This window comes from Brevundimonas sp. UBA2416 (assembly GCF_002343105.1).
Lineage (GTDB): Bacteria > Pseudomonadota > Alphaproteobacteria > Caulobacterales > Caulobacteraceae > Brevundimonas.
Genome location: NZ_DDRM01000014.1, coordinates 730 through 54,459, shown reverse-complemented (window position 1 = coordinate 54,459; position 53,730 = coordinate 730). Strand labels below are relative to the sequence as shown.

The 53,730-nt window shown below is 66.2% G+C and carries 45 protein-coding genes and 1 pseudogene; 13 read left to right on the top strand and 33 right to left on the bottom strand.

From position 1 onward, the window contains the following. Positions 1 to 90 precede the first annotated feature (90 nt). The 11 genes from B3E43_RS03810 to B3E43_RS03760 form a co-directional block, all read right to left on the bottom strand. The gene (locus tag B3E43_RS03810; RefSeq protein WP_292026854.1) at positions 91 to 1,509 is read right to left on the bottom strand and encodes a mannitol dehydrogenase family protein; all 1,419 of its coding nucleotides are present in this window, start codon (positions 1,507 to 1,509) and stop codon (positions 91 to 93) included. 47 nt (positions 1,510 to 1,556) lie between these two features. Then, on the bottom strand, positions 1,557 to 2,867 hold the full coding sequence (locus tag B3E43_RS03805) for an MFS transporter (protein WP_292026767.1): 1,311 nt from the start codon (positions 2,865 to 2,867) through the stop codon (positions 1,557 to 1,559). Next, entirely contained in the window at positions 2,860 to 3,603 is a 744-nt protein-coding gene (locus B3E43_RS03800; RefSeq protein ID WP_292026765.1) for a FadR/GntR family transcriptional regulator, read from the bottom strand. Before B3E43_RS03800 ends, B3E43_RS03805 begins: the two co-directional genes overlap by 8 nt. Then, entirely contained in the window at positions 3,603 to 4,409 is an 807-nt protein-coding gene (locus tag B3E43_RS03795; protein ID WP_292026763.1) for a helix-turn-helix transcriptional regulator, read from the bottom strand. Before B3E43_RS03795 ends, B3E43_RS03800 begins: the two co-directional genes overlap by 1 nt. Before the next feature lie 96 nt (positions 4,410 to 4,505). Then, positions 4,506 to 5,909: an FAD-binding oxidoreductase gene (locus B3E43_RS03790; RefSeq protein ID WP_292026761.1), complete on the bottom strand. Its 1,404-nt coding sequence runs from the start codon at positions 5,907 to 5,909 to the stop codon at positions 4,506 to 4,508. A 22-nt stretch (positions 5,910 to 5,931) separates the two neighbouring features. Beyond that, positions 5,932 to 8,040: a TonB-dependent receptor gene (locus B3E43_RS03785; RefSeq protein ID WP_292026759.1), complete on the bottom strand. Its 2,109-nt coding sequence runs from the start codon at positions 8,038 to 8,040 to the stop codon at positions 5,932 to 5,934. Positions 8,041 to 8,151: 111 nt separating this feature from the next. Then, positions 8,152 to 9,072, bottom strand: a complete 921-nt coding sequence (locus B3E43_RS03780) for an ROK family protein (protein WP_292026758.1) — start codon at positions 9,070 to 9,072, stop codon at positions 8,152 to 8,154. Next, entirely contained in the window at positions 9,069 to 10,574 is a 1,506-nt protein-coding gene (locus B3E43_RS03775) for a carboxylesterase/lipase family protein (RefSeq protein ID WP_292026756.1), read from the bottom strand. The genes B3E43_RS03780 and B3E43_RS03775 overlap by 4 nt, the downstream gene beginning before the upstream one ends. Before the next feature lie 185 nt (positions 10,575 to 10,759). Beyond that, complete coding sequence (locus tag B3E43_RS03770; RefSeq protein WP_292026753.1) at positions 10,760 to 12,034, bottom strand: hypothetical protein; 1,275 nt, start codon at positions 12,032 to 12,034, stop codon at positions 10,760 to 10,762. Positions 12,035 to 12,100: 66 nt separating this feature from the next. After that, the gene (locus B3E43_RS03765) at positions 12,101 to 15,181 is read right to left on the bottom strand and encodes a TonB-dependent receptor plug domain-containing protein (RefSeq protein WP_292026750.1); all 3,081 of its coding nucleotides are present in this window, start codon (positions 15,179 to 15,181) and stop codon (positions 12,101 to 12,103) included. Between the two features lie 31 nt (positions 15,182 to 15,212). Next, positions 15,213 to 16,568: a dicarboxylate/amino acid:cation symporter gene (locus B3E43_RS03760; protein WP_414631335.1), complete on the bottom strand. Its 1,356-nt coding sequence runs from the start codon at positions 16,566 to 16,568 to the stop codon at positions 15,213 to 15,215. A gap of 232 nt (positions 16,569 to 16,800) precedes the next feature. On the opposite strand from B3E43_RS03760, the gene B3E43_RS03755 reads away from it, so the two are divergent. After that, entirely contained in the window at positions 16,801 to 18,606 is a 1,806-nt protein-coding gene (locus tag B3E43_RS03755; RefSeq protein ID WP_292026748.1) for a sensor histidine kinase, read from the top strand. After that, positions 18,603 to 19,937: a sigma-54-dependent transcriptional regulator gene (locus B3E43_RS03750; protein WP_292026746.1), complete on the top strand. Its 1,335-nt coding sequence runs from the start codon at positions 18,603 to 18,605 to the stop codon at positions 19,935 to 19,937. The genes B3E43_RS03755 and B3E43_RS03750 overlap by 4 nt, the downstream gene beginning before the upstream one ends. Before the next feature lie 403 nt (positions 19,938 to 20,340). Here the strand turns inward: B3E43_RS03750 and B3E43_RS03745 are convergent, their stop codons facing one another. From B3E43_RS03745 to B3E43_RS03725, 5 genes are all read right to left on the bottom strand, one after another. Then, positions 20,341 to 21,099, bottom strand: coding sequence for a dienelactone hydrolase family protein (locus B3E43_RS03745; RefSeq protein WP_292026743.1), 759 nt, complete (start codon positions 21,097 to 21,099; stop codon positions 20,341 to 20,343). A 202-nt stretch (positions 21,100 to 21,301) separates the two neighbouring features. Further along, positions 21,302 to 24,667 carry a TonB-dependent receptor domain-containing protein gene (locus tag B3E43_RS03740; RefSeq protein WP_292026741.1) on the bottom strand — a complete coding sequence of 1,122 codons (3,366 nt, stop codon included), beginning with the start codon at positions 24,665 to 24,667 and terminating at the stop codon, positions 21,302 to 21,304. Positions 24,668 to 25,059: 392 nt separating this feature from the next. Beyond that, positions 25,060 to 25,878 carry a response regulator transcription factor gene (locus B3E43_RS03735; protein ID WP_292026739.1) on the bottom strand — a complete coding sequence of 273 codons (819 nt, stop codon included), beginning with the start codon at positions 25,876 to 25,878 and terminating at the stop codon, positions 25,060 to 25,062. Between the two features lie 12 nt (positions 25,879 to 25,890). Continuing rightward, entirely contained in the window at positions 25,891 to 26,475 is a 585-nt protein-coding gene (locus B3E43_RS03730; protein WP_292026735.1) for a MarR family transcriptional regulator, read from the bottom strand. After that, a complete protein-coding gene (locus B3E43_RS03725) occupies positions 26,465 to 26,692 on the bottom strand; it encodes a hypothetical protein (RefSeq protein ID WP_292026733.1) in 228 nt (75 codons plus the stop codon). Before B3E43_RS03725 ends, B3E43_RS03730 begins: the two co-directional genes overlap by 11 nt. A 315-nt stretch (positions 26,693 to 27,007) precedes the next feature. Between B3E43_RS03725 and B3E43_RS03720 the strand changes: the two genes are divergently transcribed. Next, on the top strand, positions 27,008 to 27,610 hold the full coding sequence (locus B3E43_RS03720; protein ID WP_292026731.1) for a winged helix-turn-helix domain-containing protein: 603 nt from the start codon (positions 27,008 to 27,010) through the stop codon (positions 27,608 to 27,610). 137 nt (positions 27,611 to 27,747) lie between these two features. Here the strand turns inward: B3E43_RS03720 and B3E43_RS03715 are convergent, their stop codons facing one another. After that, positions 27,748 to 30,756, bottom strand: a complete 3,009-nt coding sequence (locus B3E43_RS03715) for a TonB-dependent receptor domain-containing protein (protein ID WP_292026729.1) — start codon at positions 30,754 to 30,756, stop codon at positions 27,748 to 27,750. A gap of 648 nt (positions 30,757 to 31,404) precedes the next feature. On the opposite strand from B3E43_RS03715, the pseudogene B3E43_RS16175 reads away from it, so the two are divergent. Continuing rightward, positions 31,405 to 31,572 (top strand): annotated as a pseudogene (locus tag B3E43_RS16175) (DDE-type integrase/transposase/recombinase); the annotation flags it as partial. A gap of 110 nt (positions 31,573 to 31,682) precedes the next feature. Here B3E43_RS16175 and B3E43_RS03710 read toward each other — a convergent pair. Then, positions 31,683 to 32,255 (bottom strand): NAD(P)H-dependent oxidoreductase, encoded by a 573-nt coding sequence (locus B3E43_RS03710; RefSeq protein WP_292026727.1) that lies wholly within the window; start codon positions 32,253 to 32,255, stop codon positions 31,683 to 31,685. A 76-nt stretch (positions 32,256 to 32,331) separates the two neighbouring features. Beyond that, the gene (locus B3E43_RS03705) at positions 32,332 to 33,162 is read right to left on the bottom strand and encodes a universal stress protein (RefSeq protein ID WP_292026725.1); all 831 of its coding nucleotides are present in this window, start codon (positions 33,160 to 33,162) and stop codon (positions 32,332 to 32,334) included. 110 nt (positions 33,163 to 33,272) lie between these two features. Here B3E43_RS03705 and B3E43_RS03700 point away from each other — a divergent pair, with 110 nt between their 5' ends. The 4 genes from B3E43_RS03700 (at position 33,273) to B3E43_RS03685 (ending at position 37,195) form a co-directional block, all read left to right on the top strand. After that, entirely contained in the window at positions 33,273 to 33,638 is a 366-nt protein-coding gene (locus B3E43_RS03700; protein ID WP_292026723.1) for a c-type cytochrome, read from the top strand. A 205-nt stretch (positions 33,639 to 33,843) separates the two neighbouring features. Next, on the top strand, positions 33,844 to 34,704 hold the full coding sequence (locus B3E43_RS03695) for a universal stress protein (protein ID WP_292026721.1): 861 nt from the start codon (positions 33,844 to 33,846) through the stop codon (positions 34,702 to 34,704). Between the two features lie 143 nt (positions 34,705 to 34,847). Then, on the top strand, positions 34,848 to 36,428 hold the full coding sequence (locus B3E43_RS03690; RefSeq protein WP_292026719.1) for an MBL fold metallo-hydrolase: 1,581 nt from the start codon (positions 34,848 to 34,850) through the stop codon (positions 36,426 to 36,428). Next, positions 36,425 to 37,195 carry a TIGR00730 family Rossman fold protein gene (locus B3E43_RS03685; RefSeq protein ID WP_292026717.1) on the top strand — a complete coding sequence of 257 codons (771 nt, stop codon included), beginning with the start codon at positions 36,425 to 36,427 and terminating at the stop codon, positions 37,193 to 37,195. The genes B3E43_RS03690 and B3E43_RS03685 overlap by 4 nt, the downstream gene beginning before the upstream one ends. 81 nt (positions 37,196 to 37,276) lie before the next feature. On the opposite strand, the gene B3E43_RS03680 is transcribed toward B3E43_RS03685, so the two are convergent. From B3E43_RS03680 to B3E43_RS03670, 3 genes are all read right to left on the bottom strand, one after another. Beyond that, complete coding sequence (locus B3E43_RS03680) at positions 37,277 to 38,044, bottom strand: SDR family NAD(P)-dependent oxidoreductase (RefSeq protein ID WP_292026714.1); 768 nt, start codon at positions 38,042 to 38,044, stop codon at positions 37,277 to 37,279. Then, complete coding sequence (locus B3E43_RS03675) at positions 38,041 to 38,610, bottom strand: CC0125/CC1285 family lipoprotein (RefSeq protein ID WP_292026711.1); 570 nt, start codon at positions 38,608 to 38,610, stop codon at positions 38,041 to 38,043. Before B3E43_RS03675 ends, B3E43_RS03680 begins: the two co-directional genes overlap by 4 nt. A 100-nt stretch (positions 38,611 to 38,710) precedes the next feature. Beyond that, positions 38,711 to 39,358 (bottom strand): helix-turn-helix domain-containing protein, encoded by a 648-nt coding sequence (locus tag B3E43_RS03670; RefSeq protein WP_292026709.1) that lies wholly within the window; start codon positions 39,356 to 39,358, stop codon positions 38,711 to 38,713. A 188-nt stretch (positions 39,359 to 39,546) separates the two neighbouring features. Here B3E43_RS03670 and B3E43_RS03665 point away from each other — a divergent pair, with 188 nt between their 5' ends. Continuing rightward, on the top strand, positions 39,547 to 40,164 hold the full coding sequence (locus B3E43_RS03665; RefSeq protein ID WP_292026706.1) for a hypothetical protein: 618 nt from the start codon (positions 39,547 to 39,549) through the stop codon (positions 40,162 to 40,164). Positions 40,165 to 40,300: 136 nt separating this feature from the next. Here B3E43_RS03665 and ccoS read toward each other — a convergent pair whose 3' ends face one another. Genes ccoS through ccoN form a run of 8 tightly spaced genes read right to left on the bottom strand, consistent with a single transcriptional unit; the run spans position 40,301 to position 48,089 of the window. Further along, positions 40,301 to 40,480, bottom strand: a complete 180-nt coding sequence (gene ccoS, locus B3E43_RS03660) for a cbb3-type cytochrome oxidase assembly protein CcoS (RefSeq protein WP_292026704.1) — start codon at positions 40,478 to 40,480, stop codon at positions 40,301 to 40,303. After that, a complete protein-coding gene (locus B3E43_RS03655) occupies positions 40,477 to 42,630 on the bottom strand; it encodes a heavy metal translocating P-type ATPase (protein WP_292026849.1) in 2,154 nt (717 codons plus the stop codon). Before B3E43_RS03655 ends, ccoS begins: the two co-directional genes overlap by 4 nt. An 11-nt stretch (positions 42,631 to 42,641) precedes the next feature. Beyond that, positions 42,642 to 43,133 (bottom strand): FixH family protein, encoded by a 492-nt coding sequence (locus B3E43_RS03650; protein WP_292026701.1) that lies wholly within the window; start codon positions 43,131 to 43,133, stop codon positions 42,642 to 42,644. Next, positions 43,133 to 44,620 (bottom strand): cytochrome c oxidase accessory protein CcoG, encoded by a 1,488-nt coding sequence (gene ccoG, locus B3E43_RS03645; protein WP_292026699.1) that lies wholly within the window; start codon positions 44,618 to 44,620, stop codon positions 43,133 to 43,135. The genes B3E43_RS03650 and ccoG overlap by 1 nt, the downstream gene beginning before the upstream one ends. Continuing rightward, positions 44,617 to 45,516 (bottom strand): cytochrome-c oxidase, cbb3-type subunit III, encoded by a 900-nt coding sequence (gene ccoP / locus B3E43_RS03640; protein ID WP_292026697.1) that lies wholly within the window; start codon positions 45,514 to 45,516, stop codon positions 44,617 to 44,619. The genes ccoG and ccoP overlap by 4 nt, the downstream gene beginning before the upstream one ends. Continuing rightward, positions 45,509 to 45,682, bottom strand: coding sequence for a cbb3-type cytochrome c oxidase subunit 3 (locus B3E43_RS03635; protein WP_292026695.1), 174 nt, complete (start codon positions 45,680 to 45,682; stop codon positions 45,509 to 45,511). Before B3E43_RS03635 ends, ccoP begins: the two co-directional genes overlap by 8 nt. Continuing rightward, the gene (gene ccoO, locus B3E43_RS03630) at positions 45,679 to 46,416 is read right to left on the bottom strand and encodes a cytochrome-c oxidase, cbb3-type subunit II (RefSeq protein ID WP_292026693.1); all 738 of its coding nucleotides are present in this window, start codon (positions 46,414 to 46,416) and stop codon (positions 45,679 to 45,681) included. Before ccoO ends, B3E43_RS03635 begins: the two co-directional genes overlap by 4 nt. A gap of 11 nt (positions 46,417 to 46,427) precedes the next feature. Further along, positions 46,428 to 48,089 (bottom strand): cytochrome-c oxidase, cbb3-type subunit I, encoded by a 1,662-nt coding sequence (ccoN, locus tag B3E43_RS03625; protein ID WP_292026691.1) that lies wholly within the window; start codon positions 48,087 to 48,089, stop codon positions 46,428 to 46,430. Between the two features lie 117 nt (positions 48,090 to 48,206). On the opposite strand from ccoN, the gene B3E43_RS03620 reads away from it, so the two are divergent. After that, positions 48,207 to 48,467 carry a hypothetical protein gene (locus B3E43_RS03620; protein WP_292026689.1) on the top strand — a complete coding sequence of 87 codons (261 nt, stop codon included), beginning with the start codon at positions 48,207 to 48,209 and terminating at the stop codon, positions 48,465 to 48,467. 9 nt (positions 48,468 to 48,476) lie between these two features. Here the strand turns inward: B3E43_RS03620 and B3E43_RS03615 are convergent, their stop codons facing one another. From B3E43_RS03615 to hemN, 3 genes are all read right to left on the bottom strand, one after another. Next, positions 48,477 to 48,869 carry a response regulator transcription factor gene (locus tag B3E43_RS03615; protein ID WP_292026687.1) on the bottom strand — a complete coding sequence of 131 codons (393 nt, stop codon included), beginning with the start codon at positions 48,867 to 48,869 and terminating at the stop codon, positions 48,477 to 48,479. Further along, positions 48,866 to 49,549: a helix-turn-helix domain-containing protein gene (locus B3E43_RS03610; RefSeq protein WP_292026685.1), complete on the bottom strand. Its 684-nt coding sequence runs from the start codon at positions 49,547 to 49,549 to the stop codon at positions 48,866 to 48,868. The genes B3E43_RS03615 and B3E43_RS03610 overlap by 4 nt, the downstream gene beginning before the upstream one ends. Before the next feature lie 106 nt (positions 49,550 to 49,655). After that, the gene (hemN, locus tag B3E43_RS03605; protein WP_292026683.1) at positions 49,656 to 51,056 is read right to left on the bottom strand and encodes an oxygen-independent coproporphyrinogen III oxidase; all 1,401 of its coding nucleotides are present in this window, start codon (positions 51,054 to 51,056) and stop codon (positions 49,656 to 49,658) included. Positions 51,057 to 51,128: 72 nt separating this feature from the next. On the opposite strand from hemN, the gene B3E43_RS03600 reads away from it, so the two are divergent. From B3E43_RS03600 to B3E43_RS03590, 3 genes are all read left to right on the top strand, one after another. Further along, entirely contained in the window at positions 51,129 to 52,649 is a 1,521-nt protein-coding gene (locus B3E43_RS03600) for a PAS domain-containing sensor histidine kinase (RefSeq protein WP_292026681.1), read from the top strand. Then, complete coding sequence (gene fixJ / locus B3E43_RS03595) at positions 52,639 to 53,250, top strand: response regulator FixJ (RefSeq protein ID WP_292026679.1); 612 nt, start codon at positions 52,639 to 52,641, stop codon at positions 53,248 to 53,250. The genes B3E43_RS03600 and fixJ overlap by 11 nt, the downstream gene beginning before the upstream one ends. An 82-nt stretch (positions 53,251 to 53,332) precedes the next feature. Continuing rightward, positions 53,333 to 53,730 (top strand): aminotransferase class I/II-fold pyridoxal phosphate-dependent enzyme (locus tag B3E43_RS03590; RefSeq protein ID WP_292026677.1); only part of this gene is annotated, 398 nt, incomplete at its 3' end.

Sequence of the window (53,730 nt, the reverse complement as noted above, 5' to 3'; positions counted from 1 at the left end):
CGAGGGTTCGAATCCCTCTCTGTCCGCCACGCACTTCGATGACAGACTTTCTGCACCGCACCGGCGGCACTCAAGAGGAAGCGGTTGTCATTAACCTGCCCTCACCAGCTCAAGCTGGACGCACTGTGACGAAGCTCTGGTGCCTTTCAACAGGTGTAACCACCGGGTCACTGGGACGAGAAACGCAGCATTCGTAGACAGATCGCCGAAGACGTCTGTCATCGCGAGCAGCTGGGTCTGGGCAACACCGCCCGCTTTCGCGAGCGATCTCAGCTCGTCCGCCAGCGGGTGACGAAGGGCGAGGGCATCGTCTTCGACCAGAGCCAGCCGATGGATCCAGGCCGCTACAGCGAGCGCGAGACGTTTGATCGGCCTGCCTGCGGCCAGCCTGTCCCGGATCGGGTCCAGCAGCAGGTTGATAGATGCATCGGTATTGATCCGTTCGACGGTGTCGCGAAGCGTGCGGTTGGAAAAGCGCTTCACCAGTCGATCCTGATAGGCTGCCAGATCGACGGGCAGGTCCGCAGGCAGGGTCGGTGACAGTTCCTGTTCCATCAAGGCGCGGATGTAGCGCGCCAGCCTCGGGTCGCGCATCGCGTCGGCGACCATTCGATAGCCCAGCAGCCAGCCCAGTGAAGCCAGCGCCAGATGGCTGGCGTTCAGCAGACGCAGCTTCATGCGCTCGAATGGCTCCACGTCTGCCGTGAACTGGACGCCGACATTCTCCCAGTTCGGCCGACCGTCCGCGAAATCGTCCTCTATCACCCATTGGGAATACGGCTCGCAGATGATCGGCCAGGCGTCCGCCAACCCCCAGGTTCCTGAAATCGCCGCAACGTCCTCCGGGCGTGTCAGAGGGGTGATCCGGTCCACCATGGTCGCCGGGAATCGCGCGTGCTCCGCGATCCAGTCGGCCAGATCGGTATCGACCAGGCCGGCGAATTCCAGCACCGCAGCCCTGAGCAGGCTGCCGTTACCGGGCAGGTTATCGCAGCTCAACGCAGTGAAGGCCGGTCGGCCGGCGCTCCTGCGTCGTCGGCAGGCCTCGACCAGCAGTCCGATGACAGACCCGGGGCGTCGCGGATGGGCAAGGTCCATCCCGATGAGGGGGTTGGCGCGGTCCAGCCGTCGCGTAATGGCATCCAGACAGTAGCCGTTCTCGCTGACGGTCAGACTGACGATGCGGACACCGGCCCCATCGATGAAGTCCAGGATGTCTTCCGTATCCTCCGGAGCGACGATGTCGACGATCGACCCCACGACCTGGGCCATCGCCCCATCGTCGTCGCGCTCGACCAGCGTATAGAGCCAGTCCTGTGCAGAGAGCGCGTCGCGGACGCCCGCGTCGAAGGGCGTCAGGCCCGCGCCGATGATGCCCCAGTCCATCGCCTGGCCATTGTTCATCAAGGCGTGGACATAGCGGGCCATGTGGGCGCGGTGAAAGGCGCCTGGCCCGAGGTGGACGATGCCGGCGGTGATCTCTGACGGGTTGTAGCCAAGACCCGCCACCCCGTCAGGCAGGCTATCCAGCGTCGCGCGACAAAGCCTCGGAGACGTCACGTCTGTTTCGGCGCCGCCCTGGCGGCCAGGGCGAAGGCGATCAGCGAAAGGAGGCTGGATGCGAGTCCGACGCCCGCCAACGCCGGCGCCAGCGTCCCCTCTCCGCCGACACGCTCGCTGATAATCGTCACCAGCGACGGCGCCACGCCAAAACCAATGAACGATCCCACGACGACAAACGAACCCAGGCAGAGCGCGCGGAATTGATTGGGAACCAGCACGGCGATCGCCGTGGCCGTGATCAGGCCCGTGGCCGTCCCCGCCAGGAGCAGGGCGGTGAGCATGAGGGCGAAACCGGGCACGTTCGGCATCATCGGAAACAGGGCGGCGGGCACACCGATCGCGGAGGCGATCACCGCGCTGATCAACAGGCCCCTGCCGCCGCCCCGCTTCAAGCCCGCGTCTGCCGCTATCCCCCCGGCGATCGTGCCGAGCAGGCCCGAGCCAAGCAGCACCAGCCCCATCCAGCCGCCGAACTCGGCCGGTTGCAGTCCATAGGTGCGCATAAGGACGGGCGTGGCCCAGATCCCGGCCGAGGCATCAGCCATGATGACGGCAATCTGGCCCACAAACAGCGGCGCCAGAAGGCCGCGCCGGTCCCACAGCGCCCGCATGGAAGCCTGAAAGCCCACGGCCGCCTTTTCCACCTCCTGCCGGACGGGTTCTCGCAGCATCAGCAGCGGCAGCACCAGCAGGACGCTGCCACCCGCGAAGATCAACTGGGTCACGCGCCATGCGGCCATGCCGAACAGGGGCTCGGTCCGCGCCGACAGGATCCCGAACAGGGTACCGCCCACGGCAAAAGCCAGGGCGATGCCGACCACCTTTCCCATGGAGAGGAGCAGCAGCGACCGCCCCCGCTTGTCCGGTGGGCAGAGGTCGGCGGCGATGGAGATGGCGACGGGTAGCACGACCGTAAGCCCCAGGGCCGACAGCATGCGCGCGGCGAACAGCATTTCGAACGACGTAGCGAAGGCGCTCGCGGCGGCCCCCACGCTCCAAAGCAGCGCCAGGACCAGCATTATGCGGACCCGGTTGCTGTGATCGGCCATCCATCCGATCGGAATGGACAGAAGGGCAGCGGGGATGGCGGTCGCCATACCCTGCACCAGTCCCATCTGCATATCTGACAGGTTCAGGTCGGTGCGGGCGAACTCCTGCACGGGACCGAACGCCGCCTGGACCGCGCAACCGGCGCCGATGCTCAACGCCAGAATGGTCAGGGTCAGGCCGAGCCCACGCGAGCGGGGGACAGAAGGCCCCGGCTGTGGCTCGAGCGGGGCCTCGATCGCGGTTGAATCAGACATGACCCTGCTCCGGGTTTGCGAGGCCGCGCAGGATGTCCCCGATCGAGGCGTCGAAGTGGGCGTCCATCGCCTGGACGGCGGCGTCGGCATCGCGATCCATGATGGCGCGGGCCAGGGTGCGGTGACGCATCAGCGTCGCAGCGCGGTCTTCGGGGCCTTCACGGGTCTTCCAGGCCGCGGGCACGGCCTCCTGCATCAGCGGCGCGAACGAGGCGACGATCTGGACGAACAGGGCGTTCTTGCCGGCGCGGGCGATGGCGTCGTGAAAGGCGATGTCATGGGCGGCGACCTTGTCCATGTCGTCGTGATCACGGTCCATCGCTTCAGCCAGGTCGACGATCGCCCGGGCCTCGGCGTCAGTGCGGTTCTGGGCGGCAAGGGCAGCGGTGCGGATCTCGATCGTGCGGCGCACGTCCCAGACATCAGCGACGGAAATCTGGGCTGTGGACACGGCGTGATCCAGCGAACTCGCGATCACAGCACCGTCGATGGCGCTGACGCGGGGTTTGCGGCCATTGCCGACGTCGAGCAGGCGCAGCGCCGCAAGAACGCCGAACGCCTCGCGCATAACCGCCCGGCTGACCCCCAGTTGGCCGGCGAAATGGCCTTCTCCAGGCAGGCTGTCGCCGACGCGTAGCCCCTCGGTCCGGATGTGGGCACGGACGGCGTCAATGGCGCGCTGGACCAGCGACCCGCCCTCGGCACCGGAGCGACCGCTCATGTTCAGGCCGCTCATCAGGCGGCGATCCGGGCGGCCCGGTAATCGGACGGCGACAGGCCGAACCGACGCCCGAAGGCGCGGGCGAAGCTGGCATTGTTCAGATAGCCGTTCTCGTAGCCGATCGAGGAGATGGGCAGGTCGGTGGTGACCAGCATCCGGCTGGCCTCCAGAAGCCGGCGCTCGGCCAGAGCCTCGGCGACGCTGCAGGCGAACATCTTGCGGAAACCACGCGTCAGCTTCTCGCGATTCATGCCGCAGCGGGCGGCAATGCCATGCAGGGAGAGCTTTTGGCCCCACTGTTCGTCGATCAGCCGGCGCGCCTCCAGCAGACGACGGCTGTCGGCCTGTGACAGGTCGCTGTCTCCGGCGGCGGGAACCAGCCCGCCCCCATCCAGCGCGGTCCAGGTGTCGCACAGAAGCTCGATCGCCTTGGCGGTTCGATAGATGTCGCCCGCCTCGCTCTCGCGGTCGCATTCCCGAAGCGCCAGCGCGATGGCGCGCAAGGAACTCGGCAGGTGGAAATCCAGGCGTTCGTCGGCCTGCGGGAGGGTGTCGGCGCCGATGCGGGCCAGACCTGATGGCGAGATGAAGAGCACAATCCGCGTCACGCCTGTATCCTCGGACGCCAGTTCCTCGGCTCGTCCGGATCCCACGAGACTCAAGGTCGCCGGAGCGTCGATGGATCCAAGGTCGAAGGCCACGACGACGGCCTTGGGCGGGATCGATGCGTCGTCGAAGGGACCTCGCCCGGTGAAGACGGTGAACTCGGGCGAAACGACCAGGCAGCGACGTGCGACTGGCGCGGTGTTCGATGTGATCATGGGATCCTCCCGCCTCTCTGACGGAGGCTGAGGGATGACGATGGAGCTATCTGACAGGTTTGGCAAGAGCTATCAGATAGGTTGCGCCTGAGGCGCTCAGAGGCTGAAAATCTTGCCGGGATTGAGCAGGTTCTGCGGGTCCATCGCCCGCTTTATGGTGCGCATAATGTCGACCGCCTCGCCCAGCTCGGCCACCAGCCAGTCCTGCTTGCCCAGTCCGATCCCGTGCTCTCCGGTGCAGGTGCCGTCCATGTCGAGCGCCCTTTGGACCATGCGTCGGTTCAGGGCCTCGGCCTCGGCGGCCTCTTCCGGCTTGTTCGGATCGATGACGAAGACAACATGGAAATTGCCGTCGCCGACGTGGCCCAGGATCGGGCCGGGAATGGAGGCGGCCTCCAGGTCCTCTTTCGTCTGGGTGATGCACTCCGCCAGACGGCTGATCGGAACGCAGACGTCCGTGGGCCAACCGACGCAGCCTTTGCGCAGGCCGATGGCGGCATAATAGGCCTCATGCCGGGCCTTCCACAGCTTGGCACGTTCCTCGGGCAGGCTTGACCACTGGAATGCGCCACCGCCGTTGGCCGACGCCAGGGCCGAGACCGTCTCAACCTGTTCCTGGACGTAGCGCTCCGAGCCATGGAACTCGAAAAAGAGCGTCGTCTTCTCCGGATAATCGAGTTTTGACCAGGCGTTGACCGCCCGCATCTGAACGTCGTCCAGAATCTCGACCCGCGCCAGCGGAACGCCCATCTGGATGGACTGAACCACCGTATCGACGGCGCCGGCCAGGGTCTCGAAACTGCACACGGCCGAAAGGATCGATTCCGGAATGCCGTGCAGGCGCAGAGTGACCTCGGTGATGATGCCGAGCGTGCCTTCCGAGCCGACGAACAGCCGCGTCAGGTCATAGCCCGCCGCAGACTTCCTGGCCCGTCGCGCCGTGCGGATGTCGCGTCCGTCCGGCGTGACGACCCGAAGCGACAGCACCGCCTCTCGCATGGTGCCGTAGCGCACGGCATTGGTGCCCGAGGCCCTCGTCGAGGCCATGCCGCCGATCGTGGCGTTGGCCCCCGGATCGATAGGAAAGAACAGGCCGACGTCACGCAGATGTTCGTTCAGATGCTCGCGCCGGACCCCCGCCTGGACCGTTACGTCGAAGTCCTCGGCGTTCACCTGGACGATCTGGTCCATCAGGGACAGGTCGATGGTCAGACCGCCGTTGACCGGGGTGGTATTGCCCTCGATCGAGGTGCCGGCGCCGTAAGCGATGATCGGCACGCCGGCCTCTCCGCACAGCTTGACCGCCGCCACCACGTCTTCGGTCGACAGGGCAAAGACGACCGCGTCTGGCAGGACGGTGTCAAAATGCGCTTCGCTGGCTCCGTGCTGCGCCCTCATCGCCTCGCCAAGATGCAGGCGGTCGCCGAACACCCCCCGAAGGCTTTCAATGAAGCCATCGGGGAGGCGGCTCGGCTCCAGGGAAAGAGGCAGGGCGTTCACGGTCGATCCAACTCAGGTTGACTTAGAAGCTGTACCCCACGCGCACGCCGATGCGCCGACCGTCACCAATCTGGCCCAGGCTTCCCAGCGCCGGCAGGCCGGCGGCAGTCAAGGTGGAGCTGTCGATGTAGGATTCGTAGTACTCCTCGTCGAACAGGTTATTGGAGAAGACCGCAAACTCCAAACTGTCCACGCGGTAGGAAATCGTGGCGTTAGCCAAGAAATAGCTGTCCAGTTCAGGCGCGAAGGTGTTGGACAGGCCCGCGCCGATCCGTTCGCCCTTGCCCACGATGCCGCCCGAGAAAGTCAGGTCACCGCGGCCGAGCGGCACGACGTAATCGCTCTGAAGGCTCATCGTCCAGGCAGGCTGGAACGGGATGCGGTCGGTCGGCAGCAAGCGGCCGGTGGTCTGGCGATAGCGTGTATCGTCGGTGATCCGGGCGTTCTGCAGCAGGCCGCTGGCGCGGATCGTCCATGCGTCTGTCAGCTCGGCGGTGATTTCGGCCTCCAGGCCGTAAGAACGCGCGTCGCCGGTGTTCAGGTTGATGCCGACGATTCCGGCCCCGGTGGTCGAGGGCGCCAGGCTGTTGGCGGCGATAATGTCCTTGTAATCATTGTAGAAGACGGCGCCCTGCAATGAAATCCGGCGGTCGTCGGTGCTTATCTTGGTCCCGATCTCGTAGGTCCACACGGAGTCGCCGTCATAGGTCAGGTTCGGTGCGCCGGGGCCGTTGGTGCCGCCGCCGCGGAAACCGCGCGCGATAGAAGCGTAGATCATGCGGTTGTCATCGATCCGCTTGCGCAACGCTATCCGGGGCTGAACCTCGTCGGCCTCATAGCTTGAGTTTCTGGCGCTCTGGAAATCGATCTGCTGCCGATCGTAGCGCAGGCCAACGGTCAGCTCGAGGTCAGGCTGGATGTTCCAGAAGGCGGTGCCAAAGACAGCCCAGATGTCCGCGTCGGATCTGGCGAAGGCCGGCACGGTGAGGTTCGCCGGGACCACCAGGGTCGCCGAGGTCTGGTCAAGTGTCTGGTTCGACCGGAACACGCCGACAAGCGAGGTCAGATTCTCGCTCCAGCGGCTGTCGATCCGCGCTTCGACGCTTCTGGTCTCCAGAGTGTTCTCGCCGGTCGAGCGGAACAGGTTGATCGACTGGAAGTCGCCGTCGCTGTCGCTTTCGGCGTCGCGTTTGTCATAGGAAGCGATGACGGTCAGGTCATGCTGCTCGCTCAGCGGCATCTGCAGTCGGCCGTTGAGCCCGCTGTATTCGTAGTTGGCGATGCTGCGGAAATTGGTGCGGGCGTCGTCGATGTAGACGGTCGGGCCGGTGGTCACCGCATACAGCGGGTTGGTGCCGTTCACCTCGTCATAATAGGCGTTCAGGTTGATGACCGCGGACCCGGCCTGCCACCGCAGCGCGCCGCGGATCGTGTTCTGCTCCAGCCGATTCGCGTCTTCGTAGCCGAGGAGGCTATTGTTGATGAAGCCGTCGCGGTTCTGGGTGCCGATCGACAGGCGGCCTGCCAGCACGCCCGGAACGATCGGCCCGGCCACGGTGGCGCCAACGATGTAGTAGTTGTCCGGCCCGGCGTAGGTCGCCGTCAGCCTGCCTTCCAGCACGTCCGACGGCTGCTTGGTCGTAACGTTGATGGCGCCGCCCAAGGTGTTCTGGCCGAACAGGGTCGACTGCGGTCCGCGCAGGACCTCGATCTGTTCGACTGCCAGGGTCGGGCTGTTCAGGTACGACGTGTTCTGCTGGTAGACGCCGTCCACAAAGATGCCGACGCCGGGCTGAACCGTGTCCAGGAGGGTCGTGCCGATGCCCCGGATCGAGATGAAGGCGCGTCCGGCAGCGTCGGAGTTGATGTTCAGGCCGGGCGTGATCGCGGCGATATCGCGGACGGACGTAAACTGGCGGTTCTCCAGCGTCTCGGCCGTGACGGCTGTGACGGCGACAGGCACGTCGATCAAGCGCTCGGAACGTTTGCGGGCGGTGACGATGATGTCGTCGATGGACGAGGCCTGGTCAGCGGTCGTCGAAGGGGCCTGCATTGCGGTCTGCGCCGAGGCAATGCCGCTGGACATGGCTGCCAGACCGACGCCTGCCGCAAGAATGGTGATGAAGCGCATTGTGGTTGTCTCCGCCCTTGAAGCGCCGGATCTGCTCCGGTCGTTGGGATGAACGTGCGCCCGTCGAGACCTATCTGAAAGGTCGGCGAGTATGCCGATCCGCAGCCAGACTTAGCGCGATGCCGCTTCCCGCGCGTTGATGGCCAGCGCCAAAGCGCCCAACGGACCTGCGCGATGGCCCAGGCCCGGCTGAACGATGAAGTCGTCGATGACCGCTGCGATCCGGTCGGCGACGCCGTAGCCGTTGAGGCTCGCCAACAGGGCGGCGCGAATGCGCGGCAGAAGATGGGGCTGGCCCATACCCAGGCCACCGCCCAGCAGGATTCGTTCGGGAGCGGTGGTCAGCACCAGATTATGACAAAGGGCGGCCAGGGCCGCCACCACCACATCCCAGGCCGCGTCCGCCGCGGAAAGTTGCTCGGCGGGCACACCGGCATGCGCCAAGACTGCGGGGCCCGACGCGAGGCCTTCCACGCAATCGCCATGAAACGGGCAGACACCCGCGAAGGTCGATCCGGGGGGCCTCGGAATGCGAAGGTGCCCCGCTTCGGAGTGACCCAGGCCGCGCACCGATCGTCCGTCAACAATCGAGCCCACGCCGATGCCGGTCCCCACAGTGACATAGGCGAACGACGCGAGCCCCCGGGCTGCGCCCCAGCGCCCTTCGGCGAGGGCCGAGCCGTTGACGTCCGTGTCAAACCCGACCGGCACGGCCCAGGAACGGAGTGGCCGCAGGATGTCGAACCCACTCCAGCCGGGCTTGGGCGTGTTGACAACACAGCCGTGGGTCGGCGATCGCGGATCGAGGTCCAACGGCCCGAAGCTCGCGACGCCAACCGCCTCAAATCCATGCCGGTCCCACCATTGGCGGAGCAGGTCGTCAATGGCGTCCATCGTCTGGCGCGGACCAAGGGTTTCGATCCGGGCCTCGGCGTGGATGTCGTCCGGACCAGTCCCCAGCATCATGACGCATTTCGTCCCGCCCAGTTCGATGCCGACCTTTGGCGGCGCGGACTTGGCCGAACGGTTCATTCGCGCCAGGTCGCAGCGATCGGGAAGTCCGTGTCCGTCTCGGCGTGACCCTTGGCCAGTTGGTAGACTTGGCGCGACCGGGCGTCGTACTCGGGCCAGGGCGCAGAGCCGTCGCGAGCGAAGTCGATCCAGACCTTCTGAATACTGTCGGCCAAAGCCTGGGGCGGCGGAGTCTGGCCAAGCAAGCCGGTCGGTCCCGTGGCGGCATCCAGGGTGTTGAACACGAACGGCACCTCCACGGCGTGACAGGCGCCAAGTTCTCCGCCCAGCGCAGGCGAGCGCCAGTCCATCTCATAGAAGTGGGTGCGGCCCTGGTGCGCCTGGGCATAGGCCCGCGCCGGCCAGCGGAACACTAGGTCGTTGAGAACCCGGGTCAGAGTCTCGCCCCCCGGGACGCCGCGTCGCCCCAATCCATAGCGTTGCAGAATGCCCAGCGCGCCCCGCTCGGTCCGGCTGAGCATGAACCAGGCCAACAGCCGCCCCAACTTGGCCTTCACCCCGGTCGGCACGAAATACAGGTTCATCTCCTCGGCGTTGGTCCCGATCAGAAGATCGACCTCCGCGCCCGCACCCTTCGCCAGGGCCTGCAGCGGTGGGACCGGGATCACGTCATCACCATGCACCGGCAGGAATTTGCTCAACCCGTAAGCCGGGTCGCGGCCGTTCTCGCCGCGCATATCGAGGCCTGAGGTCGGGGCCTGCACGACATCCTGCGCATCAAGCCCGGCCTGAACGCTCGCCGAGCGAAATCCCGCTGCGTCGGCGGAGACACCCAGAAGCTTCGCCAGCCGTTGCACGACCTTTCTCATCGTCCTGACCGATCGGACCATTGATCCGTGGCCGCTTTGCACGATCGCGCGTCGGAACAGGCCGCGCGCCAGAGGGGAAACCACCAGATCGGCGATCGACATAGCGCCCGCGGATTCGCCGAAGACCGTCACATTTGCGGGGTCGCCGCCGAAGCCCGCGATGTTGTCGCGCACCCACTCCAGCGCTGCGATCATGTCGCGCAGGCCGAGATTGGTGGGAATGCCGGGGATAGGCAGGAAGCCCTCTATCCCCAGCCGATAATTGATCGTCACGCACACGACGCCGTTTTGGGCGAAGCGAGTGCCGTCCTGCGTTGGCGCCGATCCCGCGCCGCCGACCCAGGCCCCGCCATGGATGAACACCATGACCGGCAGGCCGGCCTGATCCGACCCCTCCGGCGTCCAGATGTTCAGGTTGAGGTATTCATCACCCTTGACCCACCCGGTTCCGACCAGCGGCGTCAGGTCGAGGATGGGGAAGTCCCGCAGCTGATAGGGCGCCGTTGGACCGAACGCGGACGCTTCCCGGGGTTCGTCCCAGATGGCGTGCGGCTGAGGCGCCAAGAATCTCAGATCTCCAACTGGAGGCGCGGCATAAGGAATGCCCAGATACCGAGCGACACCATCGATCGCTCGACCTCGCACCGGGCCACTGGAAGTGTTCGCTATCACGGCATCGGAGGTATTCGACATGGAATACACATTGGACCAGGCGGACGTCATGCAGAAGGCCATGTGATTTGCTGGCAGGCCGTTTTCATTGGCCGATCCGCAGCCCCGTCCGACCCAATGGCGCGCTGCGCGACCACTGCGGCCTGTGTCTTATGTGGCGTCCTGCCCGGGGCGCGGATGCTCGGTCCGCCCGCCTCCTCCCACGGTCAGGGCCCGACAAACAGACAGGGGCCCTGCCTCGACCAGAGCACCTGGCATCGAGATTGGAGGCCGGCAGGGTCTGGCGGGACGCCACGGTCGATCCAGCTCTCCAGCGCGTCCAGGGCCGTCATATAGGTCGCGTCTGACAGCTTGCTGTGTTCCGACTCATCCGTGAACGCCTGCACCAACCACTCTGAACGGCCGGCCGCAGAGACGGTCGCGGCGTACAAGGCTTCGAGGTCGGCGCTCACGGTCGGATCGTGCAGGGCGTGGACCGTCAGGGTCGGGCGGGCGATCTGTCCCGTCAGGTCCGCGTCGTGCGCCAACAACGCTACACCCTGCGGGTCCGCCTCGAAGCGCTGGACGCCCGCGTTCAGCGCCGCATCGTCCATCGATCCGCTATAGACCGTCGTGCTGTTGTCGAACGGGTTCCGCCCTTCGAGCCGCAGCAGCACCATGTCCTGAAACAGAAAAGTCGCCCAGTTCATGTGGCTGACCAGCTGCGCTTCGGCGATGCCGGTCACGGCCAGAATGTCCCGCAGCCGTGCTGCCTGATCCGGTGTTCGGCGGTTGGCAGGGCGGTCGACGCCGGTGCAGGTCTCGATCCGTCGCCGCAGTTCCGCCCGGGTCATCCGGTTGCCGAGGGGGAGGCCCTGCCACAAGGGATAGGCCGGCTCGTCCGGAGCGGGGTGGTTGGCGCAATAGTACTGATAGACGGCCCGAAGATCTGCCCGGAACCCATAGGCGCGCGTGCCGCCGGAAACGACGCCGTTGGTGATCAGGACCCCGTCGTAGTTCCAGCCTGTGTCCGCGCTCCCGGCGTAGAGTTCCGAGGCCTTGGCGGCGACATTGCCGCCCCAGGACTGGCCATGCAGCAGGGTGCGCTCAGGGCGGCCGTACAGGGACCAGAAGACCTGCCGGCTGTTGTCGGTATCCTCGGCCGCCATACGGACGCCGTAGCCGCCCCGGCGGTAGCTGGACCCGATCCAGGCGTAGCCATGGCGCACCATGACCGAAAACCGGTCCAGATCCTCCAGCGGATCGGTGGCCTCGGGCGCCCCCAGCCGCGGCCCACCATGGGCGTGGACGATCAGACGACGGTTCCAGTTGGCAGGAATGGCCGCGACGTACCAGGCGCCATTGGCGTCCTGGCCCGAGACACATCGGGTCCGCTGCCCGGCGGACGCCGGGCAGTCGATCCGCCGCGGCTCCGAGGGATCGGCCCGCACCCCTTGAGGCGCTAGAAAACCGACCATACCGAGCGCCAAAGCCGCCAGCATCCTCATCTCTGCCTCTTCTGCGGGACTGGATCGGCGCTGACATAGCGGTCAGCGCCGACCGCGGTCTCAGAACGTCTTGGTGACGGTCGCGTACCAGTAACGGCCATAGGGACGATAGAGCGAACCAAGGTAGCCGGTCGAGGACAGCGGCGGCGCCTCGTCGGTGATGTTCCGGGCCCCGATGCGAATGCGCGTGTCGGACGCCCAGTCGAAGGTGTCTTCCCACTCATACTGGAAATAGAGGTTGCCGGTGATCTGGCTGTCCACCTCCCACGGGGTTCCGGTCGCGGACAGCAGATCGGTGTCGTCCACGGCGCTGATGTATTGGGTGAAGGCGCCGACCTGCCAGGGCCCCTGGGACCAGGTCAATGAGCCCGAGACGCGCCACTCCGGCCGGCCGTTCTGGGCCAGCAGATCGCTGGTCTCGGGCAGGGGGGTAGCAGCATTGATGATCCCGGCCTCCCGGGCCGCATAAAGGGCGTCGACCGCCGGACCTGGGTCCCGTCCGAAGGAGATCAGCTTGGCGGCGTTCAGGTTCAGCCGGAAATCCCCGAGTGGCGTGTCGCGCAGGCGCCAAATCAGCCCGAAATCCATGCCCTCCACATCCTGGGGGAGAAGGTTGACGAACCGGTCGCTGATCGAGGTGATGACACCGACGGGCGTGATTCCCGTGCCGGCGAACAGGGCAAGGTCATCTGCATTGACCGGCGCGCGCGTGACCAGGGGGTTGGCCCCGCCCTGGACGCGATCCAGATAATCCTGGACCACGGCGTTCCTGCCGCCGAACAGACCGACGATCTTCTCCTGCTGAATGTGCCAACGGTCGATGGTGAAGGTGAGATCGCCCAGCATCTCCGGCAGGAATTGGGGCTCGAACACAACGCCATAGGAGGAGTTGGTGCTCTCCTCCGGTTCCAGGTCCGGATTCCCCGACACCAGCAGGGACGCCCCGATCGACCGGGAGCAGGCCCCGAATGTTGCGATCCGCCCGGCTCTGAGGTCCGCCTCGCAGCGGATATAGTCCGGATTGGTCGTCAGGCGACCGTAGGTCGCAGTGTTGACCTGTTCGAGGTTCGGCGCGCGGAAGCCTTCCGAGTAAGAGCCCCTCAGCCGCAGCCCGTCAAAGATGTCCCAGGACACCGCGATCTTGGGCTTGGCCACATCGCCAAAGTCCGAATAGTGCTCCGCCCGGCCTGCGATCTGGACATCCAGAGCCCGGACCAGCGGGATGTTCATCTCGGGTGAAACCAGCGGAATGGCGAACTCGACATAGGCCGAGGCGACCGTCCGGTCTCCTTCGGTATCGGGGTTCTGACTGACGGCGATGACATTGCTGAGCGAGACCACGCCGGTGACGGAGTCGATGTGGGGAATGGTCCCGTCGAGGTTGGCATCGCGATTGTCGCTCTGGGTCTCACGGCGCGCTTCGAACCCGAAGGCTATGCCGACGTCACCCGCCGGAAGGCTCAACAGATCCGGACGCGAGACCTTGAAGTCGAACTGGGTCAGGGTGGTACGGGATTCACGTCGCAGCCGGAAGGTGATGGCGTCGATCGCCGCCTGGGAGCTGGGCGTGCAGTCGCCGAAGCTGGGCTGATCGATGCATCCACCGTTAAAGGGGTTGTAGGCATCCGGGGTCGACAGGGCCAGGGAGGCCTGCAGCGCCGTGGTATTCACAGCATCGGACTCGTCGACCGCCTCAGCCTCGGAATACAGCAGGGCCGACTCCCAATCGAAGCCGCGCCACTCGCCGCGCAGCCCACCCAACAGTCGGGCCTGGTAGTTGCTGACGTCCACACCCTGATAGCCGGCGTCGACAAAACGGTACTGGTTCAGGCGCACGGGCAGGCCGGTCACCGGAACGTTGGTCAGGCCCGCGATGCGGTTGGGGTTGGGCCGGCCGTCGGCGAAAGTCACCGGGCCGAAGGGATTCCAGTAGTTGGAAGCCGGAATCACAAGGGTATTCAGATTGATGACCGGCGGCTGGACCCTGTGCGTGTCAGCCGTATAGACGCCGATCTCACCAAAGGCGGTAAGGTCGTCGCTCAGTTCGTAACGGCCGGTGAAGAAGATGTTCAGGCGCTGGGTATCCGGCAGGACCGTGGTGCCCGGACCGGTGTCGAAACGCAGATTGCGCTGCGCCCCGTTGAAGGTCAGGGCGCCCGAACCCAGACAGACATCGCCGTTGGGGACCAGACAGCCGGCCAAGGTCGTCGGCCGGATGGAAAACGCCCCGGCGGCGGTTGTCAGGGCCGTGGTCCCGCGACGGATCGTACCCGGCCCATTGACCACCGCCAGGTTGGCCCAGGCTCCCCTGGTATTGCGGAAGTCCGGCGTCAGGCTGGAAGCAAAGTCCGGCTCGTTAGCGAACAAGGGCGTCAAGTTGTCGGTGGCGGTGAAATCCTGGTCCTCAGCCCTCAGCGCGGTCCGGTCGGTATAGTCGATGAAGGCCGAGATGTTGCCGCGGTCGAAATTGCGACCAGCAAACAGGCCGAGGTTGAGCTCGCGCAGGTGGGTTCCCTCCGCCCCCCCGTATTGGGTGGTCATCCGCAGGCCGTCGAAATTGTCGCGCAGCACGGTATTGACGACCCCGGCGACCGCATCCGCGCCGTAGATGGCGGCGGCGCCGTCGAGAAGCACCTCCACCCGTCTCAGACCGGAGACCGGTATGGCGTTGGAATTGTAGCTCAGCACCGGCACGGTTCCGGTATCGGACGTGCCCTGGCTGGTCGGGTGCTGGACGATGCGGCGGCCGTTCAGCAGCACCAGGGTATTGCCTACGCCGAGCGAACGCAGGTTGACCGAGTTCACGTCGCCGCGCGCGGCGTTCGAGGTCTGGGGGTTGTTGGCCGCACTGAACAGGACGTCGCCCATCTGCGGGATCGACCGCATCAGGTCGTCGCCGTTCACTGCGCCGGTCGCGAGAATCTGTTCCTCGTCCAAGACCGTCACTGGCAAAGCCGTGTTCACGGCCGCGCCCCGGATCTGGGAGCCAACCACAATAATGTCGTCGAGATCGCTGGCGGTCTGGGGATCGGCGGCCGAGCCCCCCGGAGCCGGCGCGGTCTGTGCCCACGCCCCCGATGCCGTCAGTAGCGTGAGTGCCGCAGCGCTGCCCAGCAGAGCGCTCTTGTGGATGGTCCTCATGGTCTTTTCCTCCCTGATGCGATCGGCCGTTTCAGTCGGCCGTTATGACGTCCCGGTCGCCCGGACCCGCGGCGGGGTCGGGGGGCGCGGCGAGTTTTGCGGGGGCTGAGCCCAGCGCGGCGTGCAAAGCCTCACGATCCAGCTCGCCTTCCCAGCGGGCGACCACGAGCGTCGCCACCGCATTGCCGACGAAATTGGTCAGCGCCCGGCACTCGCTCATGAAGCGGTCGATGCCGAGGATCAGCGCCATCCCGGCGATCGGCACGGAAGGCACTACGGCCAACGTCGCCGCCAGGGTGATGAAGCCGGCGCCGGTGATTCCGGCGGCGCCCTTGGAACTGAGCATGGCGACCAGCAGGAGGAGAATCTGATCCTGCAAGCTCAGCTCGATGTTCATCGCCTGTGCGATGAACAGGGCCGCCATGGTCATGTAGATGTTGGTGCCGTCGAGATTGAACGAATAGCCGGTCGGCACGACAAGGCCGACGACTGACCGTTTTGCGCCGGCGCGCTCCAGCTTCTGCATCAGGCTGGGCAGGGCCGCCTCGGACGACGATGTGCCCAGCACCAGAAGCAGCTCTTCCTTCAGATAGGCGATCAGTTTGAAGATGGAGAAGCCACTGGCCCAGCAGACCGCCCCGAGCACGCCGAGAACGAAGATCAGCGAGGTCAGATAGAAGGTGGCGATCAGGGCGGCGAGGTTGGCGATCGCGCCCAGCCCGTAGGCGCCGATCGTGAAGGCGAAGGCGCCGAAGGCCCCGATCGGCGCCGCCTTCATCAGTATGGCCACCAGCTTGAACATGATCTGGCTCAACGCATCCAGGGCGCGATGCACGGGGGCGGCGGCGTCGCCGACCATGGCCATCGCGAGCCCGAACAGGATGGCGACGAACAGGGTCTGGAGGATGTTGCCCTCGGAGAAGGCGCTGACCAGGGTGGTCGGGATGATGCTGATCAGAAAGCCGGTGATGGTCGTCTCGTGGGCCGCCGTCGTGTACTGCGCCACCGCGCCTGCGTTCAGCGTCGCCGGATCGATGTTCAGGCCGCGTCCCGGTTGGACAACATTGGCGATGACCAGGCCGATGATCAGCGCCAGGGTCGAGAAGAAGAAGAAATAGGCAAACGCCTTGGCGGCCACCCGACCGACCTTGCCCAGATCGCGCATGCCGGCGATCCCGGTGGCGATCGTCAGAAAGATCACCGGCGCGATGATCATCTTGACCAGCTTGATGAAGGCGTCGCCCAACGGCTTCAGGCTTTCGCCGAAGTCGGGCCAGAAATGACCCACAGCGCCGCCTGCCAGGATCGCCAGCAGCACCGCGAAGTAAAGGCTGCGATAGAACGGACGGCGCACGGCGGGCTCACCGGCGATGGCGGCTGGGTGCAACAAAAGACCTCCCTTGGAACCGCCGTGCGGCTCCGGTCACTCAGGCGCTCTGACCGGCGCCATTGGATCCAGTATCGACCACCCCGTCGCCACTTCAAGGAACGCCGTCACACATCATAATTCGTTGTTTTATCATCGGATTATCGATAGCCAGCGACAATCGAGCTCGGCTTTGTGCGCAATTCCGCACAGTTGGCTTGGATATTTGTGCGTAATTTCGCATACTCACACGATGCGGCGCGCCCTGGCAGTTCCGACTCAATGGCGGCTGTTCGCGGCGGCCTGGAGCCTCGTCGCTCTGCTGGTCATTGTGGCGAGCGGCGAGGTTGCGCGCCGGGACGCGCGGGCCTCTGCCGAGCATCAGGCGGCGACGGCCAGTGCGCTTCACGCCGCCGTCCTGAGAAGCGAGCTGGAGCGGCATCGGTCCTTGCCTATGGTGCTCGCCCAGAATCCGGATCTTGCGGCGATGTTGAGCCGGCCCGATGAGGCGGGTACGGCGCGGCTCAACCAGAAATTCGAGGTCCTGGCGAGAGACGTCCGGGCGGCCGCCATCTACGCCCTTGACGCCGAGGGCAGGACGCTTGCCGCCAGCAACTGGCGACTGCCGACCAGCTTCGTAGGCTCCAGCTACCGCTTCCGCCCCTACTATTATGCGGCGATGAGGGATGGCCAGGCGACCTTCTTCGCGCTGGGTACTGTCAGCGGCCGACCGGGCCTCTATCTGTCGCGCCGCGTCGATGACCCTTCAGGCCGTCCCCTCGGAGTCATTGTCGCCAAGGTCGAGTTCGACGCGCTTGAAGCGGACTGGCGCGCCTCGGGCGAGCCGACCTATGTGACCGACGCCGATGGCGTGGTGGTCATTACGACCGTGCCGGCCTGGCGCTTCCACACAGCGCAGCCTCCGTCCGCCGATCTCCGACGGCGGCTTGCCGAAACCCAGGCGGCCGGTTCAACCGTTCCGACCCCCCTGCCCTTCCGCACCGCCGACGATGGCCTGGTCCGGATCTCATCCGATATTCCGGCGGGTCTGTATGCGGCCGCGTCCGACCCGATTCCCGACATCGGCTGGCGCGTGAACCTGCTCTCGCCCTCCGGAGACGCCATATCGCGCGCGGTCGCGATCGCCCGGTGGCTGGGAGCGATGACCGTCGCCCTGCTCGCCGCCCTGACCGGAATCCTTCTCCGCCGCCGCCAGCGCGCCGCGGCGAGGGCGATCGAGGCGGAACAGGCCCGCGTCGAACTGGAGCGGCAGATCGATCTGCGCACCACCGAGCTCAGGTCCGCCAACGACCAACTGAACCGCGAGATCGACGAGCGGAGGCGGCTCGAGACCGTTCGGCAGGACCTCCAGGACGAACTGATCCAGGCCAACAAGCTCGCGACCCTGGGCCAGATCGCCGCCGGGGTGGCGCATGAGATCAACCAGCCGGTCGCGGCCATACGGACGCATGCCGACAGTGCAGCGGTCCAGTTGCGGCGGGAAGACAGCGCCGCGGCGCTTCGATCACTGGCCAATATCGACCGACTGACCGAACGGGTCGGGGTCATCACCGACGAACTGCGCGCCTTTTCCCGGAAGACCCGATCCGAGACCGTTGCGGTGGACGTCGACGGGGCGATCGATGGCGCGCTTCTGCTGGTCGCCGGTCGGCTCAGGGAAAAGGGCATCGCGCTGGAGCGTCGCCGGGCCCCCGCGGGACTGGCGGTGCGCGCCGAAAGAAACCGCCTTGAGCAGGTTGTTCTGAACCTGCTCCAGAATGCGATCGAGGCGCTGGACGGGGTCAGCCAGCCGGTCATTGATCTGGGCGTTCAGGTCAGGGGCAAGCGCGTGACCATTCATGTCGCGGACAACGGGCCCGGCGTCACGCCGACAGTTCAGCAGCGGCTCTTCACACCGTTCACGACGGACAAGCCGGACGGGCTCGGGCTGGGTCTGGTCATCAGCCGCGACATCGTCGCCGCCTTTGGCGGAGAACTGGTGCTCGAACCGTCAGGCTCCGGGGCGAGGTTTACGATCCGTCTGGCGAGGGCGCCGTGAGCTTCGAAGTGCTCGACCGGGTCGCCTTGATCGACGACGACGACGCCTTCCGGAGCGCCCTGGCGGAGCGGCTCGAACTGGAGGGCCTGGCCGTGATCGCTTTCGGGTCGGCAGAGGCGGCGCTCAAGGTCGTCAACGACCGGTTCGATGGGGTCGTGGTAACGGACCTGCGAATGCCGGGGATGGACGGACGACAGCTGGTCGAACGCCTGAATGGTCTGGATCCTGACCTGCCGGTTGTCATGATGACAGGCCACGGAGACATCGCCGAGGCCGTCGATGCCATGAAGCGCGGGGCCTATGATTTCCTGGCCAAACCCTTTGCGCCCGAGCGCCTGATAGAAACCCTCGGCCGCGCTCTGGAGAAGCGCGCCCTGGTGCTCGACAATCGCCGGCTGGCCGCGCTTGCGGAGGATGACGAGGGTTCGATTCCCCTGAGCGGCTCGAGCCGCCCGGTGGAGGCGCTTCGCGCGGCGATCCAGCGGCTCGCCGACGCAGAGGTCGACGTCCTGATCGAGGGCGAGACCGGCTCCGGGAAGGAGGCCGTGGCGCGTGCGATCCACAACGCCGGTCGCCGGCGTTTGCGGCCATTCGTTGCGGTGTCATGCGCCGCGCTGCCCGAGACCGGCCTGGAAAGCCTGCTGATGGGTGATGCGGCCGGACCGACCGGCGCCTTTCGTCGGCGGGAGGGGCAGATTGAGCAGTCGCACCAGGGAACGCTCTTTCTCGATGAAATCGACCTGGCGCCCCGCGCCGCCCAGCTTCTGCTCCTGCGGGTGCTGGAGGAACGCGAGATTCTGCCTGTCGGCGCAATGGAGCCGCACGCGCTCGACCTTCGCATCCTGGCTGCAACCAAGGGCGATCCGGTCGAGGCCGTCGCCCGCGGCGATCTGCGTGAGGATCTCTACTACCGCCTGAATGTGATCCGGCTCAGAACGCCTCCCCTTCGCGAACGGCGCGAGGATGTGCCGTTGCTGTTCGCCCGCTTTGTCGGCCGCGTAGCCCGTCGTCTGGGCCAGGAGCCTCCCCCGATTGATCATGCCATTCGCCGCCGGCTGCTGGAACATGACTGGCCCGGCAATCTACGCGAACTGGCCAACTACGCCAGCCAGGTCGTCGTGGGCCTCAACCCGCACACCACCCGTACACGGTCGGACGAAGGACTGGTCCAGCGCGTCCAGACCTATGAGGCCGAACTGATCCGGGAGGCCCTGACGCGTCATCAGGGCGACATCCGGCAGGTCACCGCGGACCTGCAGATCCCGCGCAAGACCCTCTACGACAAGATGGCCCGGCACGGGCTAATCCCCGCCCGACATCGCCGCCAGTAGCCGGCAAGGCCACGGACCTGCCGGAGACACGTTGTCGCTGGACTGACCGCACCGCCTCGCACTTCCTCGCTAACCGCCGGGTCCCTGTGACCCGGGAATTAACCCCGACATTACTGCGACTTCGTCAAACCCGGTGACAAACAGCCTGTCTCTGATCGCCACAGACTGATCCGCTTGCCACCGATCCAGCAGGCCATCGCTTCGCGGCACCAGCACGGCGATCAGGCCATTCCGCCAACTCCTGAAGTATGGGGCTCAACCGGATGCACAGCCAAACGGCACGGCGGACCACCTCAGCCGGAAACCGGCGACGCCTGAACGAAAGCGACTTCAGGAAACATCATGCCCGGCGGCTCAGGCCGACCCTGCCGGAGACCCTCGATGGGGACCGGCCCGCACCCTTTCAGTCCGGCGTGACAGACTTCGGCGCGAGGGCCTCGACGAAAAACCCGGTCGCCCTGGCGAAAATGTAGCCCCAGGTCGACTCATCGAACGTGTGTTGCGACGACCGCATTGCGATCGTGGTCACCGGCACGCCGGCGTTCTGCAGTATCCCCGCCCAGCGGCGGGTTCGGGCAGGCGGGATGACCGGATCCCGATCCGCGTGGATCAGGAGAACCTGCGGCCGGCGGATGATGTCGCGAGGCGCGACATTGCCGGCTGACGCCACGCCGACGACCGCCCGGATCGCGGTCGACTGGACGGCGACTTCGGCGGCCAGATATCCGCCACGGGAATACCCCAGGGCGCCGAGACGGTCCGGGTCCACGCCGGGAAGTTCCAGCGTCCAGGCGGCGGCATCGCGCACCGCCTCGGCCCACCAGCCAGTGTCGTCGGTTTGTGCTGCATCGGGTGCGCCGCTGAAATAGTCGGGAATGACGACCGTACAGCCCCGCAGGGTCCAGGCGGCCGCTTCGCGATGGAAGTCGCGCAGGGAGCCTGCAAGCCCGCCCGAGCCGTGCAGAAGAAGGATCGCCGCGCCCGTGAGATCGCCGACCCCGGTGGGCTCCATCACGAAGACGACATGATCCCGTCCCCGGCTCAGGAAGACGGTTCGGCGTGTTTCCATGACGCCGGCGAAGGCCCCAGGCGCAGCCGGGCCGAGACCCAGACCGAAGGCGGCGCCGGCCAGGCAGTGGCGGCGGTTCAAGATGAGGCCCAAGCTCTGCTCCTCCTGTATCCAGATCCCGGGCGGCGGCCCTGTCCGCCGCATACGACGGATGGAGCCTTGGCCCGGACGCGTGTGGCCCCCCGGCTTCCGATCCCGATGCGACCCCCCGTCGATCTCGGACGGGGGGTCGCGCCAGGCGATAATGGGGACCCTTGCGGACCGCCCATTACGCCCTCGGTTGTTGAACGAGGTTCTAGAACGGGCGGTAGTTGAGCCCGATGAAGAAGCGCGTCCCGTAGGGATCGAAATTGGCGTTCAGAACACCGCCCAGGTAGCGGGCTTGCTCGGCGTCGAAGGCATTGACCACCCCCATGCGCACCGACAGGTCATCCGCAGCGTTCCACCTGACCGTAAAGTCATGGCGGGCGAAGTTGCCCGTGTCATAGGTGTCGAACGGCCGGACGTCGATATTGCCCGTTCCCACCTGATCGCGGTAACGCGCGCTGTCCTGGGCGGTCTGCCAGTCTACCGTCCAGTTGACGCTCCAGATGTCGTTGGGCGTCCAGGTCAGCGACGAGGTCAGACGGACGCGCGGAAGTTGGACGTCCGATGAAATCTCCTCAAAGGCACTCGGGTTTCCCGGGTTGAGGAACCGCTTCTGCTCGATCAGCCAGAGGCCGCCGACGCGATAGTCGAACCGGCCCCAGTTGCGGCCGAACACCTCTTCGGTGTCCAGCGAGTAACGCGCCTGGAAGTCCAGGCCGCGCGTCTGCAGCGCAGCATAGTTGAGCGGCGCCTGGATAAACCCGCCGACCGGGTCTCCGTTAGGCGCCCCGATGCCGAAGGGGATCCCGGGGTTCCTCCGGAAGATGAGGTTGCAGGCCGTCGGATTGAGGGTCGGGCCGTTGACGCAGTTGGCGGCGATTTCGCCGACCAGCGGGTTGGCGATCACATTCTCAATCTTGATCTCATAGTAGTCGAGGACGACCGTGAGGTTGGGAATGAAGCGCGGCTGAAGGACCGTCGAGAAGGTGAAGCTCTCCGATTCTTCGGGCTCGAGAGCGGGGTTGCCGCCAAGAACACCGGCAATGCCCGATGCGTAGGTGCGGCCACCGCCTGCCGGGAGAACGAAGTCGTCCCCATTGCCCGGAGTCAGCCCGGCGAAGTCGAAGGCGAGCGTCGTGCCATTGGCCGCATTGTAGGCAGCGAGGAGGGCCTGGCAGTTGGCGATGCGGTTCGTCCGGATCTCGGCCGTCTGCAGCGCAATGTCATTGGTGGTGCAGGGATCGACCAGGTTGTTGCCGAAAGTCTGGTTGAAGGGTGAGAAATTTTCATTCAGGTTCGGCGCGCGGAACGAGGTGTTGAGGCTGGTCTTGAACGTGATGTCCCCGATCGGACGCCAGACCAGGTTAACGCCATAGACGTCGCCCTCGCCGGCGGTCGAGTAGTCGAACTGACGGTACGATCCGCTCAGTTCGGCGTATTCGCCCAGCCAGCTGTCGCGGAACAAGGGAATGGACGCCTCGGCGAACCACTCGTCCGATGTATACTCCGCCCCGGCGAAGTCCGCGCCCGTGTTAAGGAACAGCAGGCGGTCACCGGTGCCGGCGGTGCGGCCGACCCCTTCCGTGAACTCACGCCGGTGTTCAGCGCCGACGGCGATGCCGATCGCACCGGCGCCCCAGAAGTCCCAGAGCTGGCCGGAGATCGCCGCAACCGCCTGTTCCTGTTCGTTAACGTGGGTGACGGTGATCGCCGCATCGACATAGTCCAGCGCCGCCTGGCTCTGGTTGCCGGCGCCGAACACATTCAGCGGGACGCAGTTGTCGACCGCGGCCTTGAATGCCGCGTTGTTGTAGGCGGTGCGACCGCCGAAGACGCCGCGGACGTAATCGTCGAGGTCGCCGACACCCGACCGCTCGATCCGACGGGCGCGGCAAACGATCTCGCCGGGACGGCCATTGACGACGCCAGCGGTGTCGACGACGGCGTCGGCGGCCAGGGCGAAGCGCTGGGCATCGACACCGCGTTCGATATTCGCGTTGGTGGCCTCGCCGGCGGTGTACGACAGATCCCAGTCGATATTCCTGATGAAGGCGATCTGGTCGAAGTCACCCCCCAGGGCCACGACAAGGCGATTCACTTCGCGGTGGTTGTCCTGGCTGCGATCCGGGCCGAACAGCACGTGGCGCGCCCACTGGCGGGCCGTTGTCGTCGCCGCCGTACCCTCCGTGTTGGCGTTGGCCGTCCAGTTGGTGACCGTGTTGGCTGTGATCGCATCCTTCACGTTCTGGGGCAGGAAGGCGTTGTCGGTGTAGCGCAGATCGAACTGGTTCAGGGCCCGCATCGGGTTGGTCCAGGTCGAGAGGTAGGAGCCGTCGTTCAGGAAGATGTCGAAGAAGACGGGTTGACCGATGTCGAAGGTATCCTCCTCGACCATCTTGTATTCGACGCTCAGATCGACGTTATCCAGCAGAGCGAAATTGGCGCCGACCTGGTAGCGCTGCGAGGTCGACTCGGGAACGCGGCTTACCTGACCGAAGTTGTTCGGGTTTTCACCATCGCCGCCGATGTTAAAGGTGCGGTTGGAGCCGACGTTGCCGACCCGCTGACCGAAATTGGCCAGGCGGGCGGTGTTGCCCTCGTAGACGTAGGTCTTGGTGGGGTCGAGGCTGTAGCAGTTTGCGCTGGTCAGCGCGGTACAGCTGGCCAGCGGCACATCGGGATCGTTCAGCGGGCTGGGACGCTGCGAATTGGCCAGTGTGGTCTGACCCCAGCGCGGACGCGACAGGGTCGTCAGATTGCGGAACAGCCGGTTGTCGATCACGCCATCATTGACCGCCGAGGTCGGATCGGCGTCGACTCCGACGAGGGCATGCGCGTCTTCGAGCCAGTCGATGTCGAGGCTCTGGACCTCATCGATGTCTTCGTACTCGCCGAAGGCGTACAGGTTCAGCCGGTCGTCAAACAGGTTGATGCCGGCCAGGGCCGAGATGCGTTTGTTGGCCTGGCCGTCCTGGTTGATCATGCCGTAGTTGGCGTCGATCTCGAGGCCTTCAAAGTCACGGCGCAGCTGGAAGTTCAGCACGCCCGAGACGGCGTCGGCGCCGTAGACCGAAGAGGCGCCGCCGGTGACGATCTCAATGCTCTGGATCAGAAGGCGCGGAATGGAGTCGATGTCCACCGCCAGGTTGCCCTGCTGGGAGCCGACATGCCGGCGGCCGTCAACGAGAACCAGGGTGCGACCGGCGCCAAGCGAGCGCAGGTTGGCGAACGACAGACCACCGTCGTTCAGGTTCGAACCGGTGGTGTCCGACGGAACCACTGAGCTCGACAGGGCCGGCATGGTCGCCAGATAGTCGATCACCGTCGACTGGCCAGTGGTCAGGAGCTGCTCGCCCGTGATCTGGATCAGCGGGGTCGGGGCGTTGGTCGGGTCACGACGGATGCGCGAACCGGTGACGACGACCTCGTCGATCTCGGTGGCCTCCTGGTCGGACTGACCCTGAACGTTGACGCCCGGGAGCTGATCCTGGGCGAAGGCCGGACTGGTGATGGCGAGTGCGGCGACCCCGCACAGCATCGACGTTCCCAGAAGACCGGATTTGTTTCTAGCCAATTCAAACTCCCCTAACTTCGCTGCGAAGTGATGGAGCAGGCTACACAGCAAACATGACTGACCAAAGAGTTTGTGTCCCTTGTTTGTCATTAGAACGACAGACGAGGCAGCCCGGTCACATGTTCTACACTGTAACAACTACGGTATAGTTAGCTATCAAATTGGATAGTTGTTGCAAACTTGCACAAGTGATCGCGCACAAGTCGCTCAATGTTCTTGCCCAACCCGGATGCCGGCGTTCCAGTCCAGCCGGCAGGCTTGCGAAGTCGGGGGCGGTTCGACAGAGGCTCGGCACGCTCGACGGCGGGCTCCCCGTGCGCCGGCTCGGTCCCGCCGCGGGTCGCTATATCCGCGACGTCGAACAGCTGGGCCCGTCTCCTGTCGGGCAGCGGTCACAATGCCGGCGACCGGTCAACCTCGCTCATCTGACGCGAGGAAGCGGCGAAGCCCTGCGACCCGGCGCACAGGGCGGCGACATCCTCTTCCATGAAATACCCGCCGGAGCGCAGCGTCTTCACCGTGTCGGCCTCCAGGCCCGCCTTCATCATCTTGCGGCGAAGCCGGACGATCGACGTACGGAAATGATTGGCCGACAGGCCGGGGAGTTCTTCGGCCGCGATTTCGCCCGTCACAGGCTGGCCCGGCCGAGCCAGAAACACGTAGAGCAGAGCCACTTCGCCCGGCGTGAGCACCGCGGTGTCGCCTGTGGGGCCCGTCAGTTTCCGCGTTATGGCGTCGATGCGCCACGATTGCGCTCCGCGAACCCGCTGGCGGCCGCCATCCATGCCAAGGATACGGGCATTGAGCAGCGCTCTCGAGCGCCGGACCAATGCACGCGCTCTCGCGAGCAGTTCCCGGCTGTTGAAGGGGCGACTCAGCAGATCATCGGCCCCGACCTCCAGGGCGATGACACGGTCGGTTACGTCAGCGCTGTCCGAGATCATGATGATCGGGGCGGCATATGAAACCGCCAGTCTGCGGCAGACGGCCATGGCCCCGCCGTCGCGCAACCGCCCATCGAGAATGATCAGGTCGGCGTCTTCAAGTCGAAGGGCGACTTCCGCTTCCGCTCCGGTTTCGACCCCGCGCGCCAGGAAGCCCTCGGTCTCCAGCAGGTCGCAGATTTGCAACCGTTCGCCTTCATCGCCGCAGACCACAAGCACGCCCGGATCGAGCTCTTCGAACTGTCTGGAAATTGTCTGGCTGGTCATTGCATTCATACTTCACGAAGCCGCCGCCCGCGCGCGGTCGCCGGGGAGTGGGAATTGCCAGGAAGCTGAACCGCCCGGCGCACTGGGAGCAGACAGCTGCGGGCCTCTGGTGGGGTCGATGCAGGGCCCGGTCCAATCCAGGAAAGCGGCATCCGGTCCGCCCCGCCTGGCGACGGCCTCGCTGACGTCGGGCAGTGAGACATCCCGCCCTTCTCCCGCGCAGATCCGGACCGGGTTGGAGATCAGGCGGTCGATCCTGGCGCACAGGTCCCTGCCCTGCCGGGTCAACCGTATGGTCTTGGAGTTTCGCGCGGGGCCCTGGGCGCAGAGTTCGACCAGACCCAGATAGGGCGGAAGGGCCCAGCGTGATCCCCTCGGCGTCAGCGCCCGAATAGAGCGTGAGGCCGTCGGCTTCGTCAGGCCGCTGATGGTCGCCAGCTCCGTGACGCTTATGCCTTCGTTTTCCGCGACATAGAGAAAGACCAGGATGTTGGACACGTTGATGCCCATGTCCAGGGCGCGGAAAGTCTCGACGGCGGCGAGGACCGTGTCTCTTCGGCGGCTGGCTCCGAACCCTGTCATGGCTTCAGTCGACATAGGAGTTCAGCTTTCCCGTGCTGGAGAGCCTGCCGACGGCCGGATGGCCAGGCGACATGCCACGACGCACCTGCCGTCGTTCCCGAAACTCGAGTGCCGCGTCCGCGTAGCTGTCGCGCATGGCGCCCAGCAGGGATTCGATGCGCCGCTGGTGGTCCGCCGCGTCGACAAAGTCGGCTGCATCAATGTCGATGGTGATGATCGCCCGCAGTCTCATGTCGCGCACTCCCTCCCGGCGCGGGATTGCGCTGTGCTGAACCGACGCCAGCGCCGGTCCGGACCAAGGGAGCGTGGGACTGAGTCCATGGAAAAGGCCTGTGCAAGCGTACCAACTGGAATGATCGTGACTCCGATCATGACGCAAGTTAGTATTTATTCCAGTGACTTTTTTTTAATAAGAGATCGCCCCCTGGAACCAGCCATGCCGGGCGTTCCGGCGAATTTTGTAGTTGCCGGTTTGCAAATGTGACAGACGCGAGGCAAGCACCTTGGCCTCAGTCAAGCCGCCAAGCCGCGTTTTGAAGGGCTGTTCATGAGCACCAGGAAGGAAGATTCGGACGAGACCCTTTGGGTCATGAGCAGGGAGCAACTCCGACTGGCGAAGAGCCCGCGCCGACATGACATCGTGGACCGTCTGGCCGCCTCGGGACCGCTATCGATCCGTGAGCTCGCCGAAATGCTCGGGGCTCAGCCGCCGGCGCTCTATCACCACATGCGCCAGCTGGTGGAGGGCAAGATCGTTGTGGAGGCGGGGCATCGCACTGTCCGCCGGAAGCGCGAGCAACTCTACGACACCGTGTCCCGACGGATCCGCCTCGGCGCGGCGCTTGAGGATCCGGCGAACGACGATCTCATGACGGAAATTGTCGCGGGGCTGACGCGGCAGATGGACCGGGACTTCCGCCACGGGCTCAGCTCAGCCGACCGTGATGTGGCGGGCCCGACCCGTAACCTTGGATTTCTTCGGGTGGTCTGCACCCCCAGTCCACAGACTCTCGAGAAGGTGAATACCAAGCTCGAGGAGATCGCGGACCTTCTGTGGCGCGACCAGGCCGGGGACAGTAATCCGCCTGTCGTTTTCCACTGGCTGATGGCGCCCCTCACGCCTCCCCCCAGAGATCCCGGTAAGGGCTAGCGAACAGGCGTTCGTCGGTCCCGCTCACCCGGCTCACAACCCACCGCTGACGCGACCACTCACGGCGCTCCGCCCGCGAGACCAAAAGGGCGGCGGACCCGAAGATCCGCCGCCCCGAATGTTCTCGACGTCAGGCCCTAGAAGTTGGCGGTGACACCGAAGAAGAAGTAGCGGCCGTTCGAGTCATACAGCTGCGGATAGGTGTTCCCGTTACCGACGGTGCCGACGCTGGTGGACAGAGGCGGATCGCTGTCAAACACGTTGTTCACGCCGGCGCGCAGTGTGACGGTGTCCCTCACCTGCCAAACAGCGGCCAGGTCGAAGTAGTTCTTGTCGTCAAGAACCTTGTCGATGCGTGCCGGGCTGTTGTCCAGGCTGCCGTCAGGCCCGAGAACCGCGACTTCCGACTCGCCGTAGTAACGCCAGGTGCCCGAGATATCGAGATCCCACGGTGTTGCCCAGGTGATGCGCGAACGGTGACGCCATTCCGGATTCGGGACGTCGCACTGGTTGGCATAGAAGCCCGCGCAGTCGTACACGCTGTTGACGAAGCCCAGACCCGTGTCGGTCCCCAGTTCCTGCAGCAATGTGCCGACGAACGAGAACTGCAGCGAGCCCATGTTGGCCGCACCCCAGTCTTCCAGATCAACGCCGTAGTTGGCGTTGAAATCGATGCCCGAGGTGTTGCGGCCACCGATGTTGACGTTGGTGTCGATGACATTGCCGTTGTTGAGCCACAGGGCCCCCGTCGCACCATCGCGCACGATCAACGAACACGCCAGGGCGTTGCCGGCAGTGTAGCAGGCGTCCAGGGTGTTCAGGGGACCGATCCGGCCGATGAGGTTTTCGACCTCAATGCTGTAGTAGTCGATCGAAAGGTTGAAGCGAGGCAGGAAGCTCGGCGTCAGGACAACGCCGAGGGTGTAGGTATCCGCCGACTCCGGCTCCAGATTGGCGTTGCCGCCCTGAAGGAAGTTGTACTGACCGGCGGGGCTGTCGAGCAGACCTCCGTCGCGTTCAGCGGCCGTCACCTGGTGAGCGCCTGCGCCCACGCAGCTTGCTGGAACCGGTCCGGCTCCCTCCGCTGCGCGGCCGGGGGCCGAACAGGGATCGAAGTCCGCGTCGAACAGGTTGAAGCCCCGCGCGGTGAACAGTTCGATCACGTTCGGGGCCCGCACCGCGCGCGAATAGCTGGCGCGGAAGCGGACGTCTTCAACCGGCGCATAGTCGAGCCCGACCTTGTAGGTGTCGGCGCCGAAGTTTTCGTACTCCGAACGTCGGTAGGCGGCGTCCAGCGAGGCCGAATAGGCCCAGGGCTGGTCGTCTGCGAGCGGGATCTGGATCTCGCCGAAGACTTCGGCAACTTCGGTGTCACCGACGAAACCGATGGTGGCGCCGCCCGTGCCTGCCCCGTCGCCGGTGGCGAAGGCGCTGTCCGTGACCGAACCGAGGTAGTCACGGCGATACTCGGCACCGAACGCGACCTGAACGCTGCGTGAGGCGGCCGGCATGGACCAGCCCGTGTCGCCCGTGATGGCGGCGGTCACGACCTGCTGGGTGGTCTCGCCGGTCTGGAGCATCGGGATCTGCACATAGTCCAGCGCCGCCTGGGTCACGCCACCCGGCGCGAAGATGTTGTAGGGCACACAGGTGGGATCCGACCCGTCCACCACCGACCGGCAGGTCGCGGTAACGCCGGGGCCCGGGTCGCTGTCGACGACGTCAAACGCACGGGCGAGACGCGTGTTCGAGAAGTCGTTCAGAGCGGTCCGTGCGAGGCGAACACGCGAGAACTGGGCGGCCACATCGTAGTTCCAGCCGTCCGTGATCTCGCCGCGAACCCCGGCCACACCGCGGTAGGAGGTGTAGTTGAGCGAGTCTTGGCGACCGCCGCCTTCGACGTTCCGGCGACCGATCAGCATGTCGACGGAACCGGCCAGACCGCCGCCGGCGCAACCGATGGTGGTGCGCTGTTGGGTCGACAGCAGCGGGTTGGCGCACTGCACCGTGATGATCGGCCCGAGGAAGGCGCCCGAGGGAGCGATCTGCGCCACCGACTGATAGTCCGAGAACATCAGTTGGGCGAAGACTTCCGCCTTGTCGTTGACTTCATAGCGACCGAAGGCGCCGAGGGTGTAACGCTCGTCGGGTCGCTGGTAGTAGTTCGACGGGCCGTAATTGTACTGGTTGAGTGCGGCATTGAAGGGCACGAAGGTGCCGGTGCCGACGCCGGCGGTTCCGCCGACGGTCGAATTGGACCCGGTGTTCAGCGAAATGAAGCGCCCCGGGAAGGAGGTGCTGGAGCCGCCGCAGACGAAGTCCGCGGTGCCGGCCCCGCCATCGATCGCGCAGGCCGAATAGTCGCGGTCGCGCTGCAGGATCGCATTGTTGTTGCGATAGCCGGCGTAGGCCATGATGTTGCCGCGGCCGTCCGGCGACGAGACGCCGAGGGTCACGTTCAGCGAGCGGCTCTCACCGTCGGAGACTTCGTCCTCGGGCAGGGCGAACTGCGTCGGGTTGGTCGCGGCGCGACCGGCGATGACGTTCCGCAGGTTGCCCACGCCGTCATAGCCGTTGTTGTGCTGATAGAAGCCATACTGGGCGTCGATCTGCAGACCTTCGAAGTCCTTCTTCATGATGAAGTTGACGACGCCGGCGACAGCGTCCGAGCCGTAAACGGCGGAGGCACCGCCGGTCAGGACTTCAACACGCTCGACCAGTTGTTCCGGAATCTGGTTCAGGTCGGCGGCGTCGTCTCTCGGCGAGCCGTAGCCCATGCGACGACCGTCGATCAGCACCAGGGTGCGCGACGAACCGAGGTTGCGCAGCGAAACCGTGGCCGTACCCGTGGCGCCGTTCGAGACGGTCGAGTTCTGGGCGGCGAAGGCCTGGGGCAGCTGCGAGATCAGGTCTTCGACCCGTGTCACGCCCTGGACGTCGATGTCCTCGCCGGTGACCTGCGTCACCGGGCTGGTGGTGACGAGGTTGGTTTGCGGGATGCGCGAACCGGTGACGATGACATCGTCGAGTTCAGCGTCCTGAGGCGTCGCTTCCTGCGCAAGGGCCGGGGCCGCCGCCGAGAAAAGCGCGGCGCCGCAGATGATGGTGGAAGCCAGCAGTCGCTGGCGGCGAAGAGTAGCTTTCACGGGGCGATTCTCCTGAAATCGGCGACGCCGCTCCAACCGAGCGACGGGCGCATCACTCCCCGAGGTCCAACCTGAGGAAACGCGTCGTGAATAGTTAGCGGCAATGAACCAACGCCGTTCAATGGATACATTGGCATGTGTCTTGGATATTTCACGAAATGTCGCGCAAAGGGCACGACAACAGTCATAAAGGCGCCAAATGACTGCACTTTACTTGTATCACGATGTAACAAATGTTGCGGTGATGTCGCGAGCCTGCACTTATTCGGTCACAACTGCCACAGCAGTGCCGGCCGGCAAGTGGCCGCTTGTCGATGGGCGACCTTGGCCGGAGGCTGAGCGTCGGGAACGGGGCTTCCTGTAACGGATTCGAATCACGACGCGCGGTTTCTCGGCGCGCCGGTTCTCACAGGCTCCGTCAGCGAAAACCCAGCTTGGCGCCAGGGCAGACCCGCCAGGCGGGTCGCCATGGCCAGATCGACCAACCCGTTCCGTTACTTTGACAGCTCGCCCGAGGTGATCCGCCTCGTGGTGATCATGAACGTGAAGTGGCTGCTGTCCTTGCGAAACCTGTAAGACCTGCTGGCCGAGGGCGGCATCGACATTTGCCATGAGACGGTGCGGTTCTGGTGGAACCGCTTCCGTCCGATGTTCGCAACCGGGATCCGCAGGAAGCGGGTCCGGCAGAGGCGCGCCTTCACGCACGGGCGGTGGCACGTCAACGACGTCTACGTGAATATCTACGGCAAAATGCACTACCTCTGGCCAGCCGTGGATCACGAGGCCGAGGTGCTGGAATCCTTTGCCAGCAAGACCCGGGATAACCGGAGACTCAGCGTCCCCCGCCCTGCCCGGGCTCAGTGGAGAAAAGTTGGCGTTGAACTGACATCACCCGTTGTCGTTGGACTGACAGCAAATGTCGCACTTCAACGCCCTCGGAAACCCAGGGTTCGCACCGTGGACAGCCAGGCTTGCCGACGCGCGGCGTTGAGGCTTTCGACACCGCCGATCATGGTGTCGCGGATGGGCCGGAATCCCACGAAGGCGAGTATGCCCCGTTTCAGCGCCTTGAGGCCGTGGGCTCCGAACCAGAGCCGGTACACCGGCGCAGGCATGCCCATGGTCACGATGATCCGCGCGGATCGACCGGTGAGCCGCGCGGACATGGCCTGTCCGGCTCCGAAGGCGAAGCCCGGCCGAAAAACCTGCTCCAGCAGAGCCTTGAGTCGAGCCGGCGCGGCGCCGAGCCACAGCGGGTGCACGATCATCAGGTGCTCGGACCAAGCCACCAGAGTCTGAACCTCTGCCAGGTCATGACTGACGTGCGGGGCCTCCCAGCTGACGCGATCCAGCAGCATGGGAAACTCCAGGTCCGCAAGGCGCAGCAGGCGGACCTGGTGCCCCGCCTCCCCTGCGCCATCCGCATAGGCGTCGGCCAAGGCATGGCAGAACCGCGACGGATCGCGGTCCGGATGCCCGTCGATGATTCCGATCCGCATGGGCTCACACGGTCCGGAGCCGGGCGCGTTCAGGATGAACCTGGTTCAGGGTTCGGGCCATCAGCGGTCTCCGCCGTCAGTGGGCGAGGCAGAGACAAATCGGGCTGTCGTTGATCAGGTCGCGCGTCACCCCGCCGAGCGCCCATTCCCGCAACCGTGCGTGGCCATAGCCGCCGGCCACGATCAGGCCCGCGTTCCGGGCGAGGGCTTCGTCGAGAATCTGACCACCGACCGGCCGTTCACCCCGGCGCGCGATCAACGGTTCAGCGGAAATTCCATGCCGGGCGAGGAAGTGGACGACATCGGCCAACTCGACTTCGACCACGGCCGCGTCGTCGCCTGAGCAGATCGAATGGAGGGTGACACCCTGCGCCCGGCGCAGCAGCGGGAGGGCCGCCGCAAGCGCCAGGCGGGCTTCCCGACAGTCTTTCCAGGCCACCAGGGCGTGCTCGCCAACAGGATTTCGGACGCGGACGGGCGGGACCACCAGGACCGGCCGGCCGCATCCCATGAGCACATCGGCGACATCCGGTGCGTGGTAGGGACCGCGCGGGTTGCGGCTGCCAAGCACGACCAGGTCGGCCGCGCGCGCGGCGCGCGTGCACGCCTCGCCCGGATAGCCGATCTGGCCCCGCCAGTCGGCTTCAATATCCCGCTCCCGGACGATCCCGGAGAAGCGATTGCGGGCGCGCTCGACGTCGGCCTGCGCCATGTCGCGATACAGGGTGAGCAACTCGCCCACCATCGCTCCGCCGCCCAGCGGATCATACAGCGGCGGGGCCATCGAGCCCGTACACAGGCCGGTCAGGTGGGCGCCGAAGGTGTTGGCAAGATCGCACGCGAGTTCGAGGCGACTGTCGCTTTCAGGGCCGTCTTCGACGGCGACGAGCAGGCTGGCGTAGGTCATGGCGATCTCCTTGCGGACAGGAAATCGAAGAAATCCGGCGCCCGCATTGACGAAGATCAATGCCGGGGCGCCCTTTCCGGACAAGACTGGGACAGTCGTGGAGAAATCTCATGTTCGTCCTGCGCTCCCTCGCCGCCCTGGCGCTGTTCTGCACCGGCTGCGGAGCCATCCAGCCGCCTGTCCCGACGCCCGCGTCATTTGCCGGGGACGGGCCGGTCCAGGCGGCCGAGCGCGGCCGGCGGCTCGCCGACTCCGCCTGCGCCAGCTGTCACGCCACCGGACCGGTCGGAGCCAGCCCGATGGCCGCAGCCCCGCCCTTCCGGCAGGTGGTTCACCGCTACCCTCTCGACCGGCTCGAAGGCGCCTTCGCCGAAGGATTGGTGACCAGCCACCCCGCCATGCCCGCCTTCAACTTCCGTGCGAGCGAGATTGACGATCTGATCGCCTGGCTCGAAACCGTCGAGGCCGAGCCCTGAGCCTTGCGGCTCCGGGCCCCCGTTTCCGGGGCGCGGCCATGGCCATTCTCCGCGGCCGGAGACCTTGGACGGCCGCAAAATGTTGGAGACCTTCACCGGCTGAGGCTTGGAATCCATGCCCACCTGCGGCTGTTCGGCGTTTTGACACGGATCAAGGATGAGGCCTGCCGGGCGGGTGCATGGTTCCGTGGAAGGGAGAACCATCATGAGCCTGAAACGCATCCTTGCCCTGGCTTCGGGCGACGCGAGCGACTCGTCCGCCCTTGCCTTCGCCGCAACGCTGGCGGCCCAGCACGACGCTGTCGTGGATATCGTTCCCGTCTATCCGGATTCCACCGCAGACATGATCGCCCTCGGCTTCACCCTCGGCTCCACGGTTTCCCAGGACACCGTGGAGGAACTGGCGGCGGCCGAACGAGGCCTGCAGGTCCGGATTGAAGACGTGGCGCGCCGTGCGGCGAAGGACGCTGACGTGGTGTTCGGGCCCGGAGACGGCGCACCCCGCATCCGTGTTCTCGGCCGGAGCTTGCGGCCCTCGCTGGCCCTGTCCCGCCAGACCGTCCTCGCTGATCTGGTGGTGATCGGTCAAGAGAGTATCCGGCCCGGGCTCACGCAGGAGTTGCTGGACCAGGCGCTTCTCAGCGACCGCGCGCCGGTGCTGGTCGCCCGCGGCGATCCGGATCGCCTGTCAGGGCCTGCGGCGATAGCATGGGACGGGAGCCTCCAGGCCGGCCGCGCGGTTCGCGCCGCCCTGCCCTTGCTGGCGATGGCCAGCGCCATCCACGTTCTGCAGTGCATCACCGGCCTGGAACGGCAGGCAGGCGACCCCGACATCGACCTGCTCAACGCCTACCTCAAGCGCCACGGCGTCGGCGAGGGGGTGGCCGTCCCGGTGGAGGGCGCCGACGCAGGCGCAGCCCTGATCGCGGCGGCGGAAGCCCGACAGATCGGACTGCTTGTCGCCGGCGCCTGGGGCCATTCACGGGTCCGCGAGACGATCTTCGGCGGGGCCACACGGCGCTTCCTGCGCCACACCGGCGGCCCCAGTCTCCTGCTGGCGCACTGACATGGCCGGCCCGCGTTTGCAGAGCCGCTGATGCAGAGGTTCGGCGTTCATCCGGGCGTACCGCCCGCCCGCGCGGCTGCGCCGGGCCCGGTCGCGTCGCCCTTCTGGACAGTGTCCATTCCACCTTCCCCGGGAACCACGCCATGACCGCCCAACTGACCTTCTACGGGGCTGCCGAGTGCGTCACCGGCTCCTGCATGTTGCTCGAAGCGGAGGGGCGGAGGATTCTCATCGACTGCGGCATGTTTCAGGGACCCAAGACCCTCAAGGCTCTCAACTACCAGCCCTTCCCATTCTCTGCGGACTCGCTCGACGCGGTCCTGCTGACCCACGCCCATATCGACCACTCCGGACTGCTGCCCAAACTGGTCAGGGCCGGCTATCGCGGTCCGATCTTCACGACGCGGAGCACGCGGGATCTCTGCGAGGTCATGCTGGCGGACTCCGCCGGCATCCAGGAGGGCGAGGTCCGGCGCCTCAACCGGCGGAACGCGCAGCGAGGACTGAGGCCCGTAGAACCGATCTACACCACCCAAGACGTCGATCCGACGCTGCGGCTGTTCGAGCGGGTCAAGTTCGAAGAGCCGTGTCCGATTGTCGAAGGCGTCCGGGCGACCTGGTGGCCGGCAGGCCATCTCCTCGGCGCCGCTTCGATCCAGGTCCAGATCGGCGAGGCAGCCGACGGCCTGAATCTCTTGTTCTCGGGCGACCTCGGCTCGGGCCGGCAACCCTTCCTGCCCAGTCCGGATGGCCCCATCGGCGTAGATCATGTGATCCTCGAAAGCACCTACGGCGACCGGGAGCGCATCGATCTGGAACTCGATGCGCGCCGTCACGCCCTCGCGGACGAACTGCGCCAGGCACGGGCGGCGGGCGGACCGCTTCTGCTCCCGACTTTTGCCGTCGGCCGCGCCCAGGAGTTGATCCTCGATCTGCTCGCGGTCATGGAAGCTGAGCCGGATCTGGCCGCTGACATCTTCCTCGATTCGCCGCTCGCCATCGAAGCGACCGAGGTCTTTCTGCGGCGCGGCTGGAATCCTGACAGCGGCGACAATCCGTTCGAACCGCTGCGGCACGCCACCCGGCTGCACCACCTGATGCGCCCCGACGAAAGTGACCGGCTGGAACGGCTGACCGGATGGCACATCATCCTGGCCGGCAGCGGCATGTGCGATGCCGGACGAATCCGGCGGCACCTCAAACGCCTGCTGTGGCGCCGGGAGGTGACCGTTCTGATGACCGGCTTCCAGGCCGCCGGAACCCTCGGCCGCATGCTGGTCGAGGGTCGCTCCTTCGTCCGAATCCAGGGGGAAGACTTCCGGGTCGGCGCGCGGATCCGCAACCTCGACTGCTACTCCGGCCATGGCGATGCGACCGATCTGGTGGAATGGCTCAAGGCCAGAGGTCCTGTCGGAGGATCCGTGCTGCTCGATCATGGCGAACCGTCGGCGCTTGCGACGCTCGCGGGCCGGCTGACCGAAGCCGGCTACCGGCCCGTCACGGCCCTGCTCGACCAGACCTATCTGCTCACCCGGACGGCTGCGACGCCCCTGCCCCGCACCGGCGCACGCCTGGAGCGGGGGCAGGCGACTCGTCCGGACTGGCATAACGACCGCGCCGCCTTCCTCGTCACCCTGAACGAGACGCTCCAGCGACTCCCGAGCGATGCGGAAAGGGCCCGCCTGGTAGGCAGGCTGAGCGAGGCCCTCGAGTCTGATCGATGAGCGATTCTCCCACAGCTTCAAACGCCGCCCAACTCGCCAGCCGGGCCTATCGCCTCCCCGCAGCCGACGAAGCCTTCCTGCTCGGCGACTCCATGCGCGGCGTGCGCTTCCTGATGGAGTTCGCCAAGGCCGATGATATCCTGCGCGCCTGGGGCGTCGCCTCGACGATCGTTGTCTTCGGCAGCGCACGCATCGCCGAGGACGGCCCGGCCGATCATGCGCGCTGGTATGCCGAGGCCCGCCGTTTCGCGGATCTGGCCTCCCGCGAGGGCGGCGCGCTCGTCGGCGGCGGCCAGCCGCGGCAGAACGTCATCGCCACCGGCGGCGGGCCGGGGATTATGGCCGCGGCCAACCGGGGGGCCGTGGACGCAGGTGCGCCCTCGATCGGCTTCAACATCAGCCTGCCCGCGGAGCAGGAACCGAACGCATGGTCGACGCCGGACCTGACTTTCCGATTCCACTATTTCGCCATGCGCAAGATGCACCTGGCGATGCGCGCGAACGCGCTCGTGGTCTTTCCGGGCGGCTTCGGAACCCTGGACGAGCTGTTCGAAATCCTGACGCTGCGTCAGACGGGCAAGATGAGGCCCGTGCCCGTCGTTCTGGTGGACAAGGGCTACTGGACCGACCTGATACGGTTCGACACGCTTCTGGCGAACGGCTTCATCAGCCCCGAAGACCTGGACCTGCTGCAGTTCGCCAGTGATGGTGCGGACGCCTGGCGCAAGCTGGCATCCTTCCTGACGGGCGCCAGCGTCCCGCGATAATGGGGCCATGCAAGCACTCTTCCTCGGAGCATCGCAATCGTCGCTCGTCCCGACGGCTGAGCTTCACCGCACCCACCCGGCCTAGCGGGCGGAATAGCCGCCGTCGATGACCAGTTCGGCCCCGGTGACGAAGCGGGCTTCGTTCGAGGCGAGATAGACGGCGCCCCAGGCGATGTCATCGGGCTCTCCGATATGGCCCAGCGGGTGCAGTGCGGCGGTCGCCTTTCGCCCTTCCTCCAGATCACCCTGGGTCGAGAGGTGGGCCTCGACCATCGGCGTCCAGATGAACCCGGGATGGATGGAGTTCACGCGGATCCGGTCGGGCGCGTAGAGCATGGCGTCGGTCTTGCTCATCAACCGGACAGCGCCTTTCGAGGCATGATACGGAGGAACATCCGGCCCGCCGACGAGGCCGTAGATCGAGGACAGGTTGATGACCGATCCGGCGCCGGCCTGTTTCAGGTGGGGAATGGCGTGCTTGGTGCAGAAGAAAACGCCCTTGACGTTGACGGCCTGAACCCGGTCCCATTCGGCTTCGGTGATCTCGTGCGTCGGCTTGTTGACCCCGGCTATGCCGGCGTTGTTGACCAGGATGTCGAGGCGGCCGAAATGCTGCACGACCTTCTGCATCACGGCTTTCACCTCGCCCTCGATGGATACGTCGCAACGCCAGTAGGCCGCCGGCAGACCCCTGGCCTTGAGCTCGGCGATGAGCTCCCGGCCGTCGGCGTCACGGATGTCGAGCAAAGCGACGGACGCCCCCTCTTCGGCCATGCGGACGGCGATTGCGCGGCCGAGGCCCACGGCGGCGCCCGTGATCACGGCGACCTTGCCGGTCAGGCGGTTCATCGCGCCGGGCCTTCCGGCCGGATGATGCGGTCTTCGAGCGATGCCTTGACCGCCCGTGCGTCGAAGGTGCGCAGATCGTCGGCCGGTCTCGCCCCGCGGCGCATCACCACCTCTGCGACAGCTTCGTAGGCGGTGATGCGCCGGACGTCGAACACCGGCTCAACGCCATGACGATCCCATGCCTGCCAGCCCCCGCGGACGCCATAGGCATAACGCCAGTGCGGCTCCCAGCCGGGTCCCCAGGCTCCGATCGGCCCCCGGACAACCAGGGTGACGTGTTCCTCGGTGTCGCGCTCGACCGCCTGGAACCAGTCGTAGCCGTTCTGCAGGGTCAGCTCGGCGGCCCGGTACAGCAGGTAGGTCTCGACCGTCTCCCGGGAGGTCAGGCTATTGCCCGCGAAGGCGACGCGCCAGCGCTCCGGCTCCACCCGCAGCTCGCGGTAGCCGTCCGAATGGGCGGGGTCGGTCGGCGAGGCGGCGTGATAGGGCGTTGCGGTGGCGCAGGCGGACAGAGCCAGGGCGGCCGCCAGGACGGCGATGAGGGTGCGAGCCGGGGTGGATTTCATTCGAATTCTCCTTGCCGTCCATCAGGGTGCAAAGGCCGGGCGCTGTCGTTGACGCCGGTCAAATCTCCGGCTTCCGCAGGGAAATGCCGCCGAGCGTCGGTCACGCGGCCGCGAGCCTGGTCAGGCTGCTGCGCTGACGGACCCGGAAATGCCGGCAGTCAGCGAACTCGACCGCGCCGTCGGCCTGCAAGCGGCCGAGCATCCGGGAAACCGTCTCGATGGTCAGTCCCAGATAGTCGGCCATGTCCTGCCGGCCCATCGGCAGGGCGACCAGGTCGCCACGAAAACGGTCAGCCATGTCGAGAAGGAAGCGGGCCACCCGTTCGCAGGCCGTAGCGCGGCCCAGGAGAAGCATATGCGTCTGGGCCCGCGCCAACTCTGTCGCTGTCGCGGCCCAGAGCATCTTCTCAACCCGGCCGGCCCCAAAGGCGGAGGATCCGCTCCGATTTACAACCATGACCTCGCAAGGTGTCAGCGCCTCCGCGGAGAAGCGGTTCTTCGGACCCGTCTCCACGCCGAACACATCGCCTTCGAAGTAGAATTCGCCGATCTGTCGGCGGCCGTCCGCCAGCAGATGGCTCGTCCGGATCGATCCCTTGGTCAGGCAATAGATCAGGTCGGCGGCCTCGTCCTGGCCATAGACCTCCTCGCCGGCAGCGAAATCCATCCGCAGCGCACCGTCCCAGCCATCGCCCCGCACCGCCGCCACGCCTCCGGCCAGACTGCCGGGCATCCCAATCGAGATCATATCCAGGCTCCCTCTGCGATCCCGCAAGGGTTAGACCGCGGGGGCGGATCCCGACATTGGGGAGCTCCCCCTAGGCAGGTCTCCCTAGGGGCTTCACCGGAGGCGACCGTCGCTTTGCGATGGATCAAGGCTTCACCTGCTCGGTCGGGGTCCAGTGCCTCCCCTGGTCCAGAGTGAGGGAAGCCCCAATGCCGCGGCGTATTGAGCAACTGGCCGAAGAAATTGTCCGCCTGCAGGGGGAGCTCGACCGGGAAATTGAAAAACGCCGGGCCGACCTGGGCTGGAAATTCAACGCCGGCCTGATTGAGTTCGAGCACGGGATCACCCAGCGCCAGCGTCAGCTGCGGCTCGGGGTCACGGCCTTCATGGCTCGATCAGACCTCGCCACGATCGTCACCGCCCCGTTGATCTACTCCCTGATCATCCCGGTTCTGTTGATCGACGCCTGGGCCTCGCTCTATCAGGCAGTCTGCTTCCGGGCCTACCGGATCCCGATGGTCCGCCGCTCCAGATACATCGTCATTGATCGTAACAGGCTGGGCTATCTGAACGCGGTCGAGGCGCTCAACTGCCTCTATTGCGAGTACGCCAACGGCGTCGTCGCCTATGTGCGCGAGATCTCCAGCCGCACCGAGCAATACTGGTGCCCCATCAAACACGCCTTCGGGATCACCGACCCGCATCTGCGCTACTACCAGTTTCTCGAATACGGCGACGCCGAAGGCTACCGCGCCCGCCTTGACGAGTTCCGCCAACGTCTCCGCACGGAGGCTTCGGATGTCGATCCTGCAGCAGGTCCCGGCTGACAGGGCGCTGTTCCAGGCCCTGGCGGCCGTTTGACGTCGGCCACGGCCCAGCCCTTGAGCCCGTGCGCGGCCGGGCTGCTTTTTACGGATAGGATGCCCCGCGTCCGCTGATCGGCGAAGGACCGGAACGCCCGGGCTAGGTGTCGGTACCGCCGCCCGGGTCCGGCGCGTCCGGATCGACATCGTCGATAAGGATACGCGCCGCCGCGCCCTGGACATCGTCGTACTGCCCGGAACGGAGAGTCCAGACGAAGGCCCCGACGGCGACGAGGCCGAGAAGCACCGAAAAAGGAGCCAGCAGGAAGATGATATTCATCGCGGAGCCCTCACCCGAAGCGCATTGAGCGTCACGACCAGCGAAGAGCCGGACATTGCCAGGGCGGCGACGAAGGGGTTCACCAGGCCGATCATGGCCGCGGGGGCGGCCACCAGATTGTAGAGGGCTGCAAAGCCGAAATTCTCGAGTGCGCGACGGCGGGCCGAGCGCGCGACGTCTATGGCCTCGACGACGGCCATCAGCGCGTCTCCGGTCAGCACAAGATCTGCGGCGTTCTGGCTGGCCGCCAGCGCCGTTCCAGGCGCTATGGCGGCATGGGCGCGCGCCAGGGCGGCGGCGTCATTCAGCCCGTCCCCGATCATCAGGACCTTGCGGCCCTTGGCGGCGAGGTTGTCGATCGCCCCCGCCTTCTCCTCCGGCATGAGACCCGCCCGCCAGGAGGCGACGCCGACCGCGTCCGCTACGCCCCCGACCGCGCCGCTCTGGTCGCCCGACAGGATTTCAATCGTGATCCCGCGCGCCCTGAGAGCCGCGATCGTAGCGCCAGCGTCCGTGCGCAGGACATCCGAGAACTGCAGACGGACCTTGGACTCGCCTTCAAAGCCGAACCAGAGTTCAGTTTCACCGGACCGCAGGGTCGGAACGCCCACGAAGGCGGCCCGCCCGAGCCGGGCGCGGCGACCGTCGATCAGACCCTCGACGCCAAGGCCGGTGTGCTCAACGACCTCGGTCGCCAGAGGGCCCTCGCCCGCGGCCCGGGCGACCGCGCGCGCCATCGGGTGGCTTGAGGCCCGCGCGAGGGGCGCGGCGAGCGCGATGATCGTCGGCGACGCGCCGACAAGGGCCGGTCGCCCCTCGGTCAGAACGCCCGTCTTGTCGAAAACGACATGATCGATCTCGGCCAGCCGCTCGAGTGCAGCGCCGGACTTGACCAGGACGCCGCGTCGGAAAAGGCGCGCCGAAGCGACTACCTGCACCGCCGGAACCGCCAGCCCGAGGGCGCAAGGGCAGGTGATGATCAGGACTGCGACAGCCCGGATGAGTGCTTCCCGCGGGTCGAGACCGAGGGCCCAGCCGCCGGCGAAGGTCGCAAGCGCGGCGGCATGGACCACCGGGACATAGAGGGCCGCCGCACGGTCAGCGAGCTGGACATACCGCGAGCGCGACTGGGCCCCGGCGTCCACGAGACGGGCGATGGCCGCCAGGGTCGAGTCCTCGGATCGTGCGCTGGCGCGCAACGTCAGCAGACCGGAGGTGTTGACGGCGCCCGCACGGCACAGCTGTCCTGGCCCGACCCGTTCGGGCGCGCTCTCGCCGGTCAGCAGGCTGTTGTCGAGCAGGGCCTCGCCGTCCTCAAGCATGGCGTCGACCGGAATGCGTTCGCCGGGACGCACGCGCAGGAGGTCTCCCGGCTGGACGTCGCCGAGCGGAATCGAGCGCTCGCGGCCGGCCGCGTCGACGATACAGGCGACAGGCGCCTGGAGCGCCAGCAGATCGCCGGCGGCGCTTCGGGCCTTGGCGCGCAGCACATGATCCAGCCACCGCCCGATCAGCAGCAGGAACAGCAGCGACACCGCTGCGTCGAAATAGGCGTCACGTCCGTTCAGGATCGTCTCGGAGAAGCTGATCGCCAGCGTCAGGATCACCCCGACCGAGATCGGCACGTCCATATTGGCGCGGCCGGCGCGCAGCGATCGCCAGGCCGACCGGAAGAAGGTCATCCCCGCGAAAATGGCGCAGGGCGCGCCGACGATGGCCGACAGCCACATCATCATAGAGCGGGTGGCCGGTCCCAACTCCTGGTCGAACAGCCCGGCCCAGACTGGAACCGAGAACATCATGGCGTTCATCGACCCGAAGCCGGCGATGGCGAGGGCGAGGATCAGCCGTCGTCCCTCGCGGTCACGCTCCACCAGCGCGGCGCCCGGATCATAGGGGGTGGCCGGATAGCCCAACCGCCCGAGCGCCGCGATGATCCGTCCCGGATCGACGTTCGCGTCCCTGAGTCCGAGCGCCAGACGTCCGGTGGACAGGTTAAGCCGCGCGTTCTCGACACCGGCGAGCCCCGCCATCTCCCGCTCGATCTTTGAGATGCAGCCGGCGCAACGAGCGCCGGTGACCAGAAGGTCGAGGGATGTGCGACCATCGTCGGACCGGCGCAGGAAGGCCGACATATCAGGTCCGGTCATGGCGTCGAGGGTCAGGGCCACGTCAGCCTCCGCTCGGCGATGAAGGCCGCGCCCGACGCCGCCCGGGCCTCGATGCGGGTGTCCCACGCCCCCGTCAGCCCGGCCTTCGCGCCGCCATAGCGGCCCGGGGCGGTCTCGGTGAGGGCCAGCTCGGTGCGGCCATGTTCGGTCGCCGGTCGTTGCAGGGTGGCGGTCACGGTAAGGCCGCTGATCGGGGCCCCGTCGCGGTCCTGCATCAGCACGATCAACCCGTCGGCCCCGGCCTCGGCGGCGGCGCGCCATCCCAGTGCGAGCTGGGCCCGCTGACGCTCCAGCTCGGCATTGTAGATCAGCCCCGCCTCATAGGGCTTGGGCGCGACCTGGCCGGGGTGGCTGCGGTAGGCCTGTGTCAGGAAGACCGTGTTGACCGCGATGATCACCCCGAAGAAGGCGACCATGGCCACGGCGACGTGCCAGCCCTTGATCGTGAACGGGGGTCTGGTCGGTGGAGCCGGAGCGGACATCACTGGGGGTCTCCGTATTCAAAGGCCGTGGGAACGGTGCGAGTCTCGACGTCCGAGCGGATCTCGAAGGCGGCTTCCTGGCTGCCGCTGCCGACCTGCTCGGCGGGGGCGGTGACGAAGACGCGCAAGGGGGTGACGCGATTGGGCTCGACCGCGACCCGCAAGGGAGTCTCCACCGGCCGCCCCGCGCTGCGGAGCACCGCGCCCGGAACCCCGGCGTAGCGGATGTCGATCGTGGTCGGCTCGAAGCCGTGGTTGGCGATCTTGAGCGTGTAGCCGTTGCGCACCGATCCGTCAGCCAGGCGCACAAAGGCCGGATTGCGGTCGCGCAGGGCGTGGACGTCGAGCTGGGGCCGGACGCTGAAGCCCCAGATCATCAGCCCGCCGACGACCGCGAGGGCGATGCCGTAATAAAGCGTGCGCGGTCGGACCAGCCGATGCTCCGGCTTCTGGCCGCAACTGCGCGCCGCGACCGCGGAATCGGTGTCATAGGCGATCAGGCCGCGTGGGCGGCCGACCTTGTCCATCACCTCGTTGCAGGCGTCGATGCACAGGCCGCAGTTGATGCACTCCAGCTGGGCCCCGTCGCGAATATCGATGCCCATCGGGCAGACCACGACGCACTGGTTGCAGTCGATACAGTCGCCGCGGCCGTCCCAGGTCTCCGTTTTCTTGTGCGGGCCGCGCGGCTCGCCCCGGTCGTAGCGATAGGTGACCTGGAAGGACTGGTCGTCGAGCATGGCCCCCTGGATGCGCGGCCACGGGCACATGTAGGTGCAGACCTGCTCGCGCATATGGCCGGCGAAGACATAGGTGGTGAAGGTCAGGATGGCGCACGAGACATAGGCCGTCATCGGCGCCGTCCCGACCCAGAAGGTGCGGATCAGGTCCGGCGCGTCGTGGAAATAGAAGATCCATGCCCCGCCCGTGCCGAAGGCGGCGCCGATCCAGACGGCGTGTTTACCGGTCTTGCGCCACAGCTTGTTGAACGACATGGGCGCCGCATCCAGCCGCATCCGCGCGTTCCGGTCGCCCTCGAACAGGCGCTCGATGTAGATGTAGAGGTCGGTCCAGACCGTCTGGGGGCAGGCGTACCCGCACCACAGACGACCGAAAAGAGCGGTCACGAGGAAGAGCGCAAGGGCAGACATCACCAGCAGGCCGGTGATGAAATACACCTCCTGCGGCCATAGCTGGACCATGAAGAAATAGAAGCGGCCGCCGTCGAAATCCACCAGCACGGCCTGGTCCGGCAGGACGCCGGGGCGGTCCCAGCGGATCCAGGGCGTGACATAGTAGATCGCCAGCATGACGATCAGCAGGGCCCATTTGATCCACCGCCACCGGCCGTGGACCAGTTTGGGATAGATCGGCACCCGCGCCTTGTAGAGGCCCTTCGGCTTCTCCTTTTCCCGCTGCCGCTCGGCGACCGAGACCGGTCCGGTCGCCTTGGAGCGATCGCGGGTGCGGTCGATGATGATGGTCATGGCGCGGGTTCGACGACTCCGGGGACCTCGGCGGCGCCGCCGGCGTTCACGTGGACATAGACGGCCAGCGCCTTGATCACCGCGGGCGAGAACCGGCCCTCCCAGCTGGGCATGACGCCGTTGCGGCCATTGTGGATCTGGCCGCGGATGGCGTCGCGGTCCGACCCGTACAGCCACTCACGGTCGGTCAGGTTCGGAGCACCCTGCGCCTGGTCGCCCACGCCCGTGGGCGTATGGCAGGCGGCGCAGTTGTCAGCATAGATTTGCCGCGAGCGTTCGACGGCTGCGGCATCCGCAGGGCGGCCCGAGAGGGCCACCACATATTCGGTCATGTCGGACACCTGGGCCGCAGTCAGCATGTTGTCGCGACCGAAGGCCGGCATCTGCGAGGTGCGGGTTTCCGGGTGGGCGGCCCGAACGCCGACACGCAGGGTATGCTCGATCTCATCCAGTGATCCGCCCCACAGCCAGACGTCGTCGCGCAGGTTGGGATAGCCCCGCGTGCCGCCGCCGCCCGCGCCGTGGCAGGTCGCGCAGTTGTCGCCGAACACCGACTGGCCCACTGACAGGGCATGGGCCTGGAGATCCGGGTCCGCTTCAATCTGTTGCAGCGAGGCGGTGGCCAGCATGGCTTCGCCGCGACCGCGCTGCACCTGCAGCGCCTGCAGCTCCTCAGCGACGTCGGCGCGGTCGGACTGTTTCAGCAGGCCGGGCGTATAGCCGTTCAGCCCGGGCCATGCCGGCATCAGCACCCAGTAGACGATGGCCACCACGATGGAGCCATAGAAGATCCACAGCCACCAGCGAGGGAGCGGATTGTCCAGCTCCTTGATGCCGTCCCATTCGTGTCCGGTCGTCTCGACGCCGGAGTGTTCGTCGCGCTCGGTTTCAGACATCTTCGCCCTCGTCTTTCTCGAGCGGGAGGTGGGACAGCCGCTTGAACGTGTCGCGGTGTTTGGGGCGCAGCGCATAGACGACGCCGGCGACGAAGATGGCGATGAAGTAGAGGGTGCCGCCCTGCTGGGCGAACCGCGCCACGGTCTCGTAGTCGAGGCCGGTCATCGCAGATTCTCCGGGTCTTCGGCCTGATAGGTGCTGAAGTCGACCTGGGTGCCGAGTTGCTGCAGATAGGCGATCAGGGCGTCCATCTTGGTCAGGCGCGCCGGGTTGCCGTCGAAGTCGCCCTGGGCCACGCGGGGCCCGTAGCGGCTCCGCAGGTCCGAGGTCTCACTGGCGTAGGGATCGACCTGGGCGTTCAGGTCGGCCTCGGCGTTTTCGACCTGCTCGGCCGTATAGGGCACGCCGACGGCCACCATCGCGGCCAGCTTTGCGCGGATCGCGTGCACGTCGAGGTCCTGGTCCGCCAGGAACCGGTAGGGAGGCATGTTGGATTCCGGCACCACCGAGCGCGGGTCGGTCAGGTGCTCGACATGCCAGTCGTTCGAGTATTTGCCGCCCACCCGGGCGAGGTCGGGACCCGTTCGCTTGGACCCCCACTGGAACGGATGGTCGTACATGCTCTCTGCGGCAAGACTGTAGTGGCCGTAGCGTTCGACCTCGTCGCGCAGGGGCCGGACCATCTGCGAGTGACAGCCATAGCAGCCCTCGGCGATGTAGATGTCCCGGCCGGCCAGCTCGAGCGGGGTGTAGGGGCGCACGCCCTCGACCTCCTCGATCGTACTCTCGACCCAGAACAGGGGCGCGATCTCGACGATCCCGCCGACCGAAACCACCACCGTGATGCCGAGGACCAGCCAGAGCGAGTGACGTTCAAATCTCTTATGGTGCTTCCACATGGTTCTGATCCTCACTCGGCCGGCAGGAGTCGCGGCTCGATCGTCGTCGCCGGGACAGCCGCGCTGTTCGGCACGGACGGCATGCGGATCGTTCGCCACAGGTTGTAGGACATGATGAGCGTGCCGCTCAGGAACATCAGGCCGCCGACGGTGCGGATGACGTTCTGGATATGCTTGGCGGACACCGTCTCGATGAAGCTGTTCGCGAGGAAGCCGTCGGGCGTGTACTCGCGCCACATCAGGCCTTCCATGATGCCGGAGACCCACATCGCGGTGATGTAGAGAACGATCCCGGTCGTCGCGATCCAGAAATGCCACTCGACCAGGGCGTTCGAATACAGCCGGTCTTTCTTCCACAGCCACGGCACGAGGCAGTAGATCGCGCCGAAGCTGATGAAGCCGACCCAGCCCAACGCCCCGGAGTGGACGTGGCCGATGGTCCAGTCGGTATAGTGCGACAGGGCGTTGACCGTCCGGATGGACATCAGCGGGCCCTCGAAGGTCGACATGCCGTAGAAGGCGATGGCCACAACCATCATGCGGACGACGGGGTCGGTGCGCAGCTTGTCCCAGGCGCCCGACAGGGTCATCAGGCCGTTGATCATCCCGCCCCACGACGGCATCCACAGCATGATCGAGAAGGTCATGCCCAGCGTCTGCGTCCACTGCGGCAGGGCCGTGTAGTGCAGGTGGTGCGGACCGGCCCAGATGTAGATGAAGATCAGCGACCAGAAGTGGACGATCGACAGGCGGTAGGAATAGACCGGCCGCTCGACCCGCTTGGGCACGAAATAATACATCATCGCCAGGAAACCGGCGGTCAGGAAGAAGCCGACGGCGTTGTGGCCGTACCACCACTGCACGAGCGCGTCCTGCACCCCGCCGAAGGCGGAGTAGCTGCGCGCCTCCAACAGGCCCACCGGCACGGCGGCGTTGTTGACCAGATGCAGCAGGGCGACGGTGACGATGAAGGCCAGATAGAACCAGTTGGCCACATAGATGTGGGGTTCCTTGCGCTTCCAGATCGTGCCGAGGAAGACCAGCAGATAGGCGACCCAGACGATGGTCAGCCAGATATCGACGTACCATTCCGGCTCGGCGTATTCGCGCGACTGGGTGATGCCGGCGACATAGCCGGTGGCCGCCAGGACGATGAACAGCTGGTAGCCCCAGAATACGAACCAGGGCCAGATCCCGCCCGCGAGGCGCGCCTTGCAGGTCCGCTGCACCACCCAGAAGGAGGTACAGATCAGGGCGTTGCCGCCGAAGGCGAAGATCACGCCCGATGTGTGCAGCGGGCGCAGGCGGCCGAAATTCAGCCAGCCATGCTCAGGGAAGTAGAAGATCTCGGGCCACGACAGCTGGGCGGCGATGAAGACGCCGACGGTCATGCCGATGACGCCCCAGAACATGGTGGCGATGACCCCGGCGCGAATCACGCCGTCCTGATAGCGGCCGGGGTCTGAACGGAACCTGCCGTGGGCGACGCCGATGGTCAGGGCGCTCAAGGCCAGGACCGAGGCGGCCATGAGGATATAGCCGTGAAACCGGAAGGCCGAGTCATCGGTCAGGCCGGTCGCGAACAAGGCCAGGACCGCGGCCACGCCGAGGAACAGGAACAGGGCGACCACGTCTGACGGGGTGTCGGCGTCGGGCGTTGCGATGGACGGCATTCGGATAGATCCCTCGAACAGAGGATGTCTCCGTGCCCGGACTTCGCGGCGAGCGCCTTGCGCTGGCGCAAAGCTGCGCGCGCAATTTTCGGGTCTTGTGCCTCACGGAGACCCGAGATGCAGATTCAGGACATTCAAGAACAACAGGTGCTGGGCGCGGCCCTCATCATCCTCGGCCTGTCGCTGGGTGGCGCCGCCGCGGGCGCTGGCCTGCTGGCCGCAGAGCACATGGCTGCGAACGCGGCGATGTGCGGGCCGACCTTGGGACATTGTGTGCGATGCATCGCCGCCGGGACACTGCTGGTCGCCGCGATCGGTGTGTCCGGGGCGGGCGCATGGCTGCTGCAGTCCCGGCGTGCGCTTCAGCGCGCGGGGTGAAGCCGCGTTTCAGGCCTGTCGAGCCAGCGCCTTCCTGACGGTTGTCAGCAAGGCGTCCGTCAGGAGCGGCTTCTCGATAATGGGTACGCCCGCGGCCGCCGCCCGGTTTCGCAGGGCGGTCCTCGGATTGGTCGTGATCAGGATCGCCGGCAGGCGGACGCCCGTCGCGCGCAGGCCTTCCAACAGCGCCAACCCGTCCATGCCCGGCAGGTTGTGGTCGAGAATCAGACAGCCTGTTTGTGGCAGGTCGTCTGCCGCCAGGACGCTCTCGCCATCGCGGAAACTACGAACATCCAGCCCCTCAAGGTCAAATGAGAACTGCATGGCGTGAGTCACTGCGGGATCGTCATCGACGAGGATGACGCAGGGTCGTGCCGGGCCGATGACGAGATCGGCCGTCACGCGCACAGGCCCTCAAGCCGATGACGCTGCAGCAGGCGCACGTGGCGGGACGACCGGGCCTCAACCATGCCCTGGTCCTGGAGCTGGGACAGGGTGCGCGAGACCGTATGGATGGTCAGGCCAACATGGTCCGCGATGTCCTGCCGCGTCATGGGCAGGTCGATGATTTCCGGCTGGCCCATCCGTTCCGCGAAATCCAGAAGGAAGGCGGCGACACGCTCGGTGGCGCCCTGCCGCGCAAGGATCAGGGCGTGGTCTTCGCTACGCCGGAAGGCGCGGACGGTCACCTGCCACAGGGCTCTCGCCAGATCGACATCGGTCACGGCGCGTCCGGCCAGCTCGGTCCGCTCCATCGCCAGAGCATCCACGCGGCTCAGGGCCTCCGTGGTGGTCGCGTGCTCCACGCCGGCCTCGAGGCCGAGGAAGTCGCCCGGCAGATGGAAGCCCGTAACCTGGCGGCGGCCATCGCTCAGCAGTCGGTAGCTGATCACGGCGCCGCTGAGGATGCGATAGACGAGCCGGACGGCGTCCCCTTGCTGGAACAGAAGCGCGCCGGGAGCGAAGGGCGAACGGGGCGCCGTCGTGGCGCTTACGAAGGCGCCGCAGAGGGCGCAATCGGGCGTGGGGTCCATCGACGGGGCGGCCGCTTGTGGGGGCTCGCAATAACGTAGGGCGGTCATCCGATCCTCCAGGCACGGTCGATGCCGCAAGCTAGGACCCTGCCCGGTTCACCGGTATTCGGGTCTGCCCCCTAAGGGGTTTCCCTGATGCCGGCCGACGGGCCCTCTACACCGCGCGGGCGTGCCGACGCTCAACGGTGAGAAGCCCCGCATCGAAACAGGCTGCCACGACCCGCATCAACCGGAAGGCTTCCGCAGGGATGGTCACCGTGCGGCCCTCGACCCGGCACAGTCCGTCGACCTGGAGCGCGGACGCGGCTGCGATGGAGTCATCCAGCGCGGTCGGCTCGAAGCCCCGACTGACGCACTCGGCGCCGACATCGACGCTCAGGTCACACATCAACCGTTCGATGACGCCCGCTCGCAGGTCGTCTTCCGCCGAGACGCGCAGGCTCCGAGCGACGGGCAGGCGCCCGGCTTCAACCGCGCGGCTCCAGACGTCAGTCGCCGCAGCATTCTGGACGAATCCCGCCGCGAGCCGGCCGATCGAGGACGGGCCGATGGGAACGAGCACAGGCGCGGGATCGTCGGTATAGCCCTGAAAATTCCGCCGCAGGGTTCCCGCGGCGGCCGCCCTGGCCAGCGGGTCGCCGGGAAGCGCATAGTGATCCAGCCCGATCCGCAGATACCCCTCCGCCCGCAGGACCGAGTCGGCCGCCTCGGCCTGGGCCCAGCGCTCGTCCCCGTCGGGGAGTTCGCCCTCCCTGATCATGACCTGGTGCTTCTTCATCCAGGGTACATGGGCGTAGCCGAAAACCGCCACACGGTCCGGACGCAGGCTCGCCGCGGCCGAGGCCGAGGCGGCGACGTTCTCCGGCGTCTGACCCGGAAGGCCGTACATCAGGTCAAAATTGATGGCGTCGACCCCCATTTGCCGCAGCCGATGGGTCGCGGTCGCCACCCGGTCGAAGGACTGGATCCGGTTGACGCGCGCCTGCGTATCGCCGTCGAAGGTCTGGACGCCGAGACTTGCGCGCGTCACGCCCGCAGCGCCGGCTGCATCGATGAACGCGTCCGACAGCATGCCCGGGTCGAGTTCGACGGCCACTTCAGCGCCGGGTCGCAGGGAGAACCGGTCGGCCATGTGGCGGACCAGGGTATGGAAATGTTCGGGAGACAGGGCGTTGGGACTGCCGCCCCCGAAATGCAGGTGAGCGGCCCCGGCATGCGGCCCGGCGGCGCTCGCCCACAGATCCACTTCGCGGATCAGGGTTTCGAAAAAGGCCCCGACCCGATCGTAGTCATGGACGACGCTGGTGTGACATCCGCAGTACCAGCACAGCCGACGGCAGAAGGGCACATGGACATAGGCGGAGATCGTCTGTTCAGCCCCAATGGAGGACAGCCAGCTCCGGACCTGCGCGTCGCCCTCGACAGGCGCAAAGGCGACCGCCGTCGGATAGCTGGTGTAGCGCGGCAGGCTGCGCGCGGCATGCGATCGCCAGGCCGGCGGCAGCCCCCCCGACAACGTCGCAAGGCCCGGTCGGTCATGGTCATTGTGCGGCATGCGCCGACCTAGCGGCCCAATGCATCTGGTGAAATTCGGGAGTTTCACCTACGGGTTGTTGCGGAGGCCAGGATGACGACTACCCCCGCGCAGGCGATCGAGGCCCGGTCTATCCGGGACTGGATGCTGGCGGCGAGACATACCCGCCTCGGCCTTGCGACCGCTGTGTCACTCACTGCTGCCGGCTTCATGCTGCGCCCCATCATGTCGCCTCTGCTCGAGGATCGGCTGGCCTTCCTGATTTTCATGCCGGCGGTCATCGGCGCCGCGGCGCTCGGCGGCGCCCCCGCCGGGGCGGTGGCGATCCTGCTTGGGCTTGCCAGCGGTCTGTATGTCGCGGGCGTCGCCGATGGCCTGACAGCCGGCGACCTGATCGGCGGTGTGATCTTCCTGTTCATCGGCGCGGCCATCACGGCCGGCGGCGAGGCCTTCCAGATCATGCGGTCCCGCGCCGAGGCCGTGAACCGCGACCTGCTCGCCCGCGAGGCCCACCTCCAGTCCATCCTCGCCACTGTACCGGACGCCATGGTGGTCATCTGCGAGCGCGGGATCATGCAGTCGTTCAGCGTCGCGGCGGAACGCCTGTTCGGCTGGAAAGCCGACGAGGTGATCGGACAGAACGTGAAGATGCTGATGCCGGATTCCTACCGTGAGCAGCATGATGGTTACCTCGATCGGTATCTGACCACCGGAGAGCGGCGCATCATCGGGGTCGGCCGGGTCGTTGTGGGCGAGCGCCGCGACGGCTCGACCTTTCCGATGGAGCTGTCGGTCGGCGAGATGATTTCGGGCGACCAGCGCTTCTTCACCGGCTTTGTCCGCGACCTCAGTGAACGGCAGGACACGGAGCAGCGGCTGCAGGAACTGCAGTCCGAACTGGTCCACATCTCGCGACTGACGGCCATGGGCGAGATGGCCTCGGCGCTCGCGCACGAACTGAACCAGCCGCTGTCGGCCATGGCCAACTATCTGAAGGGCTCATCACGGCTGCTCGCGGCAGAGCCTGTACCGAGGGAGCGCCTGCTGGAAGCCATTGAGAAGGCCGGCGAACAGGCTCTTCGCGCTGGAGAAATAATCCGGCGGTTGCGGGACTTCGTCGCGCGCGGCGAAGCCGAACGTCGGGTCGAGAGCCTGCCCAAATTGATCGAGGAGGCCAGCGCCCTCGCCCTCGTCGGGGCCAAGGAGCACGGCGTGCGCGTGCAGTTCCGGTTCTCGCCCGGGATCGAATGTGTTCTCGCCGACAAGGTCCAGATCCAGCAGGTGGCGCTCAATCTGATACGCAACGCCATGGAGGCCATGGAGGCAGGCTCGAAAAGGGTTCTGGAGATCAGGATCGACCCGGCGGCGGACGACCATGCCCAGGTGACAGTGGCCGATACGGGTTCGGGCATCAGTCCGGAGATCGCCGACCAGCTGTTCCAGCCCTTTGTCACGACCAAGCGGACCGGTATGGGCGTGGGCCTGTCAATTTCACGGACCATCATCGAAGCGCACGGCGGGCGCATCTGGATGGAGCCGAACCAGGGTGGAGGCACCCGATTTTGCTTTACACTGCGCGCCGTAGACGAAGAGGAACTCAACGATGGCGAATGAGCCGGTTGTCCACATTGTCGACGACGACGCCGCAATCCGGGACTCCCTCGCCTTCCTTCTGGACACCGCGAGCGTGGTCTCGAAGACTTATGAGTCCGCTGCCGCCCTGCTGGCGCGCGCCCCCAATCTTGAACCGGGCTGCATCGTTACCGACGTCCGCATGCCAGACATGAATGGGCTGGAGATGGTCCGTCGCCTGGCCGAGATCGGCGTGCGCCACCCCGTCATCGTCATGACCGGCCATGCCGACGTGCCCCTGGCCATTGAAGCGGTTCGGGCCGGCGTAAAGGACTTCATCGAAAAGCCCTTCGATGACGATGCCCTGCTCGCCTCGATCCGCGCGGCCATAGCCGGCCAGGCCCAGGCCGCGGAACAGGCGGGACGGGATACGGAACTGCGCGAACGGCTCGCCAGCCTCTCGTCGCGCGAGCGGCAGGTCCTGGACGGCCTTGTGGCCGGCCATGCCAACAAGGTCATCGCCTTTGACCTGGAGATCAGCCCCCGGACGGTCGAGGTCTACCGGGCGAATGTGATGACCAAGATGCAGGCCCGCAGCCTGTCTGAACTGGTCCGGATGACGATCCTCGTCCAACGCCCCTGAGCCTCGGGCGTCAGGGGTTTCCCGGAGGTGACCAAAGCCGGTGCAGGTGGGATTGGTCTGGCTCGTCGCGAGGTCCATCCTGATGTTCGACTACCAGGCCGCATTCCAGACCGCTGTCGAGCAGGTCAAGGGCGAGGGGCGCTACCGCGTCTTCGCCGACCTGAAGCGCGTGCGCGGCCAGTTCCCGAAAGCGATCCGCCGTCGTGAGGACGGGTCCGAGCAGGACGTGATCGTCTGGTGCTCGAACGACTACCTCGGCATGGGCCAGCATCCGGCGGTGCTGGCGGCCATGCAGGCGGAGATCGACGCGGTCGGCGCGGGCGCCGGCGGCACCCGCAACATCTCGGGCACAACCCGGTCGGCGGTCGATCTGGAGGCCGAGCTGGCCAGCTGGCACCGGAAGGAAGCGGCCCTGCTGTTCACCTCGGGCTATGTGGCCAATGAGGCGACGCTGACGACGCTGCAGCGCATCCTGCCGGG

Coding starts and splice junctions, on each gene's coding strand:
- fixJ (WP_292026679.1), top strand. CDS start 52,639: ATGGCGAATGAGCCGGTTGTCCACATTGTCGACGACGACGCCGCAATC.
- B3E43_RS03730 (WP_292026735.1), bottom strand. CDS start 26,475: ATGTCGACTGAAGCCATGACAGGGTTCGGAGCCAGCCGCCGAAGAGAC.
- ccoO (WP_292026693.1), bottom strand. CDS start 46,416: ATGTGGAAGCACCATAAGAGATTTGAACGTCACTCGCTCTGGCTGGTC.
- B3E43_RS03770 (WP_292026753.1), bottom strand. CDS start 12,034: ATGCTGGCGGCTTTGGCGCTCGGTATGGTCGGTTTTCTAGCGCCTCAA.
- B3E43_RS03665 (WP_292026706.1), top strand. CDS start 39,547: ATGCCGCGGCGTATTGAGCAACTGGCCGAAGAAATTGTCCGCCTGCAG.
- B3E43_RS03680 (WP_292026714.1), bottom strand. CDS start 38,044: ATGAACCGCCTGACCGGCAAGGTCGCCGTGATCACGGGCGCCGCCGTG.
- B3E43_RS03710 (WP_292026727.1), bottom strand. CDS start 32,255: ATGCGGATCGGAATCATCGACGGGCATCCGGACCGCGATCCGTCGCGG.
- B3E43_RS03800 (WP_292026765.1), bottom strand. CDS start 3,603: ATGAGCGGCCTGAACATGAGCGGTCGCTCCGGTGCCGAGGGCGGGTCG.
- B3E43_RS03655 (WP_292026849.1), bottom strand. CDS start 42,630: ATGACCGGACCTGATATGTCGGCCTTCCTGCGCCGGTCCGACGATGGT.
- B3E43_RS03795 (WP_292026763.1), bottom strand. CDS start 4,409: ATGATCACATCGAACACCGCGCCAGTCGCACGTCGCTGCCTGGTCGTT.
- B3E43_RS03765 (WP_292026750.1), bottom strand. CDS start 15,181: ATGAGGACCATCCACAAGAGCGCTCTGCTGGGCAGCGCTGCGGCACTC.
- B3E43_RS03635 (WP_292026695.1), bottom strand. CDS start 45,682: ATGACCGGCCTCGACTACGAGACCGTGGCGCGGTTCGCCCAGCAGGGC.
- hemN (WP_292026683.1), bottom strand. CDS start 51,056: ATGCCGCACAATGACCATGACCGACCGGGCCTTGCGACGTTGTCGGGG.
- B3E43_RS03610 (WP_292026685.1), bottom strand. CDS start 49,549: ATGACCGCCCTACGTTATTGCGAGCCCCCACAAGCGGCCGCCCCGTCG.
- B3E43_RS03650 (WP_292026701.1), bottom strand. CDS start 43,133: ATGTCCGCTCCGGCTCCACCGACCAGACCCCCGTTCACGATCAAGGGC.
- B3E43_RS03695 (WP_292026721.1), top strand. CDS start 33,844: ATGAGCCTGAAACGCATCCTTGCCCTGGCTTCGGGCGACGCGAGCGAC.
- B3E43_RS03690 (WP_292026719.1), top strand. CDS start 34,848: ATGACCGCCCAACTGACCTTCTACGGGGCTGCCGAGTGCGTCACCGGC.
- B3E43_RS03675 (WP_292026711.1), bottom strand. CDS start 38,610: ATGAAATCCACCCCGGCTCGCACCCTCATCGCCGTCCTGGCGGCCGCC.
- B3E43_RS03720 (WP_292026731.1), top strand. CDS start 27,008: ATGAGCACCAGGAAGGAAGATTCGGACGAGACCCTTTGGGTCATGAGC.
- B3E43_RS03755 (WP_292026748.1), top strand. CDS start 16,801: ATGCGGCGCGCCCTGGCAGTTCCGACTCAATGGCGGCTGTTCGCGGCG.
- B3E43_RS03775 (WP_292026756.1), bottom strand. CDS start 10,574: ATGTCGAATACCTCCGATGCCGTGATAGCGAACACTTCCAGTGGCCCG.
- B3E43_RS03805 (WP_292026767.1), bottom strand. CDS start 2,867: ATGTCTGATTCAACCGCGATCGAGGCCCCGCTCGAGCCACAGCCGGGG.
- B3E43_RS03780 (WP_292026758.1), bottom strand. CDS start 9,072: ATGAACCGTTCGGCCAAGTCCGCGCCGCCAAAGGTCGGCATCGAACTG.
- B3E43_RS03685 (WP_292026717.1), top strand. CDS start 36,425: ATGAGCGATTCTCCCACAGCTTCAAACGCCGCCCAACTCGCCAGCCGG.
- ccoG (WP_292026699.1), bottom strand. CDS start 44,620: ATGACCATCATCATCGACCGCACCCGCGATCGCTCCAAGGCGACCGGA.
- B3E43_RS03670 (WP_292026709.1), bottom strand. CDS start 39,358: ATGATCTCGATTGGGATGCCCGGCAGTCTGGCCGGAGGCGTGGCGGCG.
- B3E43_RS03620 (WP_292026689.1), top strand. CDS start 48,207: ATGCAGATTCAGGACATTCAAGAACAACAGGTGCTGGGCGCGGCCCTC.
- B3E43_RS03785 (WP_292026759.1), bottom strand. CDS start 8,040: ATGCGCTTCATCACCATTCTTGCGGCAGGCGTCGGTCTGGCAGCCATG.
- B3E43_RS03705 (WP_292026725.1), bottom strand. CDS start 33,162: ATGACCTACGCCAGCCTGCTCGTCGCCGTCGAAGACGGCCCTGAAAGC.
- B3E43_RS03735 (WP_292026739.1), bottom strand. CDS start 25,878: ATGACCAGCCAGACAATTTCCAGACAGTTCGAAGAGCTCGATCCGGGC.
- ccoS (WP_292026704.1), bottom strand. CDS start 40,480: ATGAATATCATCTTCCTGCTGGCTCCTTTTTCGGTGCTTCTCGGCCTC.
- ccoP (WP_292026697.1), bottom strand. CDS start 45,516: ATGTCTGAAACCGAGCGCGACGAACACTCCGGCGTCGAGACGACCGGA.
- ccoN (WP_292026691.1), bottom strand. CDS start 48,089: ATGCCGTCCATCGCAACGCCCGACGCCGACACCCCGTCAGACGTGGTC.
- B3E43_RS03600 (WP_292026681.1), top strand. CDS start 51,129: ATGACGACTACCCCCGCGCAGGCGATCGAGGCCCGGTCTATCCGGGAC.
- B3E43_RS03700 (WP_292026723.1), top strand. CDS start 33,273: ATGTTCGTCCTGCGCTCCCTCGCCGCCCTGGCGCTGTTCTGCACCGGC.
- B3E43_RS03725 (WP_292026733.1), bottom strand. CDS start 26,692: ATGAGACTGCGGGCGATCATCACCATCGACATTGATGCAGCCGACTTT.